General features: G+C 43.8%; 40 protein-coding genes. 22 read left to right on the forward strand and 18 right to left on the reverse strand.

Going from position 1 to position 52,488, the window contains the following annotated elements:
* Window positions 1-7,765 (reverse strand): Ig-like domain-containing protein (locus L4D74_RS23610; protein ID WP_428754861.1); only part of this gene is annotated, 7,765 nt, incomplete at its 3' end.
* A 281-nt stretch (window positions 7,766-8,046) separates the two neighbouring features.
* Here L4D74_RS23610 and L4D74_RS23615 point away from each other — a divergent pair.
* Window positions 8,047-9,027, forward strand: a complete 981-nt coding sequence (locus L4D74_RS23615; protein ID WP_428754862.1) for a peptidoglycan DD-metalloendopeptidase family protein — start codon at window positions 8,047-8,049, stop codon at window positions 9,025-9,027.
* A 110-nt stretch (window positions 9,028-9,137) separates the two neighbouring features.
* Here L4D74_RS23615 and L4D74_RS23620 read toward each other — a convergent pair whose 3' ends face one another.
* Both L4D74_RS23620 and L4D74_RS23625 read right to left on the reverse strand, forming a co-directional pair.
* Window positions 9,138-10,682 (reverse strand): glutamate synthase-related protein, encoded by a 1,545-nt coding sequence (locus L4D74_RS23620; RefSeq protein WP_428754863.1) that lies wholly within the window; start codon window positions 10,680-10,682, stop codon window positions 9,138-9,140.
* A gap of 308 nt (window positions 10,683-10,990) precedes the next feature.
* Window positions 10,991-12,970 (reverse strand): alkyl/aryl-sulfatase, encoded by a 1,980-nt coding sequence (locus L4D74_RS23625; RefSeq protein WP_428754864.1) that lies wholly within the window; start codon window positions 12,968-12,970, stop codon window positions 10,991-10,993.
* A 186-nt stretch (window positions 12,971-13,156) separates the two neighbouring features.
* Between L4D74_RS23625 and L4D74_RS23630 the strand changes: the two genes are divergently transcribed.
* Window positions 13,157-14,077, forward strand: a complete 921-nt coding sequence (locus L4D74_RS23630; protein ID WP_428754865.1) for a LysR family transcriptional regulator — start codon at window positions 13,157-13,159, stop codon at window positions 14,075-14,077.
* Window positions 14,078-14,139: 62 nt separating this feature from the next.
* Here the strand turns inward: L4D74_RS23630 and L4D74_RS23635 are convergent, their stop codons facing one another.
* From L4D74_RS23635 to L4D74_RS23650, 4 genes are all read right to left on the reverse strand, one after another.
* Window positions 14,140-14,472 (reverse strand): zinc ribbon domain-containing protein YjdM, encoded by a 333-nt coding sequence (locus L4D74_RS23635; protein WP_428754866.1) that lies wholly within the window; start codon window positions 14,470-14,472, stop codon window positions 14,140-14,142.
* A 330-nt stretch (window positions 14,473-14,802) separates the two neighbouring features.
* Complete coding sequence (locus L4D74_RS23640; RefSeq protein ID WP_428754867.1) at window positions 14,803-16,545, reverse strand: aspartate:alanine exchanger family transporter; 1,743 nt, start codon at window positions 16,543-16,545, stop codon at window positions 14,803-14,805.
* A 110-nt stretch (window positions 16,546-16,655) separates the two neighbouring features.
* The gene (gene gad, locus L4D74_RS23645; protein WP_428754868.1) at window positions 16,656-18,050 is read right to left on the reverse strand and encodes a glutamate decarboxylase; all 1,395 of its coding nucleotides are present in this window, start codon (window positions 18,048-18,050) and stop codon (window positions 16,656-16,658) included.
* Between the two features lie 464 nt (window positions 18,051-18,514).
* Window positions 18,515-20,188 carry an ABC-F family ATP-binding cassette domain-containing protein gene (locus L4D74_RS23650; RefSeq protein WP_428754869.1) on the reverse strand — a complete coding sequence of 558 codons (1,674 nt, stop codon included), beginning with the start codon at window positions 20,186-20,188 and terminating at the stop codon, window positions 18,515-18,517.
* 588 nt (window positions 20,189-20,776) lie between these two features.
* On the opposite strand from L4D74_RS23650, the gene L4D74_RS23655 reads away from it, so the two are divergent.
* On the forward strand, window positions 20,777-21,196 hold the full coding sequence (locus tag L4D74_RS23655; RefSeq protein WP_428754870.1) for a universal stress protein: 420 nt from the start codon (window positions 20,777-20,779) through the stop codon (window positions 21,194-21,196).
* Window positions 21,197-21,311: 115 nt separating this feature from the next.
* Here L4D74_RS23655 and L4D74_RS23660 read toward each other — a convergent pair whose 3' ends face one another.
* Entirely contained in the window at window positions 21,312-22,196 is an 885-nt protein-coding gene (locus tag L4D74_RS23660) for a LysR family transcriptional regulator (protein ID WP_428754871.1), read from the reverse strand.
* A 131-nt stretch (window positions 22,197-22,327) separates the two neighbouring features.
* Between L4D74_RS23660 and L4D74_RS23665 the strand changes: the two genes are divergently transcribed.
* A complete protein-coding gene (locus L4D74_RS23665) occupies window positions 22,328-23,287 on the forward strand; it encodes a nitrilase family protein (protein ID WP_428754872.1) in 960 nt (319 codons plus the stop codon).
* A gap of 129 nt (window positions 23,288-23,416) precedes the next feature.
* Here the strand turns inward: L4D74_RS23665 and L4D74_RS23670 are convergent, their stop codons facing one another.
* Entirely contained in the window at window positions 23,417-23,989 is a 573-nt protein-coding gene (locus L4D74_RS23670; RefSeq protein ID WP_428754873.1) for a hypothetical protein, read from the reverse strand.
* 647 nt (window positions 23,990-24,636) lie between these two features.
* On the opposite strand from L4D74_RS23670, the gene L4D74_RS23675 reads away from it, so the two are divergent.
* The 3 genes from L4D74_RS23675 to L4D74_RS23685 all read left to right on the forward strand — a co-directional run bounded on the left by L4D74_RS23675 (window position 24,637) and on the right by L4D74_RS23685 (window position 27,843).
* Window positions 24,637-26,067, forward strand: a complete 1,431-nt coding sequence (locus L4D74_RS23675; RefSeq protein WP_265674082.1) for a sodium-dependent transporter — start codon at window positions 24,637-24,639, stop codon at window positions 26,065-26,067.
* Between the two features lie 151 nt (window positions 26,068-26,218).
* Complete coding sequence (locus L4D74_RS23680) at window positions 26,219-26,848, forward strand: 3'-5' exonuclease (protein ID WP_428754874.1); 630 nt, start codon at window positions 26,219-26,221, stop codon at window positions 26,846-26,848.
* Between the two features lie 92 nt (window positions 26,849-26,940).
* Window positions 26,941-27,843, forward strand: coding sequence for a DMT family transporter (locus tag L4D74_RS23685; RefSeq protein WP_428754875.1), 903 nt, complete (start codon window positions 26,941-26,943; stop codon window positions 27,841-27,843).
* A gap of 98 nt (window positions 27,844-27,941) precedes the next feature.
* On the opposite strand, the gene L4D74_RS23690 is transcribed toward L4D74_RS23685, so the two are convergent.
* Window positions 27,942-28,370 carry a VOC family protein gene (locus tag L4D74_RS23690; RefSeq protein ID WP_428754876.1) on the reverse strand — a complete coding sequence of 143 codons (429 nt, stop codon included), beginning with the start codon at window positions 28,368-28,370 and terminating at the stop codon, window positions 27,942-27,944.
* A gap of 240 nt (window positions 28,371-28,610) precedes the next feature.
* Here L4D74_RS23690 and L4D74_RS23695 point away from each other — a divergent pair, with 240 nt between their 5' ends.
* Window positions 28,611-28,991, forward strand: coding sequence for an MmcQ/YjbR family DNA-binding protein (locus tag L4D74_RS23695; protein ID WP_428754877.1), 381 nt, complete (start codon window positions 28,611-28,613; stop codon window positions 28,989-28,991).
* An 85-nt stretch (window positions 28,992-29,076) separates the two neighbouring features.
* Here L4D74_RS23695 and L4D74_RS23700 read toward each other — a convergent pair whose 3' ends face one another.
* The gene (locus L4D74_RS23700; RefSeq protein ID WP_428754878.1) at window positions 29,077-29,664 is read right to left on the reverse strand and encodes an alpha-ketoglutarate-dependent dioxygenase AlkB family protein; all 588 of its coding nucleotides are present in this window, start codon (window positions 29,662-29,664) and stop codon (window positions 29,077-29,079) included.
* Window positions 29,665-29,683: 19 nt separating this feature from the next.
* The gene (locus L4D74_RS23705) at window positions 29,684-30,694 is read right to left on the reverse strand and encodes a LacI family DNA-binding transcriptional regulator (protein ID WP_428754879.1); all 1,011 of its coding nucleotides are present in this window, start codon (window positions 30,692-30,694) and stop codon (window positions 29,684-29,686) included.
* Between the two features lie 242 nt (window positions 30,695-30,936).
* Between L4D74_RS23705 and L4D74_RS23710 the strand changes: the two genes are divergently transcribed.
* The 7 genes from L4D74_RS23710 (at window position 30,937) to L4D74_RS23740 (ending at window position 37,108) form a co-directional block, all read left to right on the forward strand.
* The gene (locus L4D74_RS23710; protein ID WP_428754880.1) at window positions 30,937-32,697 is read left to right on the forward strand and encodes a class I mannose-6-phosphate isomerase; all 1,761 of its coding nucleotides are present in this window, start codon (window positions 30,937-30,939) and stop codon (window positions 32,695-32,697) included.
* Between the two features lie 2 nt (window positions 32,698-32,699).
* Window positions 32,700-33,128 carry a PTS sugar transporter subunit IIA gene (locus tag L4D74_RS23715; protein ID WP_428754881.1) on the forward strand — a complete coding sequence of 143 codons (429 nt, stop codon included), beginning with the start codon at window positions 32,700-32,702 and terminating at the stop codon, window positions 33,126-33,128.
* 11 nt (window positions 33,129-33,139) lie between these two features.
* Window positions 33,140-33,634, forward strand: a complete 495-nt coding sequence (locus tag L4D74_RS23720) for a PTS sugar transporter subunit IIB (RefSeq protein WP_428754882.1) — start codon at window positions 33,140-33,142, stop codon at window positions 33,632-33,634.
* A gap of 81 nt (window positions 33,635-33,715) precedes the next feature.
* Entirely contained in the window at window positions 33,716-34,516 is an 801-nt protein-coding gene (locus L4D74_RS23725) for a PTS mannose/fructose/sorbose/N-acetylgalactosamine transporter subunit IIC (protein ID WP_265674093.1), read from the forward strand.
* The gene (locus L4D74_RS23730) at window positions 34,516-35,364 is read left to right on the forward strand and encodes a PTS system mannose/fructose/sorbose family transporter subunit IID (protein ID WP_265674094.1); all 849 of its coding nucleotides are present in this window, start codon (window positions 34,516-34,518) and stop codon (window positions 35,362-35,364) included. Before L4D74_RS23725 ends, L4D74_RS23730 begins: the two co-directional genes overlap by 1 nt.
* Before the next feature lie 51 nt (window positions 35,365-35,415).
* On the forward strand, window positions 35,416-36,543 hold the full coding sequence (locus L4D74_RS23735) for an AGE family epimerase/isomerase (protein WP_428754883.1): 1,128 nt from the start codon (window positions 35,416-35,418) through the stop codon (window positions 36,541-36,543).
* A 1-nt stretch (window position 36,544) separates the two neighbouring features.
* Window positions 36,545-37,108 (forward strand): glucose-6-phosphate isomerase family protein, encoded by a 564-nt coding sequence (locus L4D74_RS23740; RefSeq protein WP_265674096.1) that lies wholly within the window; start codon window positions 36,545-36,547, stop codon window positions 37,106-37,108.
* Between the two features lie 187 nt (window positions 37,109-37,295).
* Here L4D74_RS23740 and L4D74_RS23745 read toward each other — a convergent pair whose 3' ends face one another.
* Window positions 37,296-38,084, reverse strand: a complete 789-nt coding sequence (locus L4D74_RS23745; RefSeq protein ID WP_428754884.1) for an AraC family transcriptional regulator — start codon at window positions 38,082-38,084, stop codon at window positions 37,296-37,298.
* A 99-nt stretch (window positions 38,085-38,183) separates the two neighbouring features.
* Between L4D74_RS23745 and L4D74_RS23750 the strand changes: the two genes are divergently transcribed.
* From L4D74_RS23750 to L4D74_RS25195, 5 genes are all read left to right on the forward strand, one after another.
* Window positions 38,184-39,092, forward strand: a complete 909-nt coding sequence (locus tag L4D74_RS23750) for a DMT family transporter (RefSeq protein WP_428754885.1) — start codon at window positions 38,184-38,186, stop codon at window positions 39,090-39,092.
* Window positions 39,093-39,356: 264 nt separating this feature from the next.
* A complete protein-coding gene (locus L4D74_RS23755; RefSeq protein ID WP_265674099.1) occupies window positions 39,357-39,842 on the forward strand; it encodes an acyl-CoA thioesterase in 486 nt (161 codons plus the stop codon).
* Between the two features lie 278 nt (window positions 39,843-40,120).
* Window positions 40,121-41,899 carry an alpha-amylase family protein gene (locus L4D74_RS23760; RefSeq protein WP_428754886.1) on the forward strand — a complete coding sequence of 593 codons (1,779 nt, stop codon included), beginning with the start codon at window positions 40,121-40,123 and terminating at the stop codon, window positions 41,897-41,899.
* Between the two features lie 208 nt (window positions 41,900-42,107).
* Complete coding sequence (malE, locus tag L4D74_RS23765) at window positions 42,108-43,283, forward strand: maltose/maltodextrin ABC transporter substrate-binding protein MalE (RefSeq protein WP_428754887.1); 1,176 nt, start codon at window positions 42,108-42,110, stop codon at window positions 43,281-43,283.
* Between the two features lie 477 nt (window positions 43,284-43,760).
* Window positions 43,761-43,901 (forward strand): hypothetical protein, encoded by a 141-nt coding sequence (locus tag L4D74_RS25195; RefSeq protein WP_489686471.1) that lies wholly within the window; start codon window positions 43,761-43,763, stop codon window positions 43,899-43,901.
* 156 nt (window positions 43,902-44,057) lie between these two features.
* Here the strand turns inward: L4D74_RS25195 and L4D74_RS23770 are convergent, their stop codons facing one another.
* Window positions 44,058-45,701, reverse strand: coding sequence for a glycoside hydrolase family 13 protein (locus L4D74_RS23770; RefSeq protein WP_428754888.1), 1,644 nt, complete (start codon window positions 45,699-45,701; stop codon window positions 44,058-44,060).
* Window positions 45,702-45,833: 132 nt separating this feature from the next.
* Here L4D74_RS23770 and L4D74_RS23775 point away from each other — a divergent pair, with 132 nt between their 5' ends.
* Entirely contained in the window at window positions 45,834-46,748 is a 915-nt protein-coding gene (locus L4D74_RS23775; RefSeq protein ID WP_428754889.1) for a LysR family transcriptional regulator, read from the forward strand.
* Window positions 46,749-46,836: 88 nt separating this feature from the next.
* Entirely contained in the window at window positions 46,837-47,100 is a 264-nt protein-coding gene (locus L4D74_RS23780) for a hypothetical protein (RefSeq protein ID WP_428754890.1), read from the forward strand.
* Here L4D74_RS23780 and L4D74_RS23785 read toward each other — a convergent pair.
* The 4 genes from L4D74_RS23785 to malE (L4D74_RS23800) form a co-directional block, all read right to left on the reverse strand.
* On the reverse strand, window positions 47,078-48,001 hold the full coding sequence (locus tag L4D74_RS23785; RefSeq protein ID WP_428754891.1) for a cation efflux transmembrane domain-containing protein: 924 nt from the start codon (window positions 47,999-48,001) through the stop codon (window positions 47,078-47,080). The genes L4D74_RS23780 and L4D74_RS23785 overlap by 23 nt on opposite strands.
* Before the next feature lie 442 nt (window positions 48,002-48,443).
* A complete protein-coding gene (gene malG / locus L4D74_RS23790; protein WP_265674107.1) occupies window positions 48,444-49,334 on the reverse strand; it encodes a maltose ABC transporter permease MalG in 891 nt (296 codons plus the stop codon).
* Window positions 49,335-49,345: 11 nt separating this feature from the next.
* Entirely contained in the window at window positions 49,346-50,917 is a 1,572-nt protein-coding gene (gene malF / locus L4D74_RS23795; RefSeq protein WP_428754892.1) for a maltose ABC transporter permease MalF, read from the reverse strand.
* Window positions 50,918-51,017: 100 nt separating this feature from the next.
* Entirely contained in the window at window positions 51,018-52,199 is a 1,182-nt protein-coding gene (malE, locus tag L4D74_RS23800) for a maltose/maltodextrin ABC transporter substrate-binding protein MalE (RefSeq protein WP_428754893.1), read from the reverse strand.
* Window positions 52,200-52,488: the final 289 nt, after the last annotated feature.

Below are 52,488 nucleotides of genomic sequence, written 5' to 3' on the forward strand. Positions count from 1 at the left end.
TGACGACCAGCGCGACACTGCGCTCTACGCTGCTTGGTACTACCACGCTTCCTCGCCAAATGCTGCGGTCTGCTGTGGCCGCTAAGGTGCTGATCGGTTGGCCCCCTAATGTCGCCGTCGCCGACTCCATCTCACTATCAAACGTCAAGGTCACCTCAACGCTTTGACCAATCGCTTGGTGCGTGGGGTTAAACGTCGCCTTACTCAATGTTGGCAATACTCCTTTAACCTCGATAACAGCGCTGGCTCCTTTACCGGGAATAGTATTTATACTCTCGTAACTGTCATCATCAACGGTCACGGTAATATTTTTATTTTTATTTTCGGGGCTTTTATATTTGGCTATCCAAGTAATATTGTCACTTGAAGTCAGGCTATTCTCGACTAAGGTCCCTTTCTCTCCATTATCACTAGCAACTATTTTTATATCTCCCACATCAAAGTTCACAACTTCTTCGGAAAAAATAAATTTTACGTCTAGTTCTTTACCTCCAGCCAATGGATTATCGCCAATTGGTATAATATTTAGCGTAGGGACTGTCGCTTCCTTTACGACTATATTTATAGAATTTCTAACCTCATGGCCCGCCAAATCATTCGCCACAATAGTGACAGCGTAACCCCCTGGGGAAAGTAAGTATTCCAGCGTATGTGGTTCGTTAGCATTCTCTGGTTTAGTGATAGACTCAGGGGTAAATTCAACCGCTTGACCATCTATGGCATTACTGGTCACAAGGTTAAGGTTTTTATCAGAAACCATTGCCATAACTTGGAATCTATATCGGCCATTTTCCGGCGTCATTGACAGTTGGGTTCCTGTTAAATTCGATATCTGAGGTTTTTGATAATCCACTATCGCTTGTAAACCCTGAGAATCATACTTCTTACCATTCAACTCAAAATTCGTAATTTCTCGACCTATCGAATCTATGACGCCCAATTTTATTTGATATAGCCCCTGCTCATCCGCCGTAAAATTAATCGTATCATTCACTGACGATTGTGAAAATTGCCCCGTTTTCTTTAGATTATCAAGTTCAATCGATTCGTAGTCCAACGTGTATTGCTGCGCGTTAACTTTGTCCCCTTCGATTGAATCAAGTGTAAATGCTTGACTTTCTTTCTTGAATATCAATTTCCCATCAATAATTTCGGCACCACTTTCAAAACTCAACGAAATTTCTGGAACCTTAATATTAACCTCTATTCTCTCGTTACTTTGCAAACCTACTTTATCGGTCGCGGTTATATCAACACTAATTGTATTGAGATTAATTAAGTCGTCTTTGTTCAACTCAAAGTAAGTTGCAGAGCCATCATCATCTTGGAGTTTTTCTTCTTCGTAACGAGGTTTAAATAACGAATACTTCACTTTTTCTAAACCACTAACCGCATCGGTAATGTCGAACCTAAATCTCACCATGTTTGTCAATGGATCAGGCGTTGTCACACTTACCGATTGACCGATCTTAGGAGGTGTATTGTCGACATAGACAGTAACGCTTTGCTCACCGGACTTCGCCCACACGTCAGTGGCAATAATTTTGGCGGTTAAAGACTTACCATCTGAACCATCTGGTAGGTCACTGGTAAACGTAGAACATTTATACGTTGGATCATCAATACAATCTTCGAATTGAGAAAACTTTTCAGGATGTTCCTTATAGTTATACGTTTCTACGCCAAACCTTGCGGTTACATTATCCAGGCGAGAGTTTTCGTATATCTTGACTCTAAATTGAACAACAAGCTGCTGACCATTAATAGTACTGCTCGTCTCTGGGCTGATAATATCAACATCAATATCCCCCTGAGGCATTTGCAATAATAAATCATGTTCAGCGGTCACGTTTCCAGCTATGTCGGATAAGTTCTTAATTGAGTATTCTTGCTTAGTACTTAATCCACTAATAATTGAGGAGTATAGCTCAGAGTAGGTACACTTAATTTCGCCCTCCCCCCCAGAACAACTCTTCGGAACAAACGCTCGATTACCCTGCTGTTTTTTAACTAATTTTGGATATACATCATCAGTCGATGTATTCACCCCGGATAACTCATCATAAAACGTTAAGTCAAATGTAAGCATTTTATTACTTTCATCATCAAACCAAACATCATTACCCTTTAGGTAATAAGCTTCACCATCCATCACAATCGGCGCATCGATATCCGCCATGGAAAAGTTATATTTGTCTATTGATACTTTACCATTGGTACCTAGTACCCGAGTAATCAATGCAACCGGTGCTTTTGACATATTACGATCAGAAATCACTGTACAACTGTGTTTATTTTGAGAGACGTTGATGACTCCAGAATAAGCAAACAGCTCGTCATCAGAGGGGGCATCTTCTGAGGTATAATCCTCGCGAATCCAGCACTCTAGTGTTTTAGCCTTCACCTCACCAACGACATCAAAATTCACTGTAAGCACTTTCCCTGCAATATGATTTTGAAAATTAAGTGGCTCTGCGATTGAAAGTTCTACCCCTTGCCTTTGAACACTAATGTACTTATTGAGTTCACCATACCTTCTATCTGCCTCATTGATATAACGTACTTTGTTGTATACTTTGATAGCAAAAGCATATGTGCCATCATCTGATAGTTGGGTTGGAAGTAGTGTCGTGAACCAACGATTACCTTCACCCCGATTAAAAGTAAGAGGGTTGGAACTGCTTTGTTCAGAATGCTTGTATGTCGCGACTACATCCTCAATCCCACTCGGGTCCTCAACTTCCATCGATATAACAATACTCTCATCTCGAGTGATCGCCCCTTCAATGGGATCACCATTCTCATAACTGAATTGAACTGAGGAAATCTGTGGTTTGGCATTTCGTATCTGTATCGGGAAGTCCTGTGTCGTTTTATTGCCTCTTAGATCCAGCGCCTCTATACGAATATTATTTATACCGTCAGATAGGCCCGTTAGTTCAACTGTTAGATTTTCATCCGGCTTTTGTCCTGGTACACCCGGGAGCGGCGGAGTGTCGGTGAAAGACCAAAACTTAATACTTTCTTTATCCACGCCATCAATTGACGGGACACCATTCGCATTGAAATCTTGGGCAGTAATATTAAACTGATAATTAGAAAGGTAAAATGCATCACTGCTATAGCCATTCAATCCTAATAATGGCCCAGTTCGATCAAGGATAAAGCTTCGTGTATTTGAATTTGACGTAAAGCCATGGATATCGATAGCCTGAGCATAGATCTCTGTGATTTCTCCTTCTTCTACTATTCTAATTTTACTGGTATCTGCTTTCGTCAATGGGATAACAAACTCTGAATTGGTATCCGACGGTAAAAAGCTCTTGATCGGCTCACTTTCTCCGACCTGATAAAGTAAGATATCTCTAACACCTGACTCATCAATCACTGATTTAAAGCGAACATCAAATGCTTCGCCTAACACAAAACATTCATCTGAGACGCAAGGAGTAGCCCAAGGCGTATTTAGTTCGATCTTCGGACCTTGGTTATCGACTTTAAATGTAATAGTACCAGTATTGCTCACATTTGCGGGGTAAGCACTGTCTGTCGCAGTAATATAAAATTGGTTCAATGCATCAAATTCAAACGCATTTGCGACTAACTGTACTTGGACTTCGGGTTGGGTTCCAATAATGTGCGGCTGCTCTTTACATAACTCGTCTTCAGGCTCGCAACTAGTAAGTGTCATTGTTTGACCGGATCCGCGCCTTAAATCAATATTCACATGGTCACCTTTGCTCAAAGTTCCCCAGTCAATATTCGGCTTCCAAATAGAATTCCCTCCAAGCCGATTGGCAAGATCTTCTCCTTTCACAATTGGTGCAATTGAGTCAATCCGGACCTTAAATTTAGGTGCAGTGCTCGTTAACTCTGACACCACATTCCCTAGATTGTCTTCAGCACGAACACCAACAGTCCAGTCCCCATTTCCAGGATCAATTGTTGTACCTTGGTCTGAACAAGATGTACCCGTACAGAGCTTTACCTTGAACCCAGAGGCTGTATTTACGGTAAACTTACTAGGATCGTAGGGGACTTTCTTTCCATCCGGGAGCGAGAATACCAATTGGCGCTCACTTAGCTTATCCCCAACTAAATCCTCAACGATAAAAGTGAGCTCATGAACATTACTAGCGTTAAGGTAGACCTCTTCTGAGAGCGTGTTACCAGTTACATCCTTTGGTGGTAAATAGGAAATATTCGGGTAATCATTATCAATGTAATAACTTTTTACATACGGCTCACTGCCATCATATCCATATGCATTTCCGTGTCTGTCTTTAGCGCTAATTTCGATTGCAAACTCCACAATATCAGGGAGACTTGATGATTGTGTATCCAAGGAAAATCGATAGTTCTTTTGGTATTTGTCGCTACTCTCGATATCTTCGACAATTTCCACCTCTAAAGGAATTGGTATACTGTCTTGCTCTACTTTAAACCACATGGTTGAAAAACTAGGCTTATATTCTGGCGTTTCATCTATACCGGATGCATCTTTTAGGTTGATCTTTGCGGTAATTTCACCGGTAATATAATCCTTGTTATTTGCAGTAACGACATCGCCAGTTTCTATTTCTACTGTCGGTTCCGGCGGTAAATTATCTATACTCTCTCCGTCGCCTTCAATGATTGCTTCGCCATCTAACGTTGGATTGGCAGTCGAAATTTCATCCGCATATAATTGGGCTATATGCGTAGCGACGCCATAATTGATCGTCATAACATTATAAAGTGCTTGCGCAAGATCACGCCGATACGTATGCGAACCAAAGTCATAGCCATCAAGGTTTATTTGATTCCCATTCGCCCCTATACCATTTGCTTTGCCATCGTAACTAAAGTCGTCATACATTGAAGAGGCAAAGCCCACTGAACTGTTTCTTGGTGTTTTAGACGATAACTCGTTAATCGCTTCAAGCAAAAACCTATGTAGGTATTCGTTAGTGGGTGGTTCTGGAACCGCTTCTAAACGCAGCATTTCGTTTGTTGCATAGGAAATTAGAGTCGGATCAAAACCAAAGAATGAATGACTGTTTCGCCCCGCTAACGCCGATTGTACTTGTTGTAAAATTTCCAGCCCTTTTACCGCAGTTTTTTCACCTGCAACAACTTTATTCCAAAGAAAATCAAACAGCCCTGTGTGATAAGTAGCAAGTTCGGTAATGTAAAAAGTTTGCGAGCCATTTAGCTTAAAATATGCACCAATATTTGCCTTAGTTAAATCTACATATGTTTTGGAGCCAGAGTGATCTTCCCACTGATAATAATAGGGTTGGTTAGAACCTGCTGAACTCAAGACTCGAATCCGCATAAAATCATAATTAACCAGATCCGTCGTCGTTGGGCATGTTGCTACATCCCAAGCTTTTTGCCCAGAATTTGGCTCATTCGTTTGACTCGAAGTACAGTTTCCCAATGAAGTGAAATCACCATTTTCGGTTAAGCCCTCAAGCTGAACTTGAGCACCGATAAACGGGGTTACGACTGAAATAGTCGGGAGATCAAAGCTGCTTCGAAAATAGACTTCCTCGACTACACTCGTATTTTCCGACTCATCCATCGTTTTAATCACGAGTCGCTGAGCACTGCTCTCGGCAACATTGCGAAAGTTATCGCCAAGAATCTCTTTTACGTAAGGGATATAGTAAGTCACTTGACTGGCACGGTCGTTAATGTAATTTATTGTTTCGTGTGGTATCTCCGCAGAATATTCACCAGAAGAAGCGACAGTATCCGTCGTGTGCTGTAACACGTAATTTCCATCATTATTCTGGCTAACTGAATACTCTACGATAAGTTTAAGTTTGTCGGCACTTGAGCCAATAATCGTCTCGTTTTGAGGATCAGATACGATCACTTTAAGATAAGGGATTTTATTTTGCTTTAATAAATTAACGTTGAAGTTCTCGAAGTCCGCCTCATTATTAAACATCGCTTTTATTCCTGAACTTGCGTAAAGGAAATCAATTTTCAAATAATCTTTCGACGAAGCTACATTATTGGCAGTGTAAGTATCCCGAGTATAAGGAGCATCAGAGGTAATTCGCTCGCCTTCATCACTTACATTAACAAACGTCATTGGGGTGGTTTGTGGGTATGTTACGATCTGAGTAGGCGATTGATCATCTTTGCTAACTGTATGTAGAAATATTCCAACATTCCCCTGAGTGTCTGTCGCCGTTATCTCAAATAGAGTTGATGATGAAAACTCTTCGGTCTTATAGCTTTTTTCAAATTTGCAAGCACTTCCAGATTCAGAGATAACAGGGGTACATTCTAGATCCTCTGTAATACCGCCATTAAATGATACTGACGAGGATTCAATATCTTGATAATCTTCTTTTATAATGCCTTTTAAAACATAATCCGTAAGCTTGTTATTCACTGTGCTAGAAGACGTTACATCAATGACGGGGGCTTTGTTATCCCATATAAAATCAATTGGGGTCCCTTGAACTAAAGTATTCCCTAAAACATCCGTCGGGTACAACACTATACGTGCGGCGGTTACATTGGAGAACCCTGTATCTGAATCAGTATCGATTTCATCAACTTCAACTGTATTTACCATTACTTTCACAGATGTTTCGCGTTTTCCTTTTTCAAAAGCGGAATAATTCACTGCGCAAAAGTAATTACTTGTAGTATCCGATTCATTACAACGGTATTCATCCGACCAACTACCGTTCAATTCAAACTGCAGATACACAGATACATCTTGTACTCCAATTTCATCGGTTAGCTTGATATCAACGATATCAATCCCTGAAAGAACATCACTATCTGTTCTAGTAACAACTGGAGCCTCAGTGTCTATATCAATTTTATTTCGGGGGGGAATCATACTTAGTTCATCCCCTTGAGTCCCTAGCTCATTAACTTTATTACTAAAGCTCTGGTAGTCACTGGCTTTCGTTCCCGAAATATTAAGAGTAGGATCGTTCACAACTATCAAAAGGTGTTGAGCTAAATGGTTAGTATAAACATCACTAGAAACTTCTCTTCGGCCGAATGAGATCGGTGTTACCCCGCCTCCCGTTTCTAGTATTTCCTTTCCATCTAAATATCCATCGGACACGATATCTCTGTATTGTATGTCTGCAAGATTCATTGATGTATAGACATTACTTGAATTCCCATACTTCTCGATTAAATCGTTAGAGTAAGAGGAGTATGCAGTTAACAATGCGCCATATTTGTGTCCAGGCGTTGCAAAGCTGCTTTGACCGCCGTTAGTGATATCAATTGGCTCAGTCCTATTGACATCAAATCCATACATAGAGTTAACTGTATCTAACGCGCCATTAATCGCGTTTTCTGTCGATGCTCCCTTACTCTGCTTGTATTTAGCCAGACCTGCCGTAATGTTGGTTAACGGCGTAATCATAAGGCTTTGACTCAAACCTTCAGAATAATTAATCACACTATCTAGTTTAAGTATCTTACCATTACTAACCGATATTATTTCCTTAGTTAGAGGATCGGTATAACTTCCTCCTTCGGCTCTAACTAAAAGCGGCCGAGAAGAAGATACAACTTGAATTGAGTAGTTACCAAACGCATCTGTATGACTCAGCCCAAGCTGACGACCGATTTGCTCATTTTCATACTCCCACACCGATACGCTTGCGCCATACACCGGCGCGTCAAAGACGGTACCAAAAATGGTGCCGCTTTTCCTTGCTGCCGGAGCACTACTGCTTCCTCCACTTTCCCCCCCGCAAGCGGCTAAAATTATGGAGGTAAGAATTGAAATCAATGTGATATATAAAGTATTTTTATTAAACATAGCAAATCGAAAATTAAAATTTTCCGAGATTATATTCTTAATGTGAAATTTCTCAACGTGACGAAATCACCAGTACTTTAATCAAAACAACTAAGTAATCAATGACTTTTCATATTGTAATCCACTTTATTCTTGCATCTATAATCATTTACTTAGTTAAAACAAAGGAATTAACTGCTTCTCAGTGTAAGATTTAATTTAAAATATTATACTATCCCAAAATTTACGTTCCTCTTGATGAACCAACTATAATGACAAGTTTCACACTACCTCACGTCAACTACCAACGATTACTCCCTATTATTCTCTCCACATCCCTTGCTGTAACTATTAGTTCGATGACTTATCACCTCTCGTCTAGCGAGGAAAAACCAAGTGTTCAAAACGTAAACTCTGTTACTGATAGACACTTTAAAGAACTATATGACAAACATTTTCAGAGAACTAAAATAATTAGTGGTATCATCGACTACTCTTTCATAACATCGGTTATAAACTCTGGGTTATCTCAAAAGGAAATCAAGTCACTAATCAGTATAATTGAGAAACATTTTGATATAATCAGCTCTGTCCAAAATGGCGATAAGTTTGCCATTAAGTATCAAACGAATAGTGATAACGATAGATATATTAGTTCTTTTTACTATACTGGTAGAAAATTCGACTTTTTTATCCTTCAAGATGAAAATTACAATACCTACAACAGAAATGGATACAAATTAAGTGGTGAGCCATTTTATACTCATCCACTAAGTGAGTATTTCCGTGTTAGTTCATCATTCAACTTGAAGCGCAAGCACCCAACAACAAAAAAAGTAACGCCACATTTTGGCACTGACTACGCATCCCCTATCGGCACAAAATTATTCAGCATCGCTGATGGCATAGTTGTGAAGTCAAAATATAATCAATTTGCCGGAGATTTTATTAATATACGTCATTCCAACGGTTCATTGTCTCGATATCTGCATCTTTCTAAACGCAATGTTAACGTTGGTGATAAAGTCTCAAAAGGGGAGCTGATTGGGCTCACTGGTAACAGTGGAAGGACAACGGGTCCGCACCTACATCTTGAGCTTTTTGTTGAAGGAAGACCTGTAAATTATGAACGTTATATACAGAACTCCCGCCACTTCCCCAATCAAAAAATGAAGGTCAAAGCGAAGATTGAACGAGCAGAGTTGATTAAAAAACTAAGCAAACTAACTAAAACAAAAACCACACATATATGATTACGCTCACCCCCCTTATTTTTAGACATATCACTATATTGGTAGCTTAGATAAAGTGCACGAATCACTCTTTATCTAAGCTACGTAACAATCTTTAGCTCGAGTTGGCACTATAACGGCGTGACTCCTGAATAACGCACTCCAGACAACTGCGCCATCTCTCTATTCCAAGTAGCCAGATCATTTTGATTAAACTGGCTCAGGTTATTGTGTCCGCAGGCTCTTGCCATCACCTGCATTAACTCTGTTGAAGCTTCAAAAAAATTATTGAGTTGCTTAGAAGCCTTCTCAACATTCAGCCGTTGTCGGAGATCCGCCTTTTGTGTCGCAATACCCGCAGGACAATTGTTGGTGTTACACATTCTCGCCGCCACACAGCCTATAGATTGCATGGCACTATTAGATATCGCGACACCATCGGCACCTAACGCCATAGCCTTCACAAAATCCATTGGCACTCGCAAACCACCTGTCACTATTAACGTTACCTTACCGCTGACGCCTTGCTTATCTAAATACGCTCGGGCACGTGCTAGGGCGGGTATTGTCGGCACACTAATGTGGTCTCTAAACATTGCTGGCGCAGCTCCGGTTCCTCCACCTCGCCCATCGAGAATGATGTAATCTGCACTGGCATCGAGCGCGAACTGAATGTCCTCCTCAATATGATTGGCACTGAGCTTGAAGCCTATCGGAATTCCCCCAGTAATTTCTCTAACTCGATCAGCAAAGCGCTTAAAATCCTCCGCGCTATGAAGATCTTTAAAAGTCGGCGGTGAAACCGCAGCAGTACCAGGTTCAATCCCACGAACCTGCGCAATTTTTCCTATATTTTTACTGCCCGGAAGATGGCCTCCTGTCCCTGTTTTTGCACCTTGCCCCCCTTTAAAGTGGAAGGCTTGAACGTTTTTTAACTTGGATTCCTCATAACCAAAACCCGCACTCGCTAGTTCATAGAAATAACGCGAGTTTGCCGCCTGCTCTTCCGGTAGCATGCCCCCTTCTCCAGAACAAATTCCGGTGCCAGCCAATTCAGCCCCAGTTGCAAGCGAAATTTTTGCTTCTTCAGACAAAGATCCAAAGCTCATATCGGAGACAAAGAGAGGAATTTTCAGTGAGAGTGGTTTTTTCGCCATAGGGCCAATGATTAATTCCGTTGCGACGGCTCTATCTTCAAGTAATGGCTTTGTCGCCATTTGCGCTACCATAATTTGTAGGTCATCCCAGTGTGGCAATAAATGTCGTGGGACGCCCATGGATGTCATTGGCCCATGGTGGCCGACTTTTTTCAAACCATCACGCGCTAACTGATGAATAAACTCAACGGTGGGCTCTTCTTTTGTCACGGTGGCAATGGGCATACTGTCAACAGATTGTATTTGCACGCCCGGCCCTTCTTGCCCAACTTGCTCCTGACTAAACTGTTTATGAGAGCCATCACAAAACGGTGGGTTCTGAGTATGTTTACAGCGACATAAATAAGCATCGCCGCTTTCTGTCGCAACAAAGCTCTTAGGCTTAAACTCTGTTCCTGCATGCGAGCCGTCACAGAAAGGCTGCTTAGATGACCGACCGCACGTGCAGTAGTAGTACTCTTGGTCTTTGGTGAGATCGGCTTTGATTGGTGCATTGTTGGCGATAATCGGCTTGCTCATAGTCCATCCTTTGTTCCATGTGTCATAGGGTAAGGCGCTTTTAATTAGCGATAGTATTCTCAATTAAAGGTCGTATTCTCAATTAAAGATAGTGTTCTGAATTAGAGAAGCCGTTACTAATTAACGGTTGATTATTCTAAGAGGCTTTGGTGAGCTTAGTTGACAACTGACACCATTGCTTTGTTACCACTTCCCACTATCTGTCGATTCTGCATGTTTTATTAAAGCCCATCTGGCCGGTAACACCATGATGCTAAAACCCCAGCACGTTGGCTGGGGCTTCAGATTCACACATGTGTCAGTTCTTGTTATTTAGGCATCGGAACAATATCAAAGTCCGGTGTAAAGACTTCCACCGTCGATGTGAGTTTCATAAACGCGTCTTTATCTCCTGTTAACGAGGCATCTTGACGACTAAGAAGATCACTTAAAGATAGCTCCGTGACTAACATTTGTGACATGTCGCTCTTATTGATGATTAACCTTGTATCTGCCGCAATAGGTTTCTCGGTCTGAATCGCCGTCAAATTACCGTTACTGATTTCAGCATAATAATGTTCACCAAGATCCGGGTGGCTAATCGTTAGACTGAAATCAAGACCTAATTCAATCGCTTTTGGCCCATCAATTGAAACCGCGAAGAAATCTAAGAAGCCTGAGGTAGGTGTATTGGCAATAATATCAACGGACGACATTTTAATTGAATCGGCAACATGCCCTGTACGCAGTTCGTAAGCCCCCTGAAGGTAAGAGTTACGCCATGCCATCGTCTCAGACTGATAACCTTGCTGTTCAAACGAATCGGCTAACCATTGTCTGGCAACCTTGTTAGACGGGTTACATTGCAACACGTCATTAAGCAGTTGCGCGGCTTGTTGATATTGCCCGTTAGCATAATGGGCTTGACCCGCTTTAACGAGTACCTTCTCTCCCGCTGCCTCGACATACACGCACGCCTTATCAACGGTTTGCAGTGGGTTAACATTAACTGGGTTTAAATCCAAATAGCCTAAATATAGATTTACTATTGCACGTGCATTGTGGCTATAGGACCCGTGATAACCATTGGTATGCCATGTATCCAATTGCGCTTGCGGCACAATCTTTTCAATTTCTCGACCAATGTCATTAACTGTCACGCCACGGTTTGCTAAGCGCATAGACTGGTTGTGTAAAAAGCCATAGTTGTCGCGCTGCATCGTCAAATAATCGGCAATTTCACCGTTGCCATCATTCCAAACTGGAGCAGAGTGTGCCTGATGCAGTACCGTCGCTTCAGAGGCGAAACGCAACTTTAACTCATGTAAGTATTTAGACCAAATAAGGGCATCACGCGTTTTAGCACCACGAAATGTATAAATATTATGCTGACCATCATAAGTTAGCTCTGCACTATGAAGGGCTTTATATTTAGGGATCCAGTGAACATGTTCACTCGGAGCTTCCGCATCCGGCATATTGATAAACAAGATATCCAAACCATCCACGTTCACCCATTCTTCACGTTCATTGATCTCTTTATTGTGTGGGACTAGGGTGACGTCACCTTGGCTTGGCGCTAGACCTAATGCGTTGTCCACAATACCCTTAGTGGTCGTTGGAAGCGTCGTGCCATATTGATATTGCGATCGGCGACTCATTGCATTGCCCCCAACCATCGCTTCAGCAGCGATCGATTCCATAAACTTATCCGGGGCAATAATTAAGCCTTCAAACGACTCGTCGATAATTCCGCGTGAACCACCAAAATGGTCTTGGTGAGAATGGGAGTAAATCACCGCTGTTATTTTATGTTCACCGTTCACTTTTGGTAGATGGGCTTTAGCAAATTCCCACGCAGCACGACCTGCGGCCTCTGTTAATAATGGATCATGAATAATATAACCGTTATCAGAACGATAGATTGTCATATTGGTAATATCGGCACCACGAACCTGCCATACGCCTTCTGTGACTTCATACAAGCCATTTGCCGCGTAATTTAGCATTCCTTGTCGATAAAGAGATGGATTAACCGTCGCAGGTAGTTCATCAAGGTTCATTGTTGAGTAATGAGGGAAACGATCACGTACACTTGCCGCTTCGCCTTCAAGCTCTGCCACTAAGCCACGCGTGGTACGGTCAAAAGCCGTCACATCTTTCCAAGGTAGGTTTTTGGCAAACGCATTGTTTGCTTCAATCGTATGTTCTGTCGCCGGTTTTCCTTGATAACTATCAATCGAATCATAATCCGCTAATGCCACTGTTGGGGCGAGCCCAATCGCTAATGCCAATACACTTTTATTCATAACTGCTCCTCAAAAAATCACATGAATGTTCAATAATGTCGTATCCACTCACTAGCACTGCGAACCATCCCCACCGCAAGCTTAATCAGTGCACCGTTGAATCCACTCTAATACCTTGTTGAGGTAAACAAAATTAACTAAACTATAACTCTGAGATTAAACTTACTTACCACGAGTAATTACTCGATGAATTTTTCAAAGTTCGACCTAAATCTATTCAAAGTGTTTGTAAAAGTGATAGAAACTGGCAGCTATGCAGACGCGAGCGAGGCATTGGATGTCTCTCCTCCAGCCATCAGCTTATCCATGCGTAGATTGCAAACGCTACTGAACGAAGAGTTATTTACTCGAGGGAATGGTAAAGTACGGCCTACTTCTGCCGCCTTAGCATTATATGAGAACATTCATGGCGAATTGCTCACATTTGAAAGAGTGATCAATTCGTTTGATACGTTTAATCCGCAGTCTTCTACGAAGCAGTTTTTTATTTCGACTCCAGAAGAATTCCATACTCGATTACTGCAGGGTCTACCGAATAAAGCGAATGACAACATCACCTACTCATTACATGAGCAGGTTTATGATGAAGAACACGCCATTGCGAGTCTTCGAAATCGAAAGGTTGATGTGATTGTCGACAGCTTTTTGTTAGACGACAAAAGCCTTGAGCATGAACTGCTATATGAAGACGATATTGTACTCGTTGTCGCCAATACGCATCCCTGCAGTCAGAGTGGCATTGATCTCAATCACTACCAAACACTGCCACAATCCATTATGAGTTTGCGACGCAACAATAAGTTTGCGTTAAATTTATTTTTTGAAGAGCCTGTTACGATTAAGCGTCACATCGTCAATGAAGCGAGCTCCATGCTCGCGAACATGCTTGTCGTCAGTGAAACTCAACTGTTTTGTCATACAACAAGAAGCCTTGCCATACAGTATAAGGACATCCTGAACTTAAGCATTATTGAAACACCTATTCCCCTCAAGCGTATTCCATTCTACATGCAGTGGCACAAATCAAACTCTTCAGCTCCGACTCATCAATGGCTTCGCGAAAAAATTAGACATGTTATTAAGGGCGCGCAACAAACCTATGGGTAAATTAGCGGGTTACCTATCAACATACAATTAAGTCGACAATCGACTGAAGGTAACCACACTCACTAGGCTTTCTTGACATACTTCGCCGTAATTAATATTTCCCCACCCCCATCGACTTTGCAGTCAAGTTGATGATCCTTACCTTCAATGATTCGCTTTATCACCGCCTTTGTGCCTATCTTAACCACCATAGAGCTACCTCTTACTTTGAGATCTTTAATAGCTGTGATCTTATCCCCTTGTTCCAACAGTGCGCCATTTACATCATGGACAACAAATCGTTCGTCCAATAATTGTTGGGGGTTCCATTCATACGCACACTCAGGACATACGAGCTGATCTTGGTCTTGATAAACATATTCGGATTGGCACGCGAGGCAAGGGGGTAGTGACATACTGTGATACTTCTATTGATGGGTCTTCCCTGTATGGTAATGGGTCTTTCGCACCTTAGCGAGCAACTTTTCAAAACGACTAAGGTGATAAGCGGCAATATCTGGGAGAGGCACTCCTGCACCGCAGCAATGTCCAACGCCTTTACTACGATCTTCAACGCTAAAGCAGCGAATACACCCGTAGCGGCTTAGCATCGTTCAAGTATGGCTAATTTCTAACGTCGTTCTCGCACTAAAAAGCCCATAGACATTAACCTATGGGCCTATCCTATTGCCATTCGTAATGATTACGCGAGTCTGGCAAAAATTAAGTGAGCTAAATGACCATTACTAAATGACCATGGCTAAGTAACCAAATATCAACACTAACATAGACGTTAAGGCATAAGGAACTGGATAACCAACGGCTGGTATCGCGCTCTGACTCGCGTCTTGCGCCCCTTTCATCGCAGGTGTGCTATTTCGACCACCAGCACATGCCCCAGCTAAAATTGCAGGGTTCATCTTACGAATATAAAGCCCATACAACCAAGCAAGCAACGGCGGAAGTAGTGCCGCTATCAAGCCAAGCACCGCGATTTTAATCACCACAATACCCTGGAATGAGGCAAGTATTTTAGGTCCGACGGTCGCAGCAAGTACCGCTACAAAGAGGCTTAAACCAATGTCTTGCAAGAAGCTACGAGCCCCTTCGCTCATTGGTCCACCGAAGGTTGGATTTCTAGTACGTAGGAAGGAGAAAATAATCCCTGTTAGCATACAGCCAGCCGAGGTCCCCAAAGCAAAGGGAATACCTCCTAATGTCACACTAAAGTGACCACACACATAGCCCACCAACAATGCTATCGCAAGGTAGAACGTTTCCGTTATGGTACTTTCTACTATCGGTGTGCTATTCAATTTTTTAGCCGTTTGTTGAACACACCAGTCGGAACCAGCGACTCGAAGTACATCGCCCGTTTCTATCACGGTTTTAGCCAGTAGTGGCATTTGGTGACCTTGTCGAAATAAGGCCTTAATGTAGATACCAAAGCCGATTTCAGTACCGACTTGTTCTAATGTTTGGCCTATATATTTGGACTTACCCAGATGGAGATCGGCGACTTCAATATCAACATTTCTGGCACGAGGTTCGTCAACTTCAATTCCAACTTCACTATTGCCTCCAGCAATCAGTGCATGATAACTGCCTCTTACACCGATGATATCCCCAAGTTGAAGCGTTGGATTGTCAGATGCATCGAATACCTCTTCACCTCGCACCACTTTTAAAATTGCGGCATGTGGAAATTGATGGAAAAGCGCCTGTACATCTTGGCCAACTAACTCTTGATGCTGGACTTGGTAAGCGCGAATATCCAAAGGTAAGACGCCAAGGTTCGAGAAGCCACTCGTACTTGGGAGAGGCTCAGCATCTCCGCCTGCGCCAAACTCAGCTTCTGCTTCTTTCGCTGCTTTTACTGGATCGATTTTAAATAACGCTGGCAGGTATTTGATAAGGAGTATGATAAAAACGGTCGAGAGTACATAACTAATCGCATACCCTGCGGCAATATTCGCGCTCACCTGATCGAGTGTCATTCCTTCTGGCGCTTTAAATGCTCCGGAAGTAATCGCAGACTGAGCAACCCCCATTACGGCGGTCACTGTATAGCTTCCAGAAATGATCCCTGCAGCATAGCCGGGTGCTAAACCAAGAAGCTTAGAACCAAAATAGACAATGACAAAGTTGCTGCATACGACGATAAGCCCAATGACGACAAAATCGACACCACCTCGAGCGAGGCCAGAGAAAAATTGCGGTCCAACCTTCATACCAATGGCATACATGAACATCATCAAAAAGATATCGGAAACGAGCCCTGGCTCATCGATATGCAGCCCATATACCGAATAAGCCGTTAGCGCAATGGCGATACCTACGATCAGTGTCCCAGCGGTCGAACCTAAGCTCACCCCTTTAATTGACACTTTTCCAAGTGGATAGCCAATACCTATCGACAAAAACAAAAACACAAATGGATTTTCAGCAATATAATGCATGACTGAAAATGGAAGCTCTGAAATACTCATACTCACCTTCCCGTAAAGCGAAACTGCATTACGACAGAGAGCGTAGCCCTAAAGCCGTGCTCTCTAAATATAGGTAAGAATCCGCTCTAAAGAGCGGGTTCTTAATCGGTTTAACCGTGGTTGAAACCTGCGGATTCTTCAGCGTCACTACCATGACTGATAGGATGGCTAGCAAAGAACTCTACACAGTGCTTAAGATCTGCCACTAACATATCGGCCTGATCTCTGCTGAAACCATGTCGAACCAAAATACGCATAATGACCAAATCTTCACGTTTCGGTGGCATGGCGTATGCCGCAATTTGCCACCCACGAGAACGAATGCGATCAGAAAGGTCAAATAGGTTGAAACCAGGATCAATACCCTCTTTCAACGACCAACTCATCGCCGGGATACCTCCGCGGCCATCATAGATAATGTCGAAGATACCGAGTTTCTCAATTTCAGACGATAGATAAACCGCAGTGTCATAGCACGCTTGATGGATTTTACGGTAGCCTTCTTTACCTAAACGTAAGAAGTTGTAGTATTGAGAAACAATCTGTCCACCCGGTCTTGAGAAATTCAAGGCAAAGGTTGGCATGTTGCCACCGAGGTAATTAACATTAAAGATAAGATCTTCGTGTAGAGCACTAGCATCGCGCCAAACAATCCAACCCACACCCAATGGACTTAAACCAAATTTATGCCCAGACGCGTTTATGGATTTTACTCGTGGTAGACGGAAGTCCCACACCAAATCTGGGTCACAGAATGGAGCTAAGAAGCCACCACTCGCGCCGTCGACATGCATAGGGATATCGAGACCAGTGTCTTGTTGAAGTTTATCAAGTGCGTCATGGACTTCTTTTACGGGTTCATACTGACAAGTAAATGTCACACCAAGGGTTGGCACCACACCAATGGTATTCTCATCACAGCGTTTAATCACTTCTTCCGGAGACATGATTAAACGGTCGCCTTCCATTGGAATTTCACGTAGTTCAATATCCCAATAACGGGCAAATTTATGCCAACATACCTGTACTGGCCCGCAAATTAAATTAGGCTTATCGGTCGGCTTGCCCAATTTTTTCATTTTGTCTCGCCATGCCCATTTCAACGCCATGCCGCCTAACATTGCCGCTTCACTGGAACCGGTTGTTGAACAGCCCAGCGTATTCTCCGCATCTGGTGAATTCCACAAGTCTGCTAACATATGAACACAGCGCGCTTCAATTTCCGCCGTCTGCGGATATTCATCTTTGTCGATCATGTTTTTGTCGATACATTCATCCATTAACTGATGAATTTCATCTTCAAGCCATGTCTGACAAAAAGTGGCTAAATTTTGACGGGAGTTACCATCCATAAATAGCTCATCATGTACCACTTGATACGCGTGTTGTGGTGCGTGTTCCTGCTCAGGTATTTTGTATTTAGGCATAGAGAGTGACAAGTCACGAGAAGAATAAACATCGTCTAATAGATCATTTCTTACTGAATCTTTGGCATGAAGAGGCATTATTTCGTTACTCCTAATAGTAAACATTTTTTGATTTACTTGAATGACTGCATTAATGGTTCTTATTTAAGATGCAATAAACATAGAACACCCCAATGAAGTCAGCAACATACACACGTCGAACATAACATCTCGTAAATGAGGCGATAGCGTAAGATTAGGCTGACACTATCGCGTTATGGGAATCCGATAACAGTTAGAAATAACCATTATAAAATCACGATAACCAACTGATTAACTTGCCTTTATCGTAAAGTTCTGCTCAGCAATTAGCTAGTATTGAGATTGGCATAAAACCGATATTCAGTGTTATATAGAGCAATATAATTACGACAAGTATTTTTTATCGTTACCACTTCTTATTTTAATCAATAAAGCAATGCCCTTTAATCCACTGTTTATTTAAGGGTATATTCAAGCTGTCCATTATATTATTTACCCAATTATCATTAAGGTTATTTTATTCAGCCCTTATCACTCATCATCGGCTCCTGTTCCATTGCAACGACGCTATTCACTCGCACATCGGAAACAAAGTTCGAATCGTGACTCACTAGTATAAATGCACCTCGATAGTCGTTAAGAGCGTTCGCCAGTAAGTTTTTTGATTCAATGTCTAAATGATTATCGGGTTCATCTAGCAACAAAACCGACTCTTCATCAACATGCGTGACGATCAGCATCGACAACTTCATTTTCTCCCCACCGCTTAAATATCCTACTTTACGGTGAACCGTATCGCGACGAAATCCAATCCCGGCGAGGAGCGTTCTGGCCTCACTTTCAGTGATACCACTCGAGTGCATAAGTAAACTATCCAAAATAGACTGCTGTTCATTTAACAAACTAAAATGTTGGTCAAGATACACCGTTTCAACATGGCGAATAATATTGCCAGCAAAGTGATGATGTACTCCATGCATTGCCTTTAACAGCGTGGACTTACCGCTGCCATTTCGACCCTGCAAATGATAGCGATCACCTTGTTTGACAACAAATGAATGCTCACTACCACAACCATACTCTAACGCGCAGCTTTCAACGCTGAGTAACGTGCTTTGCTTAACGGACATACCTGACGAGAAATATAACGCTTGAGACTCAACGTTAACCCGCTTCGCTTTGAGGGAACGTAACTTATCCTCATTTTGTGCTTGCTGGTTTCGTTGCTGTTTGACGGCACTACTTTGACTTTGTGCTGCTTTGTCTTTCATGGCATCTAACAATATTTTCGGTTGACTGCCTGATCGTCTCACTCGGTTTCCTTTCGCGGCTCGCTGCTGAGCCTTTTCTTGGCTAAGCTGCGCCTGACGCTCGCACTTTTTTTGCTCAGACGTTAACTGGGCGATTTTTTTATTGAGCGCTGACGTCTTTAAGGTTGACTGCAACAAATAGGATTCGTAATTTCCTTTGAAGTAATCAAGCCCTAAATGCGTTAATTGTGCGATAGCATCAACCTGATTCAACAAGTTGCGATCATGGGTAACAACAAGTATCTGACCACAAAACTGATGGCACTGTTCAATCAACCACTGCTGGCCTTCCTCGTCGAGATGATTTGACGGCTCATCCAACAAAAGAACGTCAGCATCGGATTGGAAACACTGATACAGCTGTAACCGCGCTATTTGTCCACCACTCAATGAATGGCAATAAGCGTCTAAGTTTGGCTCTATCCGAAGCGATTTCAATACCTCACAGGCAACACTCTCACATAACCAGTCCTCACCGAGCGTATCGAAATAATGTTGTTCGCACCTCCCTTGGTTAATAGCATTTAACGCCTCCCGTTTTTTCGAAATACCCAAAAGCTCTGCAACACTAACCTCACTACTTAAAAGCGTGGAAGGCTGCTGAGAATAGTACGCAAACTGCCCATGCCGTATCACATGGCCTTCTGTCGGCACCATTTCTCCAAGTAGCAATGACATCAGTACCGATTTACCAACACCATTTCGTCCCACTAATCCAGTAAACCGATCCGTTAAGGATAAATTTATGTTTTGAAATAGCCATTCACCAGTATCAAGTTGAAATGACACTTGCTGTGTCGCCAATATCGGACGAGCGGATGAAGATAATGCTGGTGGCAAACATGGTGATTTTGCCGTTTTCTGAGTTGTATTTGGTGCAGGCATATACGCCTCCTTTTACTTATAATGCAAAAGGGGTTGCGCCATTCTTACTGAATGGCTAAACGTTACTTTGACCGCGTTATCACAAAATCCAAACTCGCATTTCCAACGCGTAAATAGCACAAAACCGAGGCGCCACTTAAGCACGAGGCATAGCTAAAAACACGAAGTACAACAAGAATGGATATGGCTAAAAAGCCAACGATAATACAATGATGCAAGATAGAGATGACGAAGTAACGCCCACTAACCCCGAGAGTCCATATGAATAGATATAAAATGGATGTCAGGATGTTAGTACTTCATTATGGCGTTAGCTCCACTTGAGATGATGGCAAAATTGTAAACCAAAATAGCACAAAAATACAACAGACCTAGAAAGCGTTGGCTCGCAAAACTATGACTACATACCATCTAAATGATTGAATCTGACTATTTTCAAACAATACAACGACCTTTTACTCATGGGGATGGTTATCACTTGAATGTGCCAAATATGTGGTCATTTATTCGTTCTGCGACCGCTTAGACAGTATTTTCATCATTCCAAAACTATGCTTATAGCAAGAGTAAAAACATGAGGGCATAGTGATGAAATATAAGCATATCTTAGTAGCGTTAGAGCTGTCAGATGACAGTCATGTACTCATTGATAAGGCGGTATCCTTTGCCAAGACTCTGGGTGCTGAAGTGTCATTTATTCACGTTGATGGTAGCCATGGCGAAATTTACCCTGACTTAGTGGACATCCAAGCAGAGCCCGAGCGCCAACCGCTTAACGCCACTTCAAATGAAAAGCTCGTCGCCTTTCAACAATACACTGACTTCCCTATCAAACGCTTCCTTGTTGGTACTGGGGATTTAGGCGACAAGCTGAAAGATACCATCTCAGAAAACGATGTAGACCTGTTAATCTGCGGTCACCACCACGATTTTTGGAGCCGAATTGTGTCTTACTCAAGGCACCTTATTCATAAATCGCCCATCGATATTCTAGTGGTGCCCATTTAGAGGGCCTAGATTCAGGTTTCGGAACCATCATAATTTAGAGGGGACTTAGGTTCCCCTCTAATCTCGCACCAACAGAGCTCAATACCTAACTCCATACCCAATATTAACCGCCGTCTTAGCGGTACTGATCACAGCCTCTCGATTGCGTAATAAACTTAATCAACTGATCCACTAAAGGGTTTTGACTACTTCCATTCCAAACCACCCCCACCTCCCAATTAGCAAGCTCACCAATCAGTGGGATGGTACGAATACCAGTTTGTGATATTTTTTGAGCACTGGCAGGAACAATGGCAAACCCCAAACGTGCAGAGACCAATGCTATCAACGTGGAAATATCATCGGCCTCTTGTTCTGCTTCTAAATGCAAATCATGGTGAATCAAATAGCGCTCAATCTGACGGTTCAAACCGCGCCCTCTCGAGGGGTTTAATTGTAAGTAGTTCAGTGTGGACAGCATTTCCCAAAGATTGGACTCGTCAATATTCTCTTGCTCATGAACCACAACAACCAATCTATCTGAAAACAACGTCATGCTTTTTAAAGGAAGCGCTACGGGTAACCGCATAAAACTCAGGTGTAAAGCACCACTCTCGATCAACTGCTGCTGTGTCTGTGAAGGGATATCGTTTAAGGCGATTTTGACTTTCGGATACTGATTCTTAAACCCCGCAATATACTTAGGTGCGTCAGAATAAGTGGAAATACCAAAACCAATGTTTAAGTAACCGCAAGTGCCTTCCGCAACGCTGATAGAAAGCTCTTTAAAATGCTCATAGTTAGCCACCAGCCTCTTCGCATCAGGCAATAATGTACTCCCCACTAAGGTAAGCGTGGCGCCTTGACGACCGCGTTCAAATAGCCGCGAGCCAATCTGCGCTTCCAAACGTTGTATTTTCTTAGTTAACGCCGATTGAGTCATGAATAGACGCTCCGATGCCAACCGATAGTTTTTGCATTCTGCGAGTACACAAAATGCTTGTACTTGATCCATATTCATTCCAAGTACTCATGATAATGGGAACATAATTCATTATAAGGAATGAATGGTTTTTTTTACAATCCATTCAACACTGATGGTATTCAGACCTTTTGGCCGTAAAAATAGCTGTACTACTTAAAGGAGCAAAAATGAAAGATATTCGTGTCGCCTCTATTCAGTTCAATCACCGCCCCAATGACAAACGCTACAATCTGGGCGTGATTTCTCAGTTCGTCCAGCAAGCAAAAACTAACAATGTCGACTTAATGGTCTTCCCTGAAATGTGTATTTCTGGGTATTGGCACGTATCGAAACTGACCAAATCTGAAATAGAAAACCTAGCTGAGCTTGTACCCGAAGGTCCTTCTAGTCAAAAACTGCTCGCACTTTCTATGGACAGTGGCATTAGTATCGGCGCTGGACTCGTTGAACTTGGCAAAGATGGCAAGCTTTATAATACGTTCGTACTTGCTATGCCAAACGGCGAAGTGGCTAAACATCGAAAATTGCACACGTTTGTAAGTAAACATATGGATAGCGGTCATGACTATACGGTGGTTGAACTGCCATGTGGCTGGCGAGCAGGTATTCTTATTTGCTGGGATAACAACTTAGTCGAAAATGTTCGAATTACGGCATTGAAAGGCGCTGATATTCTCATTGCCCCTCATCAAACGGGAGGAACGAACTCTCGTAGCCCAAACGCTTTAGGAAGAATAGATCCACAATTATGGCATGATCGTCAAACCAACCCCGAACTCATTCGCGCCGAGATGCAAGGTAAAAAAGGCAAAGAATGGCTGATGAGATGGCTCCCTTCTCGCGCTCATGATAACGGCATGTATCTTATATTCAGTAACGGAGTTGGTGTGGATGTCGACGAAGTGAGGACTGGTAACGCGATGATTCTTAGTCCATATGGAGAAATCATAAGCGAAACCGATAGCGTAGAAGACGATATGGTCATCGCTACGCTGAGCGCTGACCAACTCGACAAATGTACAGGACGCCGCTGGATACGCGGCCGAAGACCTGATCTTTATCACCCGTTAACTCAACCCCTGGGGCACGAACTCAGCCCTCATGAAGCGCGGTTTTCAACCAAATAGTTTCATCCTAGCTTAACACCTGATAGCGGACGATATTCACCAGTTTAAAATAAGCAGCGGTAAACGTTACCGCTGCTATCTAATACCTTAATATTGGCTATCTAATATCTTAATATTGCAATCCTGCCATTAATTTGCTTTTAACGTTTTCGCTAACTCTAACAAATGCTTAATCGCAGTCACATGTTGCGGATAATCGGCAAACTTTGCCAATTGCTCATCACTCATTGCAAATAAATAGTCCCTCAACTCCCAGTAAAGTGCAGAGGTATGCAGCATCGCCCCCAAAGATTTGTAGACCTCTTGCTCATAGATCGTTAGGAGTTGATCGAGTTGCATCTCGCGAGCGCTTTCATCAGAAGGTTGTTGCATGTCATTAACCAGAGTGCGATAGCGCTCACCGCTTATCATATTTTCCATTAATGGTTTGTTGTCTTTTGCCAGTTCAGCCAAGGCTTCATGAATCAGATTTAACCAGTGCTCCTGAGTCAGTTCGCTATTCTCTACGTCTTGGAAATGCAAACGTATTTTTGACTCGATCGACTTTTGCGCTTTTTTTAACACCGCTCGGCAAGTTTGAAATGGCAGTTGATACTGTTTACACAACTCAACAATTAAAACATGAAAACCACCTTGAGGAAGGTGGAGGGCGGCTTTAAATGTGGCTAATGCGTCTTCTTGTTCTACGGTCAGTTGGCTCATTTCTTTGTTCTTCTTAAAATTTAAATATCACGCGGTACAATTGCTAGTGGTAAGCCTCGCGAGTTATCGCCAGTTTGTCAACGCGTTTCAAAGCACGTCAGCATCATTTAAAAACACCTGACAACAAAACCTTACACATCGATCCTACCACCCATCCAACCTTAACCATTGACAATTAGCCAGAACAAAAAAAGAGGTAGCTGAAATTAACAACCAACACATAACTTGCAACATCCTTGGGTCAAGCATCATAAAAAGACCACTGTCACTAACAAGTCACTCATAAAATAGGCAAGCAAGTTTTCAATCGCTTTTCTATCAATTTTCCATCATCCATTCTTGTACGATATATTACCGCCCCAATAGATATGCATACTGTCGATTAACCTCCGACCACTTAAGGTTCTGCCAATCACTCCAGAAACAGTTACAGAGACAAAACAAGAGCAAAAAAACAGCAGTTAACAACATTTCCATGACAAATGTTAGAAAAATGCACTATTCACACTTCCATCTATAACCACAAACTGCTTTACTTGTCACGATTACAGCGCCTAGTAAAACTTTAGAAAGTGTATATAAAAAATTACATCACATTTTTCGGCGCCTAGTATAAACAAACACAACAGAAAAATTTTGGAGTTACCGTGGCAACGAGCAATACAAACACAGCGCCCCGTGATAATTGGGGTTCGAAGCTAGGCTTCGTTATGGCTGCAGCAGGTTCTGCTGTAGGTTTGGGGAACATTTGGAAATTCCCTTACACGGCAGGTGAAAACGGTGGTGGTGCTTTCATCGCAATCTACCTTGCCTTTGTTATCTTTATTGGCTTTAGCGTTATGCTGACGGAATTTGCGGTAGGTCGTAAGACTGGTCGTAGTGCCGTTGGTGCTTTTAAGTCAACAGATGGTCGTTGGACGTTCGTTGGGGTAATCGGCGTCCTAAGTGGCTTGTTAATCATGGGTTTCTACCCTGTGGTAGGTGGTTGGGCACTGGCTTACGTTCAGAAAGTGTCTACCGGTCTTCTAAGCACGCCAGAAGCGATTGGCGACAGCTTTGGTGGCTTCATCACTAACCCAATCCAACCACTTATGTGGATGGGCGGCTACCTATTGCTTAACGTGATTATCGTGAGTCGCGGTATCTCTGGCGGTATCGAGAAAGCAGGTAAGGTTCTAATGCCAATCCTGTTCCTGATTCTGATCATCGTATCAGTAAAAGGTTTGATGCTTCCTGGCGCAATGGCTGGTGTTGAGTTCCTATTTAGCCCTGACTTCTCGAAAGTAGACAGCGGTGTCGTGCTCGCCGCTCTGGGTCAAGCCTTCTTCTCATTAAGCCTTGGCATGGGCTGTATGATTACTTACGGTAGCTACCTTAAGAAGAAAGAGAACCTAGTTCAAACAACAGCGATGGTTACTGCAATGGATACCGGTGTTGCTATCCTTGCTGGTATCGCGATGTTCCCTGCGATGTTTGCACTTGGCATGGAACCTGCGGCAGGTCCTGGCCTAGTATTCGTTGTCGTACCTCAGCTGTTTGCTGAAATGGGCGGCGTCGGTGTGGTATTCGCACTACTCTTCTTCATTGGCTTGTCTGTAGCAGCGCTGACTTCTTCTGTTTCACTATTGGAAGTTGTGGTGTCTTACCTTATCGATGAGAAAGGCTTTAAACGTATCACTGCGGTACTTTCTGCAGCGGCGGTAATGGCTGTGCTATGTATCTTCGCTTCCCTATCACTAGGCGGTTTAGGTCCAACGCTATTCGATACAGGTGCATTTGATATCTTCGACCTTCTAACTGATAAAATCTTCCTAGCGGTTGGTGGTATGTTGGTATGTATCTTTGCAGGTTGGAGACTGACTCGCGAAGAACTAGAGAAAGAAATCACCAACGATGGTGAAGTAAAATTCCCACTATTCGGCCTTTGGTACAATCTGGTTAAATACGTTATCCCAGTAGCAGTAGCAATCGTTGCATTTGCTGGTATTTCAAGCGGATTTGACAGCGGTAAAGGCCCAATCATGTTAATGGGTATCGGTATCATTGCATTAACAGGTTTCCTTTCTAAGAAGCTATAAGCACTGCCCCCTAAAGTAAACACGATAGTACTATCAAAGAGGAATCGACTGATTCCTCTTTTTTATTTTCAGATTTCTTGCAGAACATATTCCCCTATTCCGCACTTCAAGTTAGACTTTGCGACCTTGCCGAATTATTAGAGATTTATTGATGTCTTCACCTGCCCATTCCGTTATTGTTCTCGACTTTGAAACTACGGGCTTATCCCCAAATCAAGGTGATAGAGCCATAGAAATCGGTGCAGTAAAACTAGAAAATGGCATCGCCGTTGATCGCTTTCAATCGTTGATGAATCCGGGCTTTCGGGTCAGTGGCTTCATCGAGAACTACACAGGAATTAGCAATAACATGTTGGCGAGTGCACCAAGCTGTGAAGAGGTCATGAGTGAATTTTCCGGCTGGATCAGAAATAGTAACCTGGTTGCACATAACGCATCGTTTGATCAACGCTTCTTAGACGCAGAGCTTGATCGAATTCAAGCAAACTACCACGGTACGTTCGCATGTTCGCTGCTTGCTTCACGCCGATTAACGCAAGATGCGCCATCACATAAACTGGGGGATCTAGTCCGTTACCATCATATTGAAAACGATGAGGTATTTCACCGTGCGTTAGCCGATGCTGAAGTGACCGCCTCTTTGTGGATGGTGTTACTTAATACGCTGCAACAGCAGCATAAAATCACAGCGCCGAGTTTTGAGTTAATACAGAAACTATCTAAAACACCTAAAGCGTCGGTTGACAATTTCTTACGTAAATACGCTGCAACGCAAGGGTGATTCACGTTACAGTGACAACCTAAGTTAACACGAATTATTTATCACACTGAATACGCCTCAACAAAGGCTGTATTTAACATTATGAGCGCCCTATGAACTCTCGTCTTGCTGAATTATTCCCCGTTGGTGTGCGCTTTATGCTGCTATCGGCGCTGGGCTTCGCCTTCATGTCAGCGTGCGTAAAATACGTTAGCACTTTTGGGCTTCCCGTGTTTGAGATTGTTGCTGCTAGGGCTCTGGTGTCATTGATCATTAGCTATTGTGATGTAAAACGTAAGAAAATCTCGGTATGGGGCAATAACAAAAAATTGCTTTTCGCGAGAGGGGCAGTCGGTACTATGGCGTTGATGTGCGTGTATTACTCCATTACTACACTGCCTCTAGCTGAAGCGACCATATTGCAATACACCTATCCCGTATTCACTGCTTTACTGGCTTTCATATTTTTGAAAGAGCGTGTTCAACTGTCTACCATCGCATGCATTTTGCTCTGTTTACTTGGCTTATACACCATGGTCTATCCAACCTTAGGCTCAAATGGCGTCGGTGAATTACCGCTATTTAATGTTGGCATCGCGATTCTAGGCGCTTTTGGTAGTGCTATCTCGTACGTCATCGTAAAGAAGCTAAGTGTGACGGAAAACAGTTCCGTCATCATCTTTTATTTCCCTCTGGTCGCACTCCCTCTATCGCTCCTCCTAATTGGCGATGAGTTTGTGATGCCCGACTTAACACTTACCTTTTTACTCATTCTTGTGGGAGTCTTCACTCAAGTCGGGCAACTGGGTCTGACTAAAGCGATGCAAACCCAAGCCGCAGGTAAAGCCTCGGCGTATGCCTATGTGCAAATTGTCTTTTCCATCATTCTTGGCATTATGTTCTTTAACGAATCACCGTCAATGTACACCTACGCGGGTGGGGTATTAATTGTGGCGGGTGCACTTATTAATGTCTTTGGTAAAGGTCATTCTAAGGCTCGCATCGTCAAATCTTAATTCCGCACCTAAGCGTTAGGTCTCGCTATTTTTGCAAGACCTAACCATGAATAGAAAATGCCTAGTTGTTGAACAATATTCCGGTTGCTCTATACACCTTACAAGGTGTAATCGTTCTTCTCTGCTGGATTTTTTGACAAGTACTCTATAAATTCAAATTGCAGGTTATGATCTTCCATGTAATACGCATTCTTGCGATACGGGTGATCCGCGCCGCGGTGGTCTAGCAGATAACCCACTTCCTCTAATCGTTTCTCAAGTAAATCCAGATCTGGGACGGCGATCCCCACATGTTTCACCCCGGTATAGTTTGTTTGCCAGTCTGGCGCGTCCCCTTTCCCATTCGACGCTAGCGCAAGATAAGATTCTTCGGTACCGACATGAAACCATTCCACCAGCTTACCTGATGCATCTTTATACTCTCCCTGACCGCGTATATGCCATTCTGGAATTGCTGCCATTAGAAAACTAACGGTCTTCTTCGGGTCTATTACGGCTATATTGGCGTGCTCTACGTAACTGTTCATAATGTCATCCTTTTCTTTGTTAATAATCTCTACCCAACGCCTTCCATAAACTTATTGTTGTCTCTTGGTTGGCTTTGATTACACTCTAATACCTCAAGTTAACTTGAGGTAAAGCGCTTTTTTCAATTATTTATTAAGACTGCTAAGATGGCATGATACGCATAGAAAGAGCGGTGGTGATTAAGTGCGAGATCCCGATAGACATGACCACAGCTATTCCACCTATTTTGGGAACCTGCTATGACCGACGAAGAATTCAATCAGTTTTGTAAAAGCCTACCAGCCACCACATATGTGGTTCAATGGAACAACTCTCACGTATGGAAGGTAGGAGGTAAGGTGTTTGCGATTGGTGGATTAGGGAAAAAACATAGCGTCAGCCATGCCACCCCATTCTCGATTACTTTTAAAACGTCTGATCTCAATTTTGATTTTTTAAGCGATCAACCCGGTTATATCCCCGCCCCCTACTTCGCTTCTAGAGGAATGAAGTGGATTCAATGCGTAGAAAGTTGCGCCGAGTTGGATGAAGAAACCGCTTATTATCTCAAAGAGTCCTATCGCCTCGTGTCATTAGGACTCACCAAGAAAAAGCAACGCGAGCTAGGTCTGAATCAATAGTTAGAGCGATTACTGCCATCGGATTCATTTCTTACTTTTGGTGTGTGTCCTTCTAGTACTTTTCTAGCACTCGAAGAAAGTACTATTACGAATAGACGTACCTGTACGTTAAGTTGATCCGAGGCTCAACATGACGCGTTGTCTTCGGTACAGTGTGAAGCCAATGGCGTTGTATGTCACCCGCCATGATTAAAAGGCTTCCACTCGGCAAGTCCAAGGTGATTTTCTGCTTTGTTTGGCGGTGTTTAAGCGCAAATCGACGTGTGCCACCGAAACTCAACGAAGCAATGACCGGAGAAGGACCAAGTTCAGGTTCATTATCGCTGTGCCATCCATTCGAGTCTTGCCCGGTTCGATACAGATTCGCTAAAACAGAGTTAAACGATGTATTCGCGGCTTGTTCACATCGTTTTCTTAACTCTTCAAGTTGGGGGGTCCATGGCAAGGGTTCCAACGTCAAGTTGGAGTATTGATAGCTCGCATCGCCATACCACGCTTGCAATCGTGGAATGGAAACCCATTTACCAAACATCATGATTTTATCTTCTCGCCATTTGAGAACCTGTTGTAGTTCATCAAAAATAGATTGAGATTCGAACAAATCGATGAAGTCGGGTACCCATAATAACGCACCATTAGGAACGTAGTTCCATCGCCCTTCAACTAGATTCACTTTCCCACCTTAGCCTTGATTATTTACCTTCACCACATGAACTTCTAACCACCAATTTTGGTGGAAAGACAACACTCTTACAAGGTTGCTTATCACCGTCCATTCGCGCAAGAATTATCTCTCCTGCCACACGCCCTATTTCTCTTGCTGATACCGAAATTGACGTAAGAGCAGGATTGGTATCCGATGACTCCGCCACATCATCAAATCCAACGACAGCGATATCTTTACCTACGGTTTTCCCCTGATCTTTGATCGCTCGCATTACACCGAAAGCCACAATGTCCTGATAGCCAATGATCGCCGTAATTTCGGGGTGTTGGTCCAGTAACTCCTTGGTCACCTTCGCCCCTTCAGAGCGACTCGCCGAACAACTGCGAATGTATCGCTCATTAAATGGTATCCCGTGCTCCATCAACTTTGACATATAGCCTCCAAGACGATGGGAGCGAGTTTTCGAGATCTCCAATCCCCCTACAAACGCAATATGCTTGTGACCTTTCTTAATCAGATGTTCGGTCGCCAGTTGCAAGCCCATAAAGTTATTCGTACCCACGAAGTCAAACTGCTCTTCGCCAATAGGCCTTACCGCTAACACGATCGGAAATCCTCGGCTTTGCACCGTCTCCAAGAAGTCGAGATTCGTTTCCATCGCAGGGCACATCACAACACCACCAGCATTCTGGCTCAATAACGAGTCAATAAACTTACTTTGCCTTTCCACACTCTCTTCCGCGTTAGCAAGAAAAAGCAACGAGTCTTGCTCTTCGAGGTAATGACTCAGCCCTGCAATCATTTCAGAAAAGAACGGGTTGGTGATATCGGGTGTCACGAGTCCAACCAAGTTACTTCGTTTATGACGCAGATTTGCGGCGGCTTGATTATAAACATAACCCAGTTCTTTAACCGCCTCTAACACACGCTCTCGCGTGGTCACTGATATTCGCCCTTTATTGGTTAATACCATGGACACAGTAGCCGTGGAAACACCGCAATACTTAGCCACATCAGCAATGGTTGCCTTCGCCATGTTGAGCTCCAAAAAGTGAAATTAACATCAGTTATAACGACTTTCTCATCTGATTAAAACAAGGTTAATCGATTAACCTAAATAACCGGCATTTATCGTCATGATTATGTGATTAACTACAAAGTTGCCCGTTTATTTGGTGGTTAACAGATGCTAAATGCGTGGTTAACCGCGTTAACCCGCTTGTTGATTGATTAACTGAGTGATTACACTGTAGTCAAATGATTAACTCAAGGTGATATATGAAGTACCTATCTGGTCGATCCAATTATGACAAGTTTCCAAATATAGAAGTGAAGGGCTTTGAACAAGATGCCGTTCGCGGTTGGGACAGTATCGTTGACACTATTAAGCAACGTATTCAAGGCCAAGATAAACATGTTTTGGTGATCGACACCTATCACGGCGTCAATCATAACGAACTACTTGAGCAACTTATTGCGCCACTGTCTCCTGCTCTAGTGGTATCGACGGATGATGCCAAACATTCTGAAGAACATATCTTCGCCATGTTGGAGCGCAATATTACCGATGACCGAGTATTTGGTGTTATCGCGCCTCATAAATTGGACGAATTCTTTGATGCCGACAAGCTACAAGCTCTAAAGCAAACCGTCGCCGAAGCCAACTCTGGTCTGATTGTTGTTATAGGGCACGGTGCAAGATTGATCGCCGACGGCGATAGCTTTGTCTACGCCGATTTGGCTCGCTGGGAAATTCAACAGCGTTTTCGCCGAGGTGAACTCGGTAACTGGGGTGCTGAAAACTACAACGAAGATGTGCTTCGTAAGTACAAGCGTTCATTCTTTATCGAATGGCGTGTCTTCGACCGCTATAAAACGAAGCTACTGGCCGACATAGACTTTCTGTTGGATACCAACACCGCCTTTGATCCAAAGCTAGTCTCCGGTGAGGCCTTCAACGCAGGTCTTAAACAAGCCACGACGCAACCATTCAGGCTCGTTCCCTTCTTTGACCCAGGAGTTTGGGGAGGTCAATGGATGAAAGAGGTCTGCGACCTTGAACAGGATAAACCAAATTACGCCTGGTGTTTTGACTGTGTTCCAGAAGAGAACAGCTTACTACTCAAATACGGTGACATCATCGTAGAAGTTCCCTCTCAAGATCTCGTATTAACTCAGCCACGTGCGCTATTGGGTGACAGCGTCCACGCACGATTTGGCGCAGAATTCCCGATCCGATTCGACTTCCTAGACACGATGGAAGGTCAACATTTGAGTCTTCAAGTGCACCCTTTGACTGAGTATATTCAGAACGAGTTTGGCATGCATTACACCCAAGATGAAAGTTACTACATGTTAGATGTGGGTGACAAAGCCAGTGTTTATCTTGGTACCAAGACTGATATCGACCCAGATGAAATGATGGATGACCTTTATGCCGCGCAGCGCGGTGAAAAGTCCTTCGATGATGAACGCTTTATCAATCAGTTCCCAGCGAAAAAGCATGATCATTTCTTAATTCCTGCGGGCACTATCCACTGTTCTGGCTCCGATTCTATGGTGCTAGAGATTAGTGCGACCCCGTACATTTTCACTTTCAAGTTGTGGGACTGGGATCGTTTAGGGCTTGATGGTGTACCACGTCCTGTCCATCTAGACCATGGGAAAGAAGTTATACAGTGGGATCGCAACACCGAATGGTGCCAAGAGCACTTAGTCAATGCTATCACACCGATCACCGAAGGCGATGGCTGGAGAGAAGAGAAAACAGGGCTACACGAACGCGAGTTCATTGAGACCCGACGCCACTGGTTCAGCAAGCCTGTTCTGCACAAAACTGAGGGTACGGTCAATGTTCTGAACTTAGTCGAAGGTAAAGAGGCAATAGTCTTGAGTCCCGACAATAAATTTGAGCCATTTGTTGTTCATTATGCGGAGACTTTCGTCATCCCAGCTCACGTAGTCGCCTATGTCATCCAGCCATACGGCGAAAGCGAAGGTAACGAAATTGCCACTATTAAAGCATTCGTAAGAGGTTAACCATGCTCCATTTTATCGTAGCCAGTCACGGTCCATTTGCTACTGCTCTTATCAGCAGTGCCAACATGGTGTTTGGCGAACTTAGCAACACCACGGCGGTGTGTCTTACAGAAGAAGGCGGCATCGAGCAATTTAAACAAGATTTTCACCGTGAAATCACCGCAATAGCACCCAATGTCGACGGCATTGTCGTGTTATGCGATTTGGAGTGCGGTACACCGTATAACGTTGCCTGCACCTATGCATTCAACCCAGATTTCAATCCAAAGGTTGAAGTGGTAACTGGGGTGAATTTCCCGACACTTTTAATGACGGCAGACTTTGTTGAAGACAAAGACGCTTCCATCGTTGCAAATACTTTGCAGCAGGAAGCGCTAAAAACGGTTGTCGTTGCCAAGCCAGTAGAGCTGGCACAAGAAGACGATTTTTAAGGAGAAACACTATGGCTATTTCATTTGTGCGTATCGACGACCGCGTTATCCATGGACAGTTAATGACGCGTTGGGCTAAAGAACTCCCTTGCGATGGCATTGTCGCCATTGACGACGCAGTAGCGGCCGATCCATTACTATCTCAAGTCATGAAAGGTGCCGTTACTGACGTTAAGGTTTGGCTATTTGATACCGCAACCGCTGTTAGCAAGTTACCTAAGGTTATCGCGAGCGATAAGAAATATTTCATCATCGCAAAATCCCCAGTCACGCTACGCCGAATTCGCGAAGCGGGGATTAGCCTTGAAAATCTCAATAAGAAAATCAACGTCGGGCCAATGAGCGCTCGTGAAGGCACTACGACCATTGGCGGCAATCAATGCGTCAACCAAGAAGAAATATCTGCGTTCAATTACCTCTCTGAAGACGGTCATCATATCGACTTCAGGTTGGTACCTGATGCCAGTTCCTACACCTGGCAAGATGCACTACAAAAACTGAAATAACAACAAGACAACCCCAGCTTTTGGCACACTAATCAGAGTCAAAAGTAGGGGGAACCAATACGTGAGCTAAAGGATTACATTATGTTTATAGAAGCAGTATTTATCGGGATACTCTGCTATCTCGGTGCCCTGTCCACCCCCTGGTTACTAGGGTTAACCGGTGGTTGGTACACCATTACTCGACCACTCGTATCTGGTATGTTAGTCGGTATCATTTTAGGTGATATTCAAACTGGCATCATGGTAGGTGTGGCCGTACAAGCAGTCTATATCGCTATGGTTACGCCTGGCGGTTCTATGCCAGCCGACCTTAACTTTGTGGCCTACCCTGCGGTAGCGTTAGGCATCATGTCTGGACAGGGTGTGGAAGTAGCCGTTGCGATTGCTGCCACTATCGGTATCGCCGGCACCATTATTTTTAACTTTATGATGGTCATTAACTCTTACTGGAACCACAAAGCAGATTTGTCTATTCAAGCCGGTGACGAGAAAGGCGTGTACATGAACTCCGCCATCTACCCTCAGGTCACCAACTTCTTGATGCGCTTTATTCCTACCTTCATTGCCGTTTACTTCGGTAACCAATACATCGAAGGGTTTATGGCCAGTCTTCCGGATATGGTGCTCGATACCATGACCGTTCTGGGTGGCATTTTACCTGCTGTCGGTATCGCTATCCTATTAAAGCAAATCATCAAAGAATCAACGATGCTCATCTACTTCTTAGTGGGTTTTGTGGGCATCGTATTCCTAAACCTCAACATGGTGGGTTTGGTCATGATTGGCGCACTGTTCGCTCTACTTCATTACAACTACAAACCAGAACCACAAACGGCTAACGCTGCACCAGTTCAACAGGCTGATGATGAGGATGAATTCTAATGACGGTACAACACAACAAAATGGCGACTGAGATCGAACCCAAAGTCGCACTCGACAAAAAAGATCTAACGAAATGCTGGCGTGCATGGATGATGTACAACCTGTCATCAATGAGTTTTGAACGCTTGGAATCATTTGGTTTTTGCCTAGGTATGATGCCAGCTCTAAAAAAACTCTACCCTAATGCCGAAGACCGCAAAGAAGCGATGAAACGCCATGCCTCTTTCTACAACACTGAGCCACAGTTAGGCGCCATCATCAATGGTATGGCTGTGGGTATGGAAGAGAAAAAAGCGAATGGCGAGCCAATTGACGGTGAAACCATCAACACGCTGAAAGTAGGTTTAATGGGGCCAGTCGCGGGGATCGGGGATTCGATGATTCCGGGAATGTTAGTACCCATTCTACTCAGTATCGGTATGGCGCTTGCCGCTGGTGGTAGCGTGTTAGGCCCTATCTTCTACATTGTTGCCTTTAACGCTATTGCTATCATCGGCTCGTACCAGCTCTTTATGAAAGGCTACAAGATGGGCGCGGGCTCAGTCGAGATGCTCGTCAGCCACCGTTCAACGAAAATTCGTGAAGCACTGTCGTTATTGGGTGTATTTGTTATGGGTGGTGTCGCCGCCAGTTACGTCAACCTAGGCACAGGACTTGAGTTCGCGACCAAAGATGGCGTCGATATCAACGTACAAATGATGTTAGACGGCATTTTCCCTAAATTGCTACCACTGGTGGTTGTGTTAGGCACCTGGTTCGCCATGGCCAAAAAAGGCCTAAGCCCAGTGAAAGCGATGCTCTCTCTCGTCGTCCTATCATTTGTCGGTGTCGCTATCGGCCTCTTCTAACCACTCAATATCCAGGGCACTCATTGAGTGCCCTACTTTTTGGAGCAAACCATGGACTCCCTTACCTTTCAAATCGCTCGCTGCCAACATTGGCTAACTCAACATGCCCTACCTCGATGGATCAAAACGCAATCGAATCAAACGGGTATCTTCGCCGAAGGCTTACTTTCTGACGGACGAGAGTTTAATCACGATCTCCTTAGATTTCGCGTTCAACCTCGACAAGTCTACGTTTTTGCCCACGCTACCGAACTAGGATTTATCGACGGTCGAGAGCAAGTCTGCACCGCTATTGAAACTGGTTTTCCGAACTTTGGCTCAGAAGCACTAGGTTACCGTTTCTCTATTACCACCAATGATGACGAGTGTAGTAGATCGATTAACTTGTACGAACAAGCTTTCGCACTCCTAGGGTTTGCTTGGCATTATAAATTAACGGCTGATGAAGATTCTTTAACGTCTATGGAGGCCACCTATCAGCATTTAGCAACACAACTCTGGGATGCAGAACACGGCGGGTTCTTTCTCACTAAAGGTCACACCTTAAGCAAAGGGCAAAACCCACATATGCACCTGTTCGAAGCACTGATGGTCAGCTACGAACACACCGACAATTCAATTTGGTTAGAGCGAGCAACGCAAATCTATCAGCTCTTGTGCACTCGATTCCTTCAAGGCGATCATTTAGCGGAATTCTTTCAAGCAGACTTTTCCCTTGATCCTAAAACAGGCACGCATATTGACCCCGGTCATCATTACGAATGGATATGGCTACTCAACCACTATGAAAAGCTCACTGGCGTTAACGTAAACAATGCGATTAACACCTTGTTTAGCTTTACCCAGCAACACGGTCACAATACCAATGGCCTAGTAAGAGACGAAATATACGCAAGTGGTCAGCCTTTACGTCCCACGTCGCGCCTTTGGTGTCAAACCGAATACTTAAAAGCCTGCATTGCGCTATGGGAACGAGACCCTAGCGACGCGAATCGAGCGGCCATCAGTCAAGCCGTCGAACAGATCTTTATCCATTACTTAAATCCCGCCAAATCTGGCTTATGGGTCGACCAAGTGGATGAAATGGGGCACCCCATAAACGAAGACTCTCCGGCGAGCAGTTTTTATCATCTATTTTTAGCGTTCTCTGAATTACTCAGATTAGGCAACGAGGACTAACATGCATTTATCTATTCCCCCTACCGTCAATTACCTAACTGGTCATATTGATGCTGACAACGTCATCGCTAAAGAGACCACACTTGGCGCGCTTGAAGGTGTATTCGCTGACGAAGTGAAACGGGCTGAAAGCGCACAAGACAACATCATTTACCGAGTAGAAATGCTTCCTGCTCAACATGCAGAAGGTGAGCTGAACTTCGGGGTGTCACATATCGAACCGGGGTTGATCGGCGAAGAATTCCACATGACCAGAGGGCATATTCACCAACGTAAAGAACAAGCAGAGTTTTATTTCGGATCGCAAGGTGAAGGCTTACTACTCATGCAAACAGAGCAAGGAGACGTATCCATTGAGAAAGTCTTTCCGGGCAGCGTGCATCATATTCCGGGGTTTGTCGCCCATCGACTAATCAATACGGGTAACACTCGATTATCTGCACTGGCGGTTTGGCCAGCTATCGCGGGTCATAATTACGACTTTCTCAAAGACGTAGGATTCAATGTCCGTGTCTTAAAATCATCAACAGGTTATAAAATCGTGTCCAACGACGCCGTTGATTAGAACGTTTAAGATTCAAAAGAAGAGCACTGTAAGACTGTTGCTCATTACCTTAGACGGCTAATTAATGCGCTCCCACTAGAACTAGGTTGTCGACTTCAAACAAGGCGTCGGCAACCTAAATATCTGAAAGACAAATCTTCGAAAAGCAATTATTCATCGCTTCCTGCGTTCAATATCAAACGATCACTCACAACAGTTTACTCTTATATTGCTCAGGGGTTTGCCCGGCGTACTTTTTAAACATACTGATAAATGGGCTGGCTTGGTTATAACCCAAGGTAAATGCGACTTCTTTTACCGATTGACCACTTCGTAACAAATCCATTGAGTACAAGTAGCGAACTCGTAGTCGCCACTCCGTAAAGCTCATCCCTAATTCGCTCTGGCAATAGCGAGCGAGCGTTCGTTCGGTGGTGTGCACGCGCCCTGCCCAATCATTAAGAGAGATATCGTTAGTCGGGTCTTCCTCAATGGCGCTTAAAATTGGCGCCAAGTACTTATGATTACTACTTGGTAAAAAGTGATGCTGCTCTTCTTGTTCACTCAGTTGATCCAGTAACACCTGAACTAAGCGCCTATCTTTTTCTGAATCACCAATATTCACTTCCCGATGGCGAAAGTCTTCAATGATCGCCGATACGATGGGTGTCACCTTAATCAAGCTGGTTTTTTGTGGGAAGGTGGCAGTGAGTTCATGGGCGATGTTCAAAGAGCAGTATTCTAGTGGTCTGCGGTTATAACTGCAGTGCATCACACCTGCGGGCACCCAAATAGCCAAATGAGGTGGCGCGAGAAAGCGTGTACCTTGCGCTTCCATTTCTAAAATTCCACCGCTAATAAGCTGAACTTGTCCCCACGGGTGACAATGGACGCGCGTTTCTGTGTTCGATAAAAACGCATCAAAATTCATGAATACGTCCGACGGCATCTTCTCGATAGACAATGAAGGATGTAGATTTCTAGTATTTTTTTTCAAGTTGTCTTCCTATCGCGATTAATGTCCTAATGGAGATATTTATATTTATAACGACCTGTCACACTATACCTCAACACACATAATGCGACGAGGTTCACAGTGGTTTATTTACTTCCTTTTATTACCGTACTCATTTGGGGCGGGAATGCCATTATAAATAAACTGGCTGCAGAAACGATTGAACCAAGTGCAATGAGCTTTTACCGCTGGTTTCTTGCTGCCCTCATCATGACGCCATTTTGCTTGCCTAAGGTAAAACGTTACTGGCCTGAGATCCGCAAAAATAGCGGTAAGCTAGCATTCTTAGCCCTACTAGGCATGGTGCTTAACCAATCACTTGGTTATTACGCAGCATTGACAACAACGGCGTCAAATATGGCGCTAATTACCTCATTGGTTCCACTCATTAGTGTGTTTATCTCTGTGCCATTACTGCACAAACGAATCTCAACGCTGAGTGTTGTCGGTGGTGTTATTTCTCTCGCGGGCTTAGCCTTTATGCTTGGTCAAGGCGATCTGGCGTTCTTCATCAATCAGGGTATCACACAAGGCGATGGTTTGATGGCGATGGCTGCCGTCATTTACGCGACTTACTGCGTGCTGCTTAAACGATGGAAAATGAATCTATCCAGTTTGATGTTGATATACACTCAAGCCGTTTTCGCGGTCATCCTTTTGTTGCCGCTGTTACTCAGCAGTGAACATATTATGCCAACTCAGGCATCGTTGCCTCTCATCGCTTATGCGGGGTTATTTGCCTCGTTAATTGCACCGTTATGCTGGGTGAAAGCCATTGACTTAATTGGCGCCGAAAACAGTGCTATGTTTATGAACTTATTACCGGTAATTGCTGTCGCCCTCGCCGCTTCTTTACTAGGTGAGACGATTACAGAGTTCCACCTAATTGGTGGCTTAATGGTAATTTCTGGTGTCATCTTATCGCAGATAAAACGTCGTAAACCCGTTGCCACCATTGTGGATAGTGAGCTAACCATCGATAAGCAGTGATGTTTGCTCTAGCACCTAGCACCTAGCACCTAGCACCTAGCGTTTTATCACTCACAAACAAAGCCAACATCTCCATGTTGGCTTTTATGTATCTACCTTTCTATCGCTAACACCCAGCCACGGACTTAGCTCTCACTCATTTACGATTCCAACTCAGAAAAGATGCAATGCGCACTCATTAAATATTCGAGTCATATCTCGATAGCTTGTTGTTAACATTTTTGTCATACTCAATTTTTGCCCAATGATAACAAGGATTTTATAATGAGTAGTGGCAAACGAGAGATTACTCTGCGCTTTCTTGCTGAGCCCGGAGACGTCAACTTTGGCGGAAAAGTACACGGCGGCGCCGTAATGAAGTGGATTGATTTGGCTGCTTATGCCTGCTCGGCAGCGTGGAGTGGCAAATATTGTATTACCGCATATGCTGGCGGAATTCGCTTTGTCGCGCCAATTCACGTCGGTAACCTTGTCGAAGTCACGGCGCGGGTTATCTATACCGGCACATCATCCATGCATATTGCGATCGATGTACAAGCCAGCGATCCAAAAGAGCTAAACAACCGTCTAACGACACATTGTATCGTTATCATGGTCGCGGTAGATGAGCTCGGCAAACCGACCGCGGTTCGAGAGTGGATCCCAGAAACACAAGAAGACATTGAGCTAAGAGATTCTGCGATTAAACTGATGAACATGCGTAAACAAATTGGTGACGAGATGGAAGCGCACGTTAAATACTTAAAATAGCCTACCGCAATAGCGGCATTTCGTGCTCTTTATGCAGCTTCAGCTCTCCTACAAATTGAAGCTGCAACACGACCTTCCGTAAACAGCGAAATAGAGACCATCTACGCCCTTACTTATCCAAAAAAGGATGATTTTCCCCACCGAATACTCAGCTACACTTTTCTTTAACTTATAGGTTTTAGCTATATCAATGCTTATTACAGCAGTATTAACCATCCCTAGCTTAACGAAGCATCAGAAACATCGTATTTAGACAACGGTTAAAGGAACTATGCCCTATGCATCACCATAATAAGATCCACCTTTACCAAATATTCACGCGATTATTTGGTAACAAGAACACCACAAATCAACCGTGGGGCCGCATTGAAGAGAACGGAGTCGGTAAATTCAGCGATATCACCGACGTTGCCCTTGCCTCCATCCGAGATCTCGGCATGACTCATGTCTGGTATACCGGTATCCCCCACCACGCTGTCATCAATGATTATAGTGACTATGGAATTAGCCCCGATCATCCATCCGTGGTGAAAGGTCGTGCAGGATCCCCTTATGCGGTTAAAGATTACTATTCCGTAAACCCCGACCTCGCCGACAACCCCGCACAGCGAAATCAAGAATTCCAAGCGCTGATCCAGCGCACACATAAAGCGGGCCTCAAAGTCATCATCGATATCGTCCCCAATCATGTGGCTCGACAATACCAAGGAATGAATAACCCTCCAGGCGTTACCGACTTTGGTCACAACGATAATGACAGCCTAGAATATCAACGTGATAACAATTTCTACTATCTGCCCAATCAAGCCTTTGAGCTGCCTGATCTCCCAGAGATTATGCGCCCGCTCGGTGGCGAAGATCATCCTACTTTATCGAGACCATTTATCGAGCACCCGGCCAAATGGACAGGCAATGGATCTCGCCTGGCTAAGCCCAATGCCGATGATTGGTACGAAACGGTTAAAATCAATTACGGCATACGACCAGATAGAACAAAAGACTTCGCTACGCTGCCTGACTTTTATCGAAATCAAAGCGCTAACGACCACCTTGCTTTCTGGAGCGATAAAGTCATCCCAGATTCTTGGGTAAAGTTTCGAGATATTGCGCTGTACTGGCTAGAGCAAGGGGTTGACGGCTTTCGTTACGATATGGCGGAAATGGTGCCTATTGAGTTTTGGAGCTATATGAACTCATCCATCAAGACCAAAAAACCCGATGCGTTTTTGGTTGCCGAGGTCTATCAACCACACCTCTATCGTGACTATATTCAACTGGGGAAAATGGATGCCCTTTATGACAAAGTTGATCTCTACGATACGCTCAAGAGCATCATGCAAGGTAAAGGACACACGAGAGAAATCGCAAGAATTCAACGTGAACTGCAAGATATTCAATCCCATATGCTGCACTTTCTTGACAACCATGACGAGCAACGCATTGCCTCTCCAGAATTTGTTGGCGACCCAACTGTCGCCATCCCTGCGATGACGCTGTCTGCGACAATCAGCAATGCGCCAACCATGTTGTACTTCGGTCAAGAGGTAGGGGAAGCGGGAGCTGAACAGGCTGGGTTTGGTCAGCCTTCACGCACCTCAATTTTCGATTATATCGGAGTACCTACTCATCAACGCTGGATGAACAATGGCGCATTTGATGGTGGTGCATCAACCGAGCAAGAACGACAACTTCGTAATTACTATCAGCGTCTTATGCAGGTAGTACTGCAACATAAAGCGTTTCAAGGAAGTACGACCTCGTTAGAAATAGAACACGACGCTCGGCATGGAGAACTAGCAGGTCAACTCTATGGCTATTTTCGTCAACATCAGTCTGAGACGGTTATTTGCCTAATGAATTTCAGTCATGACGATGAAACCACACAATACATCCAGTTGAGCCAACTGGCTTTTAGTAAGCTGGCATTAAAAGCGGGTCACTACCCGTTGAATGATTTACTTAATGACACACCTAACGTTGAACTCGTTGTCACAGAGCAAGGCGCGACCATCAATCTCACGCTGAAACCACTCTCTTCATACCTACTGAAAATATAGCCACTATAAGTCAAACTCAAAGCGATAGATGAGCTTGCTTCTATCGCTTCTTAACCCTCTCACATGACCCCTTTATTTCATCTCGCACTCGTATCACACTCTCAAACATGAAATAGCTTTAATCTATAACATAATCGTTTTTCTCTATTTTCTTCCTGATGTGCTCTTCTCTACAATCAGTTTAACCGTCAACACTAGGGTAAAAATAATGAGAACACTAAAGGCATCCTTGACCGCATTATCATTAACAACGTTACTGGCTTCTCCGGCTTACGCTATTTCTGAAGGTGAACTACTCATCTGGATTGGCAGCGATAAAGGCTATAATGGCCTTGCTGAGGTGGGACGACAATTTGAAGAAGACACGGGCGTGAAAGTCAGCGTGCAGTTTCCTGAATCTTTAGAATCGCGATTTCAGCAAGTCGCTGCCACGGGTGACGGCCCTGATATTATCTTCTGGGCACACGACCGCTTTGGAGGCTATGCTGAAGCAGGTCTGCTGAAAGAAATTAAACCAAGCCAAGATTTCAAAGACAAGTTGGTGTCCTTCAGCTGGGATGCCGTTACCTATGAAGGTAAACTCATTGGTTATCCAATGGCCATTGAATCTGTGTCACTCATTTATAATAAAGACCTACTGCCAGAGCCGCCGACAGCTTGGGAGCAGCTACCAAAGATCCACGCCGATATGCAAAAGTTGGGTAAACAAACCATTATGTGGGATGTCAAAAATGCCTACTTCACTTGGCCGCTGGTTTCAGCTGGTAGTTACTCATTCAAAAAAACACCGTCGGGTCACGACGCTTCCGATCTGGGGGTGAATAATARGCAAGCTCAACACAATTTAGCATTTCTACTGGATATGAAAAAACAAGGCATCGTTGATCCCGGAATGGACTACGCCAATGCAGAAACGGCTTTCGCTAAAGGCGATGTCGCCATGACGATTAACGGACCTTGGTCTTGGGGTAACCTAGACAAGACAGGGATTAATTATGGTGTTGCGCCTTTCCCAACACTGGATAAACAAAAATCAAACCCATTTGTTGGTATTCTTAGTGCAGGGATTAGCTCAGCAAGTCCCAATGAAGATCTTGCCGTTGAGTTCATTGAGAACTACCTGTTTACCAATGAGGCACTGCAAACCGTTAACCGTGATAAACCACTGGGTGCAGTAACGTTGAAATCCTACCAAAACGAACTCGAAGCCGATACTCGAATTAAATCGACAATGATCAATGCAGAAAATGGTGAGATCATGCCCGCTATTCCACAAATGATGACTTATTGGATTTCTGAAGGCGCAGCCATTGAGAATGCGCTCAACGAGAAACAAACCGTTCAGGAAGCGCTAGCGTCTGCTGAAAAACAAATTCTCCGTTAACCCCTACCACATACGGCTTCATTAAGCCGCGACCAGCTGTCTTTCATTGACAGCTGGTCACTCAACGCATAGCACATCAATAAAGCCACTTAAAAAAATAAATTCAATATAGTCAGCGAGTTAATTACAACTTCAGCTTTCCTACTTGCTCAATAATCCGATGGATTATGTCGCTAACAAATCGCGATAGTGACAATTAGATGTCATTTGAGGCAACCCATGACAATAATGCGATGTTGAGCTAATACGAGATTGTATTTATACGCAACTGATCACATCGTCGTACTTGCTTACAATCTGCCGTTTGATCTTTACGTTGATCTTTCCTATAAATTTAAGCGTTGTTCAAACAGTGCTGGGGTATCTCAAAACGGGATGAAAGCAAACGTTCGCGGTGACGTGAACTCTGTGAACAATACGCCCTAAATGGATGGATTAATGGAATATGAGAGGCCCAATATGGATCGTACTTGCCCAATGTGTAGCACACCAATGATCACGCGAGATGCCGAGGCAATTTGCCCAAGACATCAAATAGGTGATTGCTCATACGCCCCTAACCTTCATGAATTCGAAGCAGAAACCGAAATCGAGACTGATAAAGATTATCCATATTAGCGGACAAAATTACATTCAGAGGTCAATAAAAAAGGAGTCATGTCTAACATGGCTCCTTTTCGTTTTGTGGCTAAGATTATTGGAGTGAGTGCTGTCGGTGCTAACTATCGGTGCTAGCAGTATCGGTGCTAGTAGCATCGAGACTAATGTGGTTCGTTAATCCAACGTAATAGCAAAACAATCGTAAGCGTTTAATGTCATCGTGCCCAACATGTTCAGGGAGACCGCGTGGTTATGGCTAAGGAGCACTCCTGGATTCAACCCTTGGAGTTTTGGCTCAGAAGACAAATCTAACGTCACTGATTCGGCAGAGAAATTCGCTACCACCAGTACTGTCTGGTCATCATTCTGGCGTAAGTAAGCAAACACATACTGATTATCAGCAAACAAAGGGATAAAATCGCCATACACGAACACCTCGTGGTCGCGACGCATCTTAATCAGCGTCTGGTAATGTCGGTAAATCGACACTTTACTGCTTCGATCAGACTCTACATTGATGTCACGATAGTTCGAGTTAACCTCAATCCATGGTGTACCTGTTGTAAATCCCGCCTGCGGGTTAGCGTTCCACTGCATTGGCGTTCGCGCATTATCACGGCTATTCTCGCCCAACGCCGTCATCATGTCTTGATGAGAGACTCCGGCATCAGTTTTCACTTTATAGAAGTTCAAAGACTCAATATCTTTATATTGCTCAAGGCGATCGAACTTGACGTTCGTCATGCCAATCTCTTCGCCCTGATACACATAAGGCGTCCCTTTAAGGCAATGAAGAACTGTGGCAAGCATTTGTGCCGATTTCAATCGATACTCACCATCATGACCGTATTTCGAGACGGCTCGCGGCAAATCATGGTTGTTCCAAAAAAGAGAGTTCCACCCGGTACCCCCAAGCTCTAATTGCCACTTAGTGAGCACTTGCTTGAATGTAGGCAGATCTAGAGGTAACGGCGACCATTTATCACCTTGATTCCAAGTCAGCGTGATATGTTCAAATTGGAACACCATCGAGAGTTCTTCACGTTGTTGATCACTATAAAGCTTGGCTATCTCTGGTGTGGCGTCCCAAGTTTCTCCCACGGTGAGCAAATCGTGACTGCCAAATGTTGCTTGATTCATCGCGTGTAGAAGTGGGTGTAACCTTGGGCCATTGCCCGTGATCCCTTTATCAATTTCCTTACCTATTAAATCAATGACATCGAGGCGAAAACCGCCAATCCCTTTGTCAATCCACCAGTTCATCATGTTATGCACTTCTTGATGAACTTGCGGGTTTTCCCAATTTAGATCGGGCTGTTTTTGGGAGAACATGTGCAAATAATACTGCTGTGTTTCCTCATGCCATTGCCAGGCACTGCCACCAAAAATCGACCCCATGTCACTAGGTGCGCTGCCATCTTCTTTTGCATCTCTCCACACGTAGTAATCACGATAAGCAGAGTCTTTCGACTCACAGGCTTTTTTAAACCACTCGTGTTCATCGGAGGTATGATTAACGACGAGATCCATCACGATTCTGATACCACGTGATTTCGCCTCACTCAAAAGCGCTTCCATATCTTCCATGCTGCCAAACTCTGGCGCTATCGCTTGATAGTCTGAAATATCGTAACCATTATCATCCATAGGAGACTGATAAACAGGTGAAAGCCAAATAACATCAATACCTAACTCTGCCAAGTAATCCAGTTTTGACCGAATGCCATTCAAGTCTCCAATACCGTCACCATTGGAGTCACAAAAGCTTCTTGGGTAAATTTGATACACCACCGAGTTATGCCACCACTTTTGTTCCATTACTAGCCCTTAATCATTACCTAAATTTTCCTTTACTGTAATCAGAGAACGCTGGGAAATAAAATAGAATCTACGTATAATCATATAGATTTTACATATATCACAAGTAAGTATTTCTTTATAGGTGACGCAATGGCGCTCAACAAATCAATCAAGTATTTTCTAGCAGTGGCAAAGCATGGCAACATCAAACGAGCTTCCGATGAGCTCTACCTAAGCCAGCCCTCTCTTACCTCTGCAATAAAGAAATTAGAATCAGAATTAGGGGCGCCACTTTTCAATCGGCTATCAAAAGGGGTTGAGCTAACCGCTTATGGCATCAAGTTTCGAGCCTATGCTCAGGAGCAACAAGAACAGTACTTTGCGCTAAAACATCAGTTCAACGACATGCAACAACGCCAATTTGGCAAAATCAAAATTGGCACCGGTGAGGTGTGGTGGGAAAATGTCGTTAAGCCAACCGTTGTGGACTATCAACAGCAAAACCCCGCTAGCTCTTTCCATTTAGAATTTGGAAACAACCTGACTCTACTCAATCATCTTGTTCAGGGTGATATAGATTTATTAGTAGGTCATGAAGTATTGGAGCTATCTGAACATTGCCGTGTGTCATTCGAACCATTGTTCCAAGATTATGAATCAATATATGTGGGCGCTCAGCACCCTATCGTACAAACTGGCGTAGTACATAGTGAATCTAAAATCGATAACATTCACCAATACCCCCTACTTCGGGTTACGCCAAGTCATCCCCGACACCAATCAATATTGGCTCACGGCTTACCTCATGACAGAGCGTTGGAGGAGCGCATTATCTATGACGTTGACTCTGTTGCTGCGAGTATTGATATGTTAAAAATAACTCCGGCCGTCATGCCCTACAGCCACCATGCTCATGAATGGCTGGCATCTCAAGGCTTAGTGCAAATTAGCACGGACTGCAGTAAGGTGGGCAATATTGGGATTTATACTAAGATGGGCGAACCAAAAGCCAGTATTGAACGCTTTTGTGCAAGTTTAAGGCAACACGCTCAAAGCCTGCGCTAAATTGTCAGAACTTGGTAAGGTCACTAATCTGTCATTTTTCTTTCATTAAAGTTTGATGTAATCGCCATAGTTTTAATGTGTTAATTCAATGGAGACTGCCTTGACCCTAAATGAAATTACCCTAAGTGAGACCACGCTCAACGACTTAAAAGCTGTTGAATATCAATGGGTAAGAACAATGTATGTGGAAGGCTACCGTCGCGATGAAATCAACCACTATATTCAAACCTGTTTTGGTGGCGACGGTGTATTTGCCGATTTATTCCAAAAAGTTGCCTTAGAGCAAGAAAGCCTATATGTCTTGCTCCAATACGTTGGGTGTGCGCCTTCTAGCCGAGAACTGAATCTTTAGCCTCTATCGACGACGGAGATCGCCTGAGGATCACGTCTACATCCGTTGTCGTATAAGGCTTATCAATTTTTTGCTTCACATCTTCGACAAAACGCTCATAACTCTTAAATGTCATCGATTCTCTTTTCGGATCAACATAAATACTCACCCACGTTTTTCGACCAAGCTTGGCGATAAATATATCGACTAGCTCAATTTCATATTCTTGCGCAAGGCCACGTAAACCACGATAAATAGGCTTAGTATGTTCTATTGGAGGCGTAGCCAGTGTTAGCTCGCGCATACCATTTTTAATCAGCTTAATAGGGTCGCCAATAAAGGCCAAGCTGAACAGCACAACCAAGATTTGATCAATATAACGATCGATAAAGCCCAGCGCCGTTCCTTGAAGCAGTAAGACCAGCACTAGTGCCACGCCAATTGCCCCTGAGATGACCCCATTAATAAACCACGCGTTCTTTTCCGCTTTCAGTATGTCCGATCTCGACTGGTTATATCCAACGTGACACACCCAGTACATAAAGGCGCAAATCGCGACGGCAGGAAAGACATAAATCGCCATCAATGTTATCGCTGGCTCTCGCCCACCCGCAAGCAACACAGGGATATTGCTGCCGACTGCGAAAGCAATCAAAATCAAAATCGTAATTCCCTTTATCACCACAATGAGCGGCTCAAACGCGTAGTAGCCAATTGGATAATGTCGGGAAGTGCCTGACTGAGCGAGTTGCGCGATACGCAAAGAGGCAAAGGAAACAACCGCTGACAGTAAGTTAAAAGAAGCATCTAAGAGAATAGCGCTCGATCCAGAGACCAATGCCATTACTCCTCCCCAAAGCGCCAGCACACCCGCACCAATTGCCGAGCCGATTAACGCTTTGGATTCATCAATTTTAATCATCTGGTATTCCCTTTCACAGATAAACGTTGTTTATCCTTTATATTGTTAGATTATATAGGATTAACAAAGGATAAGTACTATCCAAACTTATAACACATGAAATTACAACTTCCTATGACAGCTCAAACTGTTTGCTGCTTTTCTCTACAACAATTATTAATAATAACAATAGCTCACAACATCGTAAGTCATCGGTACCGTTAGATGGAAGAAAATGTATACAAGGTAAAATAGCAGGAAAGGACAAGGTCATCGTAAGATAGAAAAATGCCTGAGCAAGCTCAGGCATTGGTTACAAAAACTGTTAATAGTGATAGTAAGGAATCCTGGTAACAGCCAGCTACGCGTAACACCAGTGTGCTTGCTTAACTAGTCGGCGGCCAAACCAATGTGACGTTAAGCAGAGCGAAAGGGGCAGCCTTGCGACCACCCTTTATCGTTATTATCCTTTAACACCACCGGAAGTAAGTCCCCCTACTAACCAGCGTTGTGCAAGCAAGAATACGATTGTGATAGGTAATGCTGACAATACCGCTGCTGCTGCAAAGTCGCCCCACAGATAGTTCTGAGGATACAAGTACTGCTGCATACCTACCGCTAATGTGTACGAGTTTACATCAGAAAGTAGTAATGACGCTACAGGTACTTCACCGACAACCCCGATAAATGACAAGATGAACACCACCGCGAGAATTGGCACAGACAATGGCAATAGTACCAGTTTAAACGCTTGCCAAGGTGTCGCACCATCCAATGCAGCCGCTTCTTCTAGTGAGTTGTCTATGGTCTCGAAGTAACCTTTAATCGTCCATACATGCAATGCAATACCGCCCAAGTAAGAGAAGATTAAACCACCATGCGTGTTCAAGCCAAGGAACGGAATATACTGCCCCAACTTATCAAACAGAGCATAAAGCGCTACCAGTGCTAACACGGCAGGGAACATTTGGAAGATCATCATCGCTTTCAAGATGGTGTTCTTGCCAGAAAAACGCATACGCGCAAATGCGTAAGCCGATGTCGTCGACAGAGCAACAATCAGAATAGAGGTGATACCTGCGACTTTGATTGAGTTCCAAAGCCACAACAACACAGGGAATGGCGGTGGTGTTACCGAACCATCGGCATTTTCAACCGCAATACCCAACGCCAGTTTCCAGTGCTCAAGCGACGGATTATCTGGAATCAAACTACCTGATGCAAAGTTACCTTCACGGAACGAAATTGCTATTACCATCAACAAAGGGAAGATAATCATGGACAGGAATACCCAAAGCGCAATATGCGTTGCCCATACACGGTATTTTAAAGACTTACCTTGTACCATTGCCATTGTTCTATTCCTTAGTCTTGAGACAATTTAGTGAAACGTAGGTTGAGTAGCGCTAATCCGCCAACCAGTAGGAAAATCAGTGTTGCAATCGCACTCGCCAGACCAAAGTCTTGACCACCTGAACCTTCAAAAGCAATACGGTAGGTATAGCTCACCAATAGGTCGGTATAACCTGCGGGCTCGGAGGTACCTATCATGTTCGGACCACCTTGTGTCAACAATTGAATCATTACAAAGTTATTGAAGTTAAAAGCAAAACTTGCAATCAGTAGCGGCGTAAGCGGCTTAATCATCAAGGGTACGGTAATACGAGTAAAGTTATGTAAGAAACCCGCGCCATCAATGGCCGAAGCTTCATATAGGTCCTCTGGAATCGCCTTAAGCAGCCCCATACACAGAATCATCATGTAAGGGAAGCCTAGCCAGGTGTTCACTATCAGCACCATGGATTTCGCTAAAATAGGGTCTGAGAACCAATTCGGGCTAATACCGAATATAGACTCAAGCACCATGTTAATCTCACCAAAACTTTGGTTAAACAAACCCTTAAAAATCAGAATTGAGATAAACGCTGGTACTGCGTAAGGTAAAATCAGTAAGACTCGATAGATTGCACGGCCTTTTAGCTCTTCCCACTGCACAACACTCGCAAGAATAAGACCAATGATCAGTGTCAGCACCACTGTCAGTACCGAGAATACGACTGTCCATATAAAGATGCTGATGAATGGCTCTTTGATGCCATCGTCTTTCCAGACCCGTTCAAAGTTATGGGTACCAATATCAACCACGAAACCAGGCGACACTGTGCTGCCAGTAAACTCACCATTTGCATCGATAGGTTGATAAAAGCCGACTTCCATGTTGGCTCTAAAAATTTCGCCGGTTTTATTATTCAGAAGATCCGTGGAACCTTCGATATGAGAGTACAGTGGCTGAACAGAAGCAAACTTACGTAATCCACTCATACGAATGTCTTCACCACTTGGCATATTCAAATCTAAGGTATTGAGTATGCCTCGGCTCTGAATAATCGCTTTAATCGCCTCTTTATCACCTGTTTTTCCTTCGGAAAGTGTCAGGTCGTACTCTGCGGCTGGGTTAGCCATATCAAATTCAGGCGTAGCCAATAGCTGCTCGCCATCTTTGACATAAATGATATGCCCATTCTCTGTCTTATGCAGGTCGAAAGAATAACTATCACCACTTTGAAAAGTGCGCTGCGTTAATACACTCTGTGTGCGTTCTAATGAAAGTTGGTTTTTGGCACTGTAGTTCGTGAAAGCGAGTCCAACGGTATACGCTAAAGGAAAAATAATGAACAAAATCATGCCCGCTATACCAGGATAGATATAACGATGTGCGTATGTTTTCTTACTGCCAAAGATGTAAAGTGCCAGAGCGGTGAGAATCACAGTAAGCAATGCAAAAGCAAGCTCTCCGCGCGAATACATGAGAATAGTGGCGTAACCATTGAGGATACCGATCGAACCCAGAGCTCCCCATTTAAGGAATACTTTTTTACTGCTCGGCGTATCATTGGCTGGCGCTGACATGGCATCTGTACCTTGAACTGACTGCATAAAAGGACCTGCTAGCGATAAATCAAAAAATAGAAATGAAGGAGGGGTTACCCCCTCCTTAAAAGGGTAGTACTAATTAACCATATAACCGTGAATTCAGTTACTTAGTCATTTGTTTTTCAGCGTCTACAACCGCTTCATTGACAGTCTGACGACCATCGACAACATTAACGATCGCGTTTTTAGCCGATGCCCAAAATGCACTCATTTGTGGCACGTTTGGCATGATTTCGCCGTTCATTGCGTTATCCATTGTGGCCGCAATGCGCGCATCAGAATCAAGTTCTTTTTGGAAAGAAGTTAGAGCAACCGCACCTAGTGGCTTGTCGTTGTTCACTTCACGTAGACCATCGTTAGTTAGTAAGTAGTTTTCTAGGAACTCTACCGCTAAGTCGCGGTTAGGTGACGCCGTGCTAATACCAGCTGTCAATACGCCTACGAAAGGTTTTGATGCTTGACCGTTAAATTTAGGCAGTGTTGCTACACCATAGTTGATGCCTGACTTTTCAACGTTAGCCCAAGACCAAGGACCATTGATGGTCATTGCTGTCTGACCTTGGTTAAATGCTGACTCAGATACTGAGTAGTCCATATCCGCAGAAATCACACCTTTTTCGACCAATGATTTAACAAAAGTCAGCGCGTCTTTGACGCCGTCTTGTGCAATGCCTGCATCTTTAACATCATAGCCAGTACCTGTGTACTTAAACGCATAACCGCCATCTGCAGCCATTAGTGGCCATGTGAAGTAGGGTTCTTTTAGGTTCCACATGATCGCTGACTTGCCTTCTTTAGCCAGCTTAGTATTTAGTGCTTCAACTTCTTCCCATGTTTTCGGAGGGTTAGGCACTAAGTCTTTGTTATAAATGAGAGACAGAGATTCAATCGCAATAGGATAACCAATCGTTTTTCCGTTATATTGAACCGCATCCCATGCAAAACCAACGATACCCTCTTTGGTTTCTTTAGAAGGTTTAACTTCTGCTAGAAGACCAGCATCCGCGTATTCACCGAAACGGTCGTGAGCCCAAAAAATGATGTCTGGACCATCACCAGTCGCGGCAACTTGTGGGAAACGACTCTCTAGACCGTCTGGGTGAGCAACTGTTACTTTGATACCCGTATCTTCTTCGAACTTTTTACCTACCTCTGCAAGTCCGTTATAGCCTTTATCACCATTAATCCAAATAGTGAGTTGTCCTTCTTCGATAGCAGCATTTGCACCAAAAGAACCAAGAGCAACCAGTGTGCCTAGTGCTACAGTACTAAGGGCTTTTTTCATGTGTATATCCTTTTTATAGTTTTGATAGCAGGGTTATCCAGAGGGTCGTCCAGAGGATTTCCTTAATTTCGACGAGTATCATCCGAAAAATACAGCAAGGTCTCATCATCCTAATCACTACGCCCTATCTAGTTGCAATGGTTTCCGTGATCTCTATCGGCCACGACTATAGATCAACATCACAAAACATTCTCCTTTTGCGACTCATTTCACTATTGTGACGGCGATTTTTTTGAACTAGATCTCATCAAGAGAATCTCCTCCCCAGCCCCCTACTCCCCTACTACTC

It is taken from the genome of Vibrio cionasavignyae, from assembly GCF_050337155.1.
Classification (GTDB): Bacteria; Pseudomonadota; Gammaproteobacteria; order Enterobacterales; family Vibrionaceae; genus Vibrio; species Vibrio nomapromontoriensis.

Excerpts from the sequence above, each read along its gene's own strand:
- L4D74_RS23615 (WP_428754862.1), top strand. The coding sequence starts at position 8,047 with ATGACAAGTTTCACACTACCTCACGTCAACTACCAACGATTACTCCCT.
- L4D74_RS23620 (WP_428754863.1), bottom strand. The coding sequence starts at position 10,682 with ATGAGCAAGCCGATTATCGCCAACAATGCACCAATCAAAGCCGATCTC.
- L4D74_RS23625 (WP_428754864.1), bottom strand. The coding sequence starts at position 12,970 with ATGAATAAAAGTGTATTGGCATTAGCGATTGGGCTCGCCCCAACAGTG.
- L4D74_RS23630 (WP_428754865.1), top strand. The coding sequence starts at position 13,157 with ATGAATTTTTCAAAGTTCGACCTAAATCTATTCAAAGTGTTTGTAAAA.
- L4D74_RS23635 (WP_428754866.1), bottom strand. The coding sequence starts at position 14,472 with ATGTCACTACCCCCTTGCCTCGCGTGCCAATCCGAATATGTTTATCAA.
- L4D74_RS23640 (WP_428754867.1), bottom strand. The coding sequence starts at position 16,545 with ATGAGTATTTCAGAGCTTCCATTTTCAGTCATGCATTATATTGCTGAA.
- gad (WP_428754868.1), bottom strand. The coding sequence starts at position 18,050 with ATGCCTCTTCATGCCAAAGATTCAGTAAGAAATGATCTATTAGACGAT.
- L4D74_RS23650 (WP_428754869.1), bottom strand. The coding sequence starts at position 20,188 with ATGCCTGCACCAAATACAACTCAGAAAACGGCAAAATCACCATGTTTG.
- L4D74_RS23655 (WP_428754870.1), top strand. The coding sequence starts at position 20,777 with ATGAAATATAAGCATATCTTAGTAGCGTTAGAGCTGTCAGATGACAGT.
- L4D74_RS23660 (WP_428754871.1), bottom strand. The coding sequence starts at position 22,196 with ATGAATATGGATCAAGTACAAGCATTTTGTGTACTCGCAGAATGCAAA.
- L4D74_RS23665 (WP_428754872.1), top strand. The coding sequence starts at position 22,328 with ATGAAAGATATTCGTGTCGCCTCTATTCAGTTCAATCACCGCCCCAAT.
- L4D74_RS23670 (WP_428754873.1), bottom strand. The coding sequence starts at position 23,989 with ATGAGCCAACTGACCGTAGAACAAGAAGACGCATTAGCCACATTTAAA.
- L4D74_RS23680 (WP_428754874.1), top strand. The coding sequence starts at position 26,219 with ATGTCTTCACCTGCCCATTCCGTTATTGTTCTCGACTTTGAAACTACG.
- L4D74_RS23685 (WP_428754875.1), top strand. The coding sequence starts at position 26,941 with ATGAACTCTCGTCTTGCTGAATTATTCCCCGTTGGTGTGCGCTTTATG.
- L4D74_RS23690 (WP_428754876.1), bottom strand. The coding sequence starts at position 28,370 with ATGAACAGTTACGTAGAGCACGCCAATATAGCCGTAATAGACCCGAAG.
- L4D74_RS23695 (WP_428754877.1), top strand. The coding sequence starts at position 28,611 with ATGACCGACGAAGAATTCAATCAGTTTTGTAAAAGCCTACCAGCCACC.
- L4D74_RS23705 (WP_428754879.1), bottom strand. The coding sequence starts at position 30,694 with ATGGCGAAGGCAACCATTGCTGATGTGGCTAAGTATTGCGGTGTTTCC.
- L4D74_RS23710 (WP_428754880.1), top strand. The coding sequence starts at position 30,937 with ATGAAGTACCTATCTGGTCGATCCAATTATGACAAGTTTCCAAATATA.
- L4D74_RS23715 (WP_428754881.1), top strand. The coding sequence starts at position 32,700 with ATGCTCCATTTTATCGTAGCCAGTCACGGTCCATTTGCTACTGCTCTT.
- L4D74_RS23720 (WP_428754882.1), top strand. The coding sequence starts at position 33,140 with ATGGCTATTTCATTTGTGCGTATCGACGACCGCGTTATCCATGGACAG.
- L4D74_RS23725 (WP_265674093.1), top strand. The coding sequence starts at position 33,716 with ATGTTTATAGAAGCAGTATTTATCGGGATACTCTGCTATCTCGGTGCC.
- L4D74_RS23730 (WP_265674094.1), top strand. The coding sequence starts at position 34,516 with ATGACGGTACAACACAACAAAATGGCGACTGAGATCGAACCCAAAGTC.
- L4D74_RS23735 (WP_428754883.1), top strand. The coding sequence starts at position 35,416 with ATGGACTCCCTTACCTTTCAAATCGCTCGCTGCCAACATTGGCTAACT.
- L4D74_RS23740 (WP_265674096.1), top strand. The coding sequence starts at position 36,545 with ATGCATTTATCTATTCCCCCTACCGTCAATTACCTAACTGGTCATATT.
- L4D74_RS23755 (WP_265674099.1), top strand. The coding sequence starts at position 39,357 with ATGAGTAGTGGCAAACGAGAGATTACTCTGCGCTTTCTTGCTGAGCCC.
- L4D74_RS23760 (WP_428754886.1), top strand. The coding sequence starts at position 40,121 with ATGCATCACCATAATAAGATCCACCTTTACCAAATATTCACGCGATTA.
- L4D74_RS25195 (WP_489686471.1), top strand. The coding sequence starts at position 43,761 with ATGTGTAGCACACCAATGATCACGCGAGATGCCGAGGCAATTTGCCCA.
- L4D74_RS23770 (WP_428754888.1), bottom strand. The coding sequence starts at position 45,701 with ATGGAACAAAAGTGGTGGCATAACTCGGTGGTGTATCAAATTTACCCA.
- L4D74_RS23775 (WP_428754889.1), top strand. The coding sequence starts at position 45,834 with ATGGCGCTCAACAAATCAATCAAGTATTTTCTAGCAGTGGCAAAGCAT.
- L4D74_RS23780 (WP_428754890.1), top strand. The coding sequence starts at position 46,837 with ATGGAGACTGCCTTGACCCTAAATGAAATTACCCTAAGTGAGACCACG.
- L4D74_RS23785 (WP_428754891.1), bottom strand. The coding sequence starts at position 48,001 with ATGATTAAAATTGATGAATCCAAAGCGTTAATCGGCTCGGCAATTGGT.
- malG (WP_265674107.1), bottom strand. The coding sequence starts at position 49,334 with ATGGCAATGGTACAAGGTAAGTCTTTAAAATACCGTGTATGGGCAACG.
- malF (WP_428754892.1), bottom strand. The coding sequence starts at position 50,917 with ATGCAGTCAGTTCAAGGTACAGATGCCATGTCAGCGCCAGCCAATGAT.
- malE (WP_428754893.1), bottom strand. The coding sequence starts at position 52,199 with ATGAAAAAAGCCCTTAGTACTGTAGCACTAGGCACACTGGTTGCTCTT.